The organism is Flagellimonas sp. 2504JD1-5 (assembly GCF_053618295.1).
In genome coordinates this window covers 57,672-115,342 of record NZ_JBSIOU010000002.1, presented here as the reverse complement: position 1 = coordinate 115,342, position 57,671 = coordinate 57,672, and the positions used below count along the sequence as shown (strand labels likewise).

52 protein-coding genes and 1 other RNA gene (2 of these 53 cut by a window edge) are annotated in these 57,671 nt (G+C 39.6%); 26 read left to right on the top strand and 27 right to left on the bottom strand.

Going from position 1 to position 57,671, the window contains the following annotated elements; translation table 11 throughout:
• Positions 1-10 carry the beginning of a tetratricopeptide repeat protein gene (locus ACULLG_RS10000; RefSeq protein ID WP_452126651.1) on the bottom strand. It extends 1,253 nt beyond the left edge of the window, so 10 of the gene's 1,263 nt are visible here — the first part of the coding sequence; the start codon lies at positions 8-10; the stop codon falls past the left edge of the window.
• 27 nt (positions 11-37) lie between these two features.
• Entirely contained in the window at positions 38-2,578 is a 2,541-nt protein-coding gene (gene gyrA / locus ACULLG_RS09995; protein WP_452126650.1) for a DNA gyrase subunit A, read from the bottom strand.
• A gap of 259 nt (positions 2,579-2,837) precedes the next feature.
• Between gyrA and ACULLG_RS09990 the strand changes: the two genes are divergently transcribed.
• Positions 2,838-5,396, top strand: a complete 2,559-nt coding sequence (locus ACULLG_RS09990) for an ATP-dependent Clp protease ATP-binding subunit (RefSeq protein WP_452126649.1) — start codon at positions 2,838-2,840, stop codon at positions 5,394-5,396.
• Positions 5,397-5,549: 153 nt separating this feature from the next.
• Positions 5,550-5,969: an STAS/SEC14 domain-containing protein gene (locus ACULLG_RS09985; RefSeq protein ID WP_452126648.1), complete on the top strand. Its 420-nt coding sequence runs from the start codon at positions 5,550-5,552 to the stop codon at positions 5,967-5,969.
• On the opposite strand, the gene ACULLG_RS09980 is transcribed toward ACULLG_RS09985, so the two are convergent.
• Positions 5,966-7,510 (bottom strand): NAD(P)H-hydrate dehydratase, encoded by a 1,545-nt coding sequence (locus ACULLG_RS09980; RefSeq protein WP_452126647.1) that lies wholly within the window; start codon positions 7,508-7,510, stop codon positions 5,966-5,968. The genes ACULLG_RS09985 and ACULLG_RS09980 overlap by 4 nt on opposite strands.
• A 253-nt stretch (positions 7,511-7,763) precedes the next feature.
• Here ACULLG_RS09980 and thrA point away from each other — a divergent pair, with 253 nt between their 5' ends.
• The 10 genes from thrA to ACULLG_RS09930 all read left to right on the top strand — a co-directional run bounded on the left by thrA (position 7,764) and on the right by ACULLG_RS09930 (position 17,830).
• A complete protein-coding gene (gene thrA, locus ACULLG_RS09975; RefSeq protein WP_452126646.1) occupies positions 7,764-10,208 on the top strand; it encodes a bifunctional aspartate kinase/homoserine dehydrogenase I in 2,445 nt (814 codons plus the stop codon).
• Between the two features lies 1 nt (position 10,209).
• The gene (locus ACULLG_RS09970) at positions 10,210-11,133 is read left to right on the top strand and encodes a homoserine kinase (protein ID WP_452126645.1); all 924 of its coding nucleotides are present in this window, start codon (positions 10,210-10,212) and stop codon (positions 11,131-11,133) included.
• 3 nt (positions 11,134-11,136) lie between these two features.
• Complete coding sequence (gene thrC, locus ACULLG_RS09965) at positions 11,137-12,432, top strand: threonine synthase (RefSeq protein ID WP_452126644.1); 1,296 nt, start codon at positions 11,137-11,139, stop codon at positions 12,430-12,432.
• 101 nt (positions 12,433-12,533) lie between these two features.
• Positions 12,534-13,619: a glycine cleavage system aminomethyltransferase GcvT gene (gene gcvT / locus ACULLG_RS09960; protein ID WP_452126643.1), complete on the top strand. Its 1,086-nt coding sequence runs from the start codon at positions 12,534-12,536 to the stop codon at positions 13,617-13,619.
• Complete coding sequence (locus ACULLG_RS09955; RefSeq protein WP_452126642.1) at positions 13,619-14,533, top strand: glutaminase; 915 nt, start codon at positions 13,619-13,621, stop codon at positions 14,531-14,533. Before gcvT ends, ACULLG_RS09955 begins: the two co-directional genes overlap by 1 nt.
• 3 nt (positions 14,534-14,536) lie before the next feature.
• Positions 14,537-15,361: a sugar nucleotide-binding protein gene (locus ACULLG_RS09950; RefSeq protein WP_452126641.1), complete on the top strand. Its 825-nt coding sequence runs from the start codon at positions 14,537-14,539 to the stop codon at positions 15,359-15,361.
• A 211-nt stretch (positions 15,362-15,572) separates the two neighbouring features.
• A complete protein-coding gene (locus ACULLG_RS09945) occupies positions 15,573-16,160 on the top strand; it encodes a DUF1684 domain-containing protein (RefSeq protein ID WP_452126640.1) in 588 nt (195 codons plus the stop codon).
• Positions 16,161-16,204: 44 nt separating this feature from the next.
• Positions 16,205-16,492: a 4a-hydroxytetrahydrobiopterin dehydratase gene (locus ACULLG_RS09940; protein WP_452126639.1), complete on the top strand. Its 288-nt coding sequence runs from the start codon at positions 16,205-16,207 to the stop codon at positions 16,490-16,492.
• Between the two features lie 62 nt (positions 16,493-16,554).
• Positions 16,555-17,265 (top strand): YebC/PmpR family DNA-binding transcriptional regulator, encoded by a 711-nt coding sequence (locus tag ACULLG_RS09935; protein ID WP_452126638.1) that lies wholly within the window; start codon positions 16,555-16,557, stop codon positions 17,263-17,265.
• Positions 17,266-17,335: 70 nt separating this feature from the next.
• Entirely contained in the window at positions 17,336-17,830 is a 495-nt protein-coding gene (locus ACULLG_RS09930) for a hypothetical protein (RefSeq protein ID WP_452126637.1), read from the top strand.
• Here the strand turns inward: ACULLG_RS09930 and ACULLG_RS09925 are convergent.
• From ACULLG_RS09925 to ACULLG_RS09900, 6 genes are read right to left on the bottom strand one after another with little or no spacing between them, the layout of a single operon-like run.
• Positions 17,827-18,366, bottom strand: coding sequence for a 1-acyl-sn-glycerol-3-phosphate acyltransferase (locus tag ACULLG_RS09925; protein ID WP_452126636.1), 540 nt, complete (start codon positions 18,364-18,366; stop codon positions 17,827-17,829). The genes ACULLG_RS09930 and ACULLG_RS09925 overlap by 4 nt on opposite strands.
• Positions 18,367-18,404: 38 nt before the next feature.
• Positions 18,405-19,529, bottom strand: a complete 1,125-nt coding sequence (locus ACULLG_RS09920) for an iron-containing alcohol dehydrogenase family protein (protein WP_452126635.1) — start codon at positions 19,527-19,529, stop codon at positions 18,405-18,407.
• Positions 19,529-20,233 (bottom strand): HAD family hydrolase, encoded by a 705-nt coding sequence (locus ACULLG_RS09915; protein ID WP_452126634.1) that lies wholly within the window; start codon positions 20,231-20,233, stop codon positions 19,529-19,531. Before ACULLG_RS09915 ends, ACULLG_RS09920 begins: the two co-directional genes overlap by 1 nt.
• Complete coding sequence (gene kdsB / locus ACULLG_RS09910) at positions 20,224-20,952, bottom strand: 3-deoxy-manno-octulosonate cytidylyltransferase (RefSeq protein WP_452126633.1); 729 nt, start codon at positions 20,950-20,952, stop codon at positions 20,224-20,226. Before kdsB ends, ACULLG_RS09915 begins: the two co-directional genes overlap by 10 nt.
• A 22-nt stretch (positions 20,953-20,974) precedes the next feature.
• Positions 20,975-21,538, bottom strand: a complete 564-nt coding sequence (locus ACULLG_RS09905; RefSeq protein ID WP_452126632.1) for a DUF4126 domain-containing protein — start codon at positions 21,536-21,538, stop codon at positions 20,975-20,977.
• 30 nt (positions 21,539-21,568) lie between these two features.
• Complete coding sequence (locus tag ACULLG_RS09900; RefSeq protein ID WP_452126631.1) at positions 21,569-23,002, bottom strand: ATP-dependent DNA helicase; 1,434 nt, start codon at positions 23,000-23,002, stop codon at positions 21,569-21,571.
• Between the two features lie 194 nt (positions 23,003-23,196).
• Between ACULLG_RS09900 and ACULLG_RS09895 the strand changes: the two genes are divergently transcribed.
• Genes ACULLG_RS09895 through ACULLG_RS09885 form a run of 3 tightly spaced genes read left to right on the top strand, consistent with a single transcriptional unit; the run spans position 23,197 to position 25,191 of the window.
• Positions 23,197-23,844: a hypothetical protein gene (locus tag ACULLG_RS09895; RefSeq protein ID WP_452127964.1), complete on the top strand. Its 648-nt coding sequence runs from the start codon at positions 23,197-23,199 to the stop codon at positions 23,842-23,844.
• Positions 23,825-24,658, top strand: coding sequence for a DUF3822 family protein (locus tag ACULLG_RS09890; protein ID WP_452126630.1), 834 nt, complete (start codon positions 23,825-23,827; stop codon positions 24,656-24,658). Before ACULLG_RS09895 ends, ACULLG_RS09890 begins: the two co-directional genes overlap by 20 nt.
• Positions 24,658-25,191, top strand: coding sequence for an RsmD family RNA methyltransferase (locus ACULLG_RS09885; RefSeq protein WP_452126629.1), 534 nt, complete (start codon positions 24,658-24,660; stop codon positions 25,189-25,191). The genes ACULLG_RS09890 and ACULLG_RS09885 overlap by 1 nt, the downstream gene beginning before the upstream one ends.
• A gap of 518 nt (positions 25,192-25,709) precedes the next feature.
• Here ACULLG_RS09885 and rnpB read toward each other — a convergent pair.
• Positions 25,710-26,012: RNase P RNA component class A (gene rnpB, locus ACULLG_RS09880), an RNA gene on the bottom strand.
• A 106-nt stretch (positions 26,013-26,118) separates the two neighbouring features.
• Between rnpB and ACULLG_RS09875 the strand changes: the two genes are divergently transcribed.
• Together ACULLG_RS09875 and miaE are read left to right on the top strand one after the other, a co-directional pair.
• Positions 26,119-27,867 (top strand): DNA polymerase III subunit gamma/tau, encoded by a 1,749-nt coding sequence (locus ACULLG_RS09875; RefSeq protein WP_452126628.1) that lies wholly within the window; start codon positions 26,119-26,121, stop codon positions 27,865-27,867.
• A 112-nt stretch (positions 27,868-27,979) separates the two neighbouring features.
• Positions 27,980-28,561: a tRNA isopentenyl-2-thiomethyl-A-37 hydroxylase MiaE gene (miaE, locus tag ACULLG_RS09870; RefSeq protein ID WP_452126627.1), complete on the top strand. Its 582-nt coding sequence runs from the start codon at positions 27,980-27,982 to the stop codon at positions 28,559-28,561.
• A 2-nt stretch (positions 28,562-28,563) separates the two neighbouring features.
• Here the strand turns inward: miaE and ACULLG_RS09865 are convergent, their stop codons facing one another.
• The 9 genes from ACULLG_RS09865 to rpsA all read right to left on the bottom strand — a co-directional run bounded on the left by ACULLG_RS09865 (position 28,564) and on the right by rpsA (position 37,766).
• The gene (locus ACULLG_RS09865) at positions 28,564-29,445 is read right to left on the bottom strand and encodes a Ppx/GppA phosphatase family protein (RefSeq protein WP_452126626.1); all 882 of its coding nucleotides are present in this window, start codon (positions 29,443-29,445) and stop codon (positions 28,564-28,566) included.
• A gap of 10 nt (positions 29,446-29,455) precedes the next feature.
• Positions 29,456-31,534 (bottom strand): polyphosphate kinase 1, encoded by a 2,079-nt coding sequence (gene ppk1, locus ACULLG_RS09860; RefSeq protein ID WP_452126625.1) that lies wholly within the window; start codon positions 31,532-31,534, stop codon positions 29,456-29,458.
• Positions 31,535-32,023: a SixA phosphatase family protein gene (locus ACULLG_RS09855; RefSeq protein WP_452126624.1), complete on the bottom strand. Its 489-nt coding sequence runs from the start codon at positions 32,021-32,023 to the stop codon at positions 31,535-31,537.
• A gap of 76 nt (positions 32,024-32,099) precedes the next feature.
• Entirely contained in the window at positions 32,100-32,747 is a 648-nt protein-coding gene (gene pdxH, locus ACULLG_RS09850; RefSeq protein WP_452126623.1) for a pyridoxamine 5'-phosphate oxidase, read from the bottom strand.
• A gap of 81 nt (positions 32,748-32,828) precedes the next feature.
• Positions 32,829-33,734, bottom strand: coding sequence for a ribonuclease Z (locus ACULLG_RS09845; protein WP_452126622.1), 906 nt, complete (start codon positions 33,732-33,734; stop codon positions 32,829-32,831).
• Positions 33,735-33,862: 128 nt separating this feature from the next.
• A complete protein-coding gene (locus tag ACULLG_RS09840) occupies positions 33,863-34,195 on the bottom strand; it encodes a ribonuclease Z (RefSeq protein WP_452126621.1) in 333 nt (110 codons plus the stop codon).
• 4 nt (positions 34,196-34,199) lie between these two features.
• Complete coding sequence (locus ACULLG_RS09835; RefSeq protein WP_452126620.1) at positions 34,200-35,123, bottom strand: aspartate carbamoyltransferase catalytic subunit; 924 nt, start codon at positions 35,121-35,123, stop codon at positions 34,200-34,202.
• Positions 35,124-35,129: 6 nt separating this feature from the next.
• Positions 35,130-35,669 carry a bifunctional pyr operon transcriptional regulator/uracil phosphoribosyltransferase PyrR gene (gene pyrR, locus ACULLG_RS09830; protein ID WP_452127963.1) on the bottom strand — a complete coding sequence of 180 codons (540 nt, stop codon included), beginning with the start codon at positions 35,667-35,669 and terminating at the stop codon, positions 35,130-35,132.
• A gap of 264 nt (positions 35,670-35,933) precedes the next feature.
• Positions 35,934-37,766 carry a 30S ribosomal protein S1 gene (gene rpsA / locus ACULLG_RS09825; RefSeq protein ID WP_452126619.1) on the bottom strand — a complete coding sequence of 611 codons (1,833 nt, stop codon included), beginning with the start codon at positions 37,764-37,766 and terminating at the stop codon, positions 35,934-35,936.
• 261 nt (positions 37,767-38,027) lie between these two features.
• Between rpsA and ACULLG_RS09820 the strand changes: the two genes are divergently transcribed.
• Positions 38,028-38,408 (top strand): LysM peptidoglycan-binding domain-containing protein, encoded by a 381-nt coding sequence (locus ACULLG_RS09820; RefSeq protein WP_452126618.1) that lies wholly within the window; start codon positions 38,028-38,030, stop codon positions 38,406-38,408.
• A gap of 46 nt (positions 38,409-38,454) precedes the next feature.
• Here ACULLG_RS09820 and cmk read toward each other — a convergent pair whose 3' ends face one another.
• Together cmk and lon are read right to left on the bottom strand one after the other, a co-directional pair.
• Positions 38,455-39,144 carry a (d)CMP kinase gene (gene cmk, locus ACULLG_RS09815; RefSeq protein WP_452126617.1) on the bottom strand — a complete coding sequence of 230 codons (690 nt, stop codon included), beginning with the start codon at positions 39,142-39,144 and terminating at the stop codon, positions 38,455-38,457.
• 84 nt (positions 39,145-39,228) lie between these two features.
• Positions 39,229-41,679: an endopeptidase La gene (lon, locus tag ACULLG_RS09810; RefSeq protein ID WP_452127962.1), complete on the bottom strand. Its 2,451-nt coding sequence runs from the start codon at positions 41,677-41,679 to the stop codon at positions 39,229-39,231.
• A 343-nt stretch (positions 41,680-42,022) separates the two neighbouring features.
• On the opposite strand from lon, the gene ACULLG_RS09805 reads away from it, so the two are divergent.
• From ACULLG_RS09805 to ACULLG_RS09790, 4 genes are read left to right on the top strand one after another with little or no spacing between them, the layout of a single operon-like run.
• On the top strand, positions 42,023-42,586 hold the full coding sequence (locus tag ACULLG_RS09805; protein WP_452126616.1) for an RNA polymerase sigma factor: 564 nt from the start codon (positions 42,023-42,025) through the stop codon (positions 42,584-42,586).
• Entirely contained in the window at positions 42,583-43,143 is a 561-nt protein-coding gene (locus tag ACULLG_RS09800; protein ID WP_452126615.1) for a hypothetical protein, read from the top strand. Before ACULLG_RS09805 ends, ACULLG_RS09800 begins: the two co-directional genes overlap by 4 nt.
• Complete coding sequence (locus ACULLG_RS09795; RefSeq protein ID WP_452127961.1) at positions 43,124-44,215, top strand: hypothetical protein; 1,092 nt, start codon at positions 43,124-43,126, stop codon at positions 44,213-44,215. Before ACULLG_RS09800 ends, ACULLG_RS09795 begins: the two co-directional genes overlap by 20 nt.
• 29 nt (positions 44,216-44,244) lie before the next feature.
• Positions 44,245-44,970, top strand: coding sequence for a head GIN domain-containing protein (locus ACULLG_RS09790; protein ID WP_452126614.1), 726 nt, complete (start codon positions 44,245-44,247; stop codon positions 44,968-44,970).
• An 82-nt stretch (positions 44,971-45,052) separates the two neighbouring features.
• On the opposite strand, the gene ACULLG_RS09785 is transcribed toward ACULLG_RS09790, so the two are convergent.
• The 6 genes from ACULLG_RS09785 to ACULLG_RS09760 form a co-directional block, all read right to left on the bottom strand.
• Positions 45,053-46,378 (bottom strand): MFS transporter, encoded by a 1,326-nt coding sequence (locus ACULLG_RS09785; RefSeq protein ID WP_452126613.1) that lies wholly within the window; start codon positions 46,376-46,378, stop codon positions 45,053-45,055.
• Between the two features lie 85 nt (positions 46,379-46,463).
• Positions 46,464-47,273, bottom strand: a complete 810-nt coding sequence (locus ACULLG_RS09780) for a M48 family metallopeptidase (protein ID WP_452126612.1) — start codon at positions 47,271-47,273, stop codon at positions 46,464-46,466.
• 39 nt (positions 47,274-47,312) lie between these two features.
• Entirely contained in the window at positions 47,313-49,712 is a 2,400-nt protein-coding gene (locus tag ACULLG_RS09775) for a glycoside hydrolase family 31 protein (protein ID WP_452126611.1), read from the bottom strand.
• A gap of 94 nt (positions 49,713-49,806) precedes the next feature.
• The gene (gene glgB, locus ACULLG_RS09770; RefSeq protein WP_452126610.1) at positions 49,807-51,702 is read right to left on the bottom strand and encodes a 1,4-alpha-glucan branching protein GlgB; all 1,896 of its coding nucleotides are present in this window, start codon (positions 51,700-51,702) and stop codon (positions 49,807-49,809) included.
• A complete protein-coding gene (locus ACULLG_RS09765) occupies positions 51,695-53,383 on the bottom strand; it encodes a trehalose synthase (RefSeq protein WP_452126609.1) in 1,689 nt (562 codons plus the stop codon). Before ACULLG_RS09765 ends, glgB begins: the two co-directional genes overlap by 8 nt.
• Complete coding sequence (locus ACULLG_RS09760) at positions 53,320-55,260, bottom strand: alpha-1,4-glucan--maltose-1-phosphate maltosyltransferase (RefSeq protein ID WP_452126608.1); 1,941 nt, start codon at positions 55,258-55,260, stop codon at positions 53,320-53,322. Before ACULLG_RS09760 ends, ACULLG_RS09765 begins: the two co-directional genes overlap by 64 nt.
• 168 nt (positions 55,261-55,428) lie before the next feature.
• On the opposite strand from ACULLG_RS09760, the gene ACULLG_RS09755 reads away from it, so the two are divergent.
• The 4 genes from ACULLG_RS09755 to msrB (ACULLG_RS09740) form a co-directional block, all read left to right on the top strand.
• Positions 55,429-56,007 (top strand): collagen-like protein, encoded by a 579-nt coding sequence (locus ACULLG_RS09755; RefSeq protein WP_452126607.1) that lies wholly within the window; start codon positions 55,429-55,431, stop codon positions 56,005-56,007.
• Positions 56,008-56,117: 110 nt separating this feature from the next.
• Positions 56,118-56,615 (top strand): peptide-methionine (R)-S-oxide reductase MsrB, encoded by a 498-nt coding sequence (gene msrB / locus ACULLG_RS09750; protein ID WP_452126606.1) that lies wholly within the window; start codon positions 56,118-56,120, stop codon positions 56,613-56,615.
• A 62-nt stretch (positions 56,616-56,677) separates the two neighbouring features.
• Entirely contained in the window at positions 56,678-57,430 is a 753-nt protein-coding gene (locus ACULLG_RS09745) for a DUF6090 family protein (protein WP_452126605.1), read from the top strand.
• Positions 57,431-57,671 carry the 5' portion of a peptide-methionine (R)-S-oxide reductase MsrB gene (gene msrB, locus ACULLG_RS09740; RefSeq protein ID WP_452126604.1) on the top strand. It continues 167 nt past the right edge of the window, so 241 of the gene's 408 nt are visible here — the first part of the coding sequence; it begins with the start codon at positions 57,431-57,433; the stop codon falls past the right edge of the window. It abuts the gene before it with no gap.

The window sequence follows — 57,671 nt, the reverse complement described above, 5'->3', positions numbered from 1 at the left end:
TAGTCTTCATTTTAAATGTAATTATTAGTGTTTATGATTATTCTTTATTCTCTTTGTTTTCGTCGGTATTATTATCAATTGCCGTGCCATCTTCTCCATTCACCTCAATATCAAGGATATCCACCTCATCAACGGCATCTTCATCCTTCATTACTTTTGCCACAGCTGCAATGGAGTCCTTATCTTTTAAATTGATAAGTCTAACCCCCTGGGTGGCTCTTCCCATAACACGTAAATCCTCAACACCCATTCGAATAGCTATACCAGATTTATTAATGATCATAAGATCATCAGTATCTGAAACATTTTTTATTGCCACAAGGCCTCCGGTCTTGTCTGTTATGGAAATAGTCTTTACGCCTTTTCCTCCTCGGTTTGTAATACGGTAATCGTCAATGGTAGAACGTTTTCCGTATCCATTTTCCGAAACGACCAAAATATCATCTTCAAAATTATGTACCGAAACCATTCCTATGACCTCATCTTTGTCATTTGCCAAGGAAATACCCCTTACACCGGAAGCATTTCTTCCCATTGGACGTGTCTTGCTTTCTTCAAATCGAATTGCCTTTCCGGATTTCAGTCCTAGGAAAATTTGACTGGTTCCAGTGGTGAGCTTCGCTTCCAACAATTCATCTTCGTCCCTAATGGTAATGGCATTGATTCCATTTTGGCGCGGTCTTGAGTATTGCTCCAAAGATGTCTTCTTAACAGTACCCTTTTTGGTGGCCATGATCACATAATGGGAATTCACATAATCCTCATCCTTTAGATCTTGTGTACAGATGAATGCTTTGACCTTATCGTCTTGCTCTATATTAATAAGATTCTGGATGGCCCTTCCTTTGGAAGTACGACTTCCTTCGGGAATTTCGTATACCCGCATCCAGAAACATTTCCCTTTTTGAGTAAAGAACAACATGTACTGGTGATTGGTTCCCACAAAAAGATGTTCCAAGAAGTCTTCATTTCGGGTTGAAGATGCTTTTTGACCAACTCCACCCCTATTTTGTGTCTTATATTCAGTTAAAGGTGTTCTTTTGATATAGCCAGCATGGGAAATGGTAATGACCACTTGCTCATCTGGAATCATATCCTCAATGCTCAAATCGCCTCCTGCAAAGTTTATCTCTGATCTTCTTTCATCTCCATATTTTTCCTTGACTTCCAACAACTCATCTTTGATGATTTGCATTCTTCGTTCTTTCTTGTCAAGAATATCCTTTAAATCTTCAATGGTTTTTAGCAAGGCATCATATTCTTCACGAAGTTTGTCTTGCTCAAGTCCAGTAAGCTGTCTTAATCGCATCTCAACAATGGCCTTCGCTTGGAGTTCGGTCAGTTTAAACCGTTCCATTAAGCCATTTCTAGCATCTTCAACATTAGAAGACGCCCTGATCAATGCAATTACCTCATCTATATTGTCAGACGCAATTATTAAACCTTCAAGGATATGCGCACGGTCTTCAGCTTTTTTAAGCTCGAATTTCGTCCTCCGCACAACTACTTCATGTCGATGTTCCACAAAATAGTGGATAATTTCCTTTAGGTTCAACAATTGGGGCCTTCCTTTGACCAATGCAATATTGTTGACGCTAAAGGAAGATTGCAGCGCTGTATACTTATATAGCATGTTCAGCACAATGTTCGGAATTGCGTCTTTTTTTAGAATATAAACGATTCGCATTCCTTTTCTATCCGATTCATCCCGGATTGTAGAAATACCTTCAATTTTTTTATCATTGACAAGATCGGCCGTTTTCTTGATCATATCGGCCTTGTTCACCTGATATGGAATCTCGGTCACAATAATACACTCCCGTCCCTGTACTTCTTCAAAAGTAGCCTTGGCACGCATAACAACTCGACCTCTTCCTGTATGGAAAGCTTCTTTTACCCCGTCGTATCCGTAGATGATACCTCCTGTTGGAAAATCGGGTGCTTTGATGTGCGTAATAAGTTCATCAATCTCTATATCGTTGTTATCGATGTATGCAATGGTACCATCAACTACTTCCGAGAGGTTATGGGGTGGCATATTGGTGGCCATACCTACAGCAATACCAGAAGCTCCATTAACCAACAAAGCCGGCACACGTGTTGGGAGAACCGTAGGTTCTTGCAAGGAATCGTCAAAATTCAGCTGATGGTCTACAGTATCCTTATCGATATCTGCCAACATCTCGTCAGCTATTTTACGCATTCTTGCCTCCGTATAACGCATTGCCGCTGGGCTATCGCCATCAACGGACCCAAAGTTACCCTGACCATCTACCAACATATACCTTAGACTCCATTCCTGAGCCATACGTACCATGGCATCATATACCGAGGTATCACCATGCGGGTGGTATTTACCCAAAACCTCACCCACAATACGAGCAGATTTCTTATGCGCACTACTTGATCTAACGCCCAGTTCGTGCATTCCAAAAAGCACTCGTCGATGAACAGGTTTTAGTCCGTCCCTGACATCTGGCAGGGCACGTGACACAATGACCGACATTGAATAATCAATGTAGGCAGATTTCATCTCATCTTCAATGTTGATAGGAATTAACTTTTCTCCTTCAGCCATGCTAAAATCCAATTGTTTTTTGCGGTTAAAATATCACGGCAATATACGCAAAATCGTACCTTTCAAAACACTTGCACTTTACTTTATTAAAAAAATTATCAACATCATATTTATAGGAACAAAAGCTGATAAAACTTTGTTAAACTCTATCGAAAATGCGTTTTATTTCGACTTTTACCACAAGTTTATCGATTAAGGGTATAGTATTTGACTACGGTAATGATACTTTTATTAATTTTAATTGCTGAAAAGGTAATGTATGGACGATAATTTTTCCCCAAGAGTAAAAGACGTTATAGCTTATAGCAAAGAAGAGGCCCTGAGATTAGGGCATGATTTTATCGGAACCGAACATTTAATGCTAGGTCTTTTACGCGATGGCAATGGCAAGGCCATCAACATCCTCGATGCCTTGGATGTTGATCTGGACCATTTAAGAAGAAAAGTGGAGATTCTTAGCCCAGCCAATCCAAATACCGGAACAATCCAAAAAGACAAAAAGAACCTACATCTGACAAGACAGGCTGAACGTGCTCTGAAAACCACGTTTTTAGAAGCCAAACTCTTTCAGAGCTCTTCAATCAACACGGCGCATTTGCTGCTGTGCATCTTAAGAAACGAAAACGACCCCACTACAAAGCTTCTGCATAAGCTTAAGGTGGATTACGATAATGTGAAGGATCAATTCAAATCAATGATTACCAGTGACGATGATTATTTGGATTCTCCACAGGCCGAGTCTTCCTTTCCAAATGATCCCGAAGATACAGGAGATTCAAAAGAAAGTACCTTCGGTTCAAGCTCTTCGCAAAAAGGGAGCAAGAAATCCAAAACTCCTGTATTGGACAATTTTGGGCGCGATCTTACCAGATTGGCAGAAGAAAACAAGCTTGACCCTGTTGTTGGTAGAGAAAAAGAAATAGAGCGAGTTTCCCAGATTTTAAGCAGAAGAAAAAAGAACAATCCTTTGCTTATAGGTGAACCCGGGGTGGGTAAAAGTGCAATAGCCGAAGGATTGGCGCTTAGAATTATTAACAAGAAAGTTTCAAGAATTCTATATAACAAACGAGTTGTCACTTTAGATCTTGCTTCGCTGGTAGCGGGAACAAAATACCGCGGCCAGTTTGAAGAGCGAATGAAAGCCGTAATGAACGAGCTTGAAAAGAACGATGATATTATTCTCTTCATTGATGAAATCCATACCATTGTCGGTGCTGGTGGTGCAACTGGAAGTTTAGATGCCTCCAATATGTTCAAGCCTGCTTTGGCTAGAGGTGAAATTCAATGTATCGGGGCAACTACCTTGGATGAATACCGTCAATATATTGAAAAAGACGGTGCTTTAGAACGTCGTTTTCAAAAGGTAATTGTTGAACCCACGACCGTTGAAGAGACCATTGAAATTTTAATGAACATAAAAGGAAAGTACGAAGATCACCATAACGTTATGTATACTGATGATGCTATCAAAGCATGTGTTAAGTTGACCAATCGTTATATGACAGATAGATTTTTACCAGACAAAGCCATTGATGCCCTGGATGAAGCGGGATCCCGTGTTCACATTGTAAATATGGATGTTCCAAAACAGATTTTGGAGCTTGAAGGTCAATTGGAAGATGTTCGTGAATTAAAAAATAGCGTAGTAAAAAAGCAGAAATATGAAGAAGCTGCAAAACTACGTGATGATGAAAAGCGCCTAGAAAAAGAATTGGCTTCTGCTCAAGAAAGATGGGAAGAAGACAGTAAACTGAACCGGGAAACTGTTACTGAGGATAATGTGGCAGATGTTGTCTCTATGATGAGCGGAATTCCGGTTAACAGAATTGCACAAACTGAAAGTAACAAACTTGCCGAACTTCCAGATCTTATTAAAGGATTTGTAATTGGGCAGGATGAAGCCGTGGCCAAAGTGGCCAAAGCCATACAACGAAATCGAGCTGGACTTAAAGACCCGAACAAACCTATCGGCTCGTTTATTTTCTTGGGTCAAACAGGAGTTGGAAAAACGCAGTTGGCCAAAATTTTGGCCAAGGAGCTCTTTGATTCTGAAGATGCCCTGATTCGCATTGATATGAGTGAATACATGGAGAAATTTGCCATTTCAAGGTTGGTAGGTGCGCCTCCAGGATACGTGGGATATGAAGAAGGTGGGCAACTTACCGAAAAGGTACGTCGCAAACCCTACTCCGTTATTCTTTTGGATGAGGTAGAAAAAGCGCACCCAGATGTATTTAATATGCTGCTCCAGGTTTTGGATGATGGCTATTTGACGGACAGCTTGGGAAGAAAAATTGATTTTAGAAATACCATCATAATCATGACTTCCAATATTGGGGCAAGACAGTTGAAGGATTTCGGTCAAGGTGTAGGTTTTGGTACAGCGGCCAAAAAGGCCCAGGCCGACAGTCACCAAAAAAGTGTGATTGAAAATGCATTGAAAAAAGCTTTCGCCCCCGAATTTTTGAACAGGATAGATGATGTCATTGTGTTCAATCCGTTGGAGCGTGAGGATATCCATAAGATTATAGACATTGAATTGAACAAACTCTATGAGCGTATCAAGGACATAGGATACAATCTTAAATTATCCGATAAGGCCAAAGATTATATTGCCGATAAAGGGTTTGATAAACAGTATGGTGCCAGACCCTTAAAAAGAGCTATTCAAAAATATATTGAAGATGCCCTTGCTGAGGAAATCGTAAATTCCAAGCTTGCTGAAGGAGATAGTATTTTCATCGATTTGAATGAGAAAAAAGAAGAACTCACCATAACGATAAAGAAGCCTGAGAAATCATCGAAGGCCGATGGATAATATTGGAACACAATAGATACAGCCGGCTTTTTGCCGGCTTTTTTTTATTCCAATTTACCGTACATACGATATTTACGCTTTTAATCTATTATTTTTCCCCTCTTTTAGCTTTCGGTATACTTTCGTTTCGAGACACTATAATTATTTGGGGGAATGAAATTTGCTTCTACTAGGAAAGCTGTTGTTGTACGAGAATACCAGTTAGATATTGGAAGCGTTCAGGTTTTTGACGACTATATGGTGGCCACTTTTGATGAAGGCGCCACAGTTACATTAGAACGCACATATCAAATCATAGGAATTTCAGAAATACACTTTAGAGACAAGGATTTTGGATATATAAGTCTTCGTAAAAATTCGTATGCCGTAGATCCAACGGTCTACAACTATTTAAGAGGAATGCAGAACCTGAAGGCGTTTGCCATTGTTTCCAAAAAGGAAATAGATATGCACAACTTCAAAATAGAGAAGCTTTTTTATAAAAAGAACATGGAGTTCTTCATTGAATACGACAATGCTTTGGCTTGGATAAAGAAAAGATTGAAAAGCAGCCAAAAGAAAAATAAAATTTAAGCCGCTCCACTATTATCGCTTTCTGGTCTTTCAGGAGGCCTAAGCAATTCCATATAAGCTTCACCAATGCTATCAATTATTCCAGTAGCATTTAACGCCTCATAACCAACTCTTGAAGCTTTAATATCCCCTGCCAATCCATGCAGATATACTCCAAAAATGGCACTCTGTAACGAATCATATCCTTGAGCCATCAATCCCGTAATTATTCCTGTAAGCACATCTCCACTTCCAGCTGTGGCCAATCCCGGATTGCCAGTCGTGTTTACATATACTTTATTACTGTCTACGATCATAGTATGCGCTCCTTTAATCAAGAGGATACAATTGTATTTGGCAGCAAAATTTTTCGCTTTCTCCAGTTTTTCAAAATCGTCTTTCCATATTCCAATTAATCGTTCCAACTCTTTTGGATGAGAGGTGAGTACAGATTGTTTTGGAACTTCCTTCAACAATTTTGGATGTTTGGATAAAATGTTCAATCCATCCGCATCGATAACAATTGGGGTGGGGATTTTTTTAAGGAATTCTCCAAATGCCTTATAAGTTTCCTCATCCGTACCCATTCCCATACCAATTCCAACCACGGAGGGTTCAAAAGGGATATCAATTTGAACTATTTTATCATCCTCATCATCCGTTAAAACCATAAGCTCAGGGACTGCAGTTTGCAAGGAATGGTATCCACACTCTGGCACATAAGCCGTGACCAAGCCACTTCCCATGGTTAAACAGGCTTTACTTGCCAATTGTACAGCTCCAATTTTTCCATAGCTACCACCAACAATTACTGAATGCCCGTAAGTTCCCTTATGGGAAAACTTAAGTCTGGGCCGATACATTCCCAAAACAGCTGGTTTTGCTACAAGCTCATATCCAACTTCCGTTGTGGCAATAAACTCTTGATCCAAACCAATATCAAGAATCTCCCACTGATTGACATACACGCCTGTTTCTGGAAGAAAAAAGACAAGTTTAGGTGCTTGAAAACTCAACACATAACTAGCTTCGATTACATGACTTGGATTCCATGGTTTTCTATCCATGGGCATACCTGATGGGATATCCACTGCCAAAACAAATGCCGAAGAAGTATTAATGTGCCCAATGAGATTGCCCACCCAATTTTCTGGTTGACGGTTCAATCCAATTCCAAAAATGGCATCGACAATAATATCATTGGGTGTAATTTCGGGCAGACAAGCCTCTTCATTGATAAATTCAGGCCATATTTTTCTATCCTTCAATCGCTCCAAGTTCAGCAGAAAATCTTTGGATCGTTTCTCGCTGTAATTGACCACATGCACCTTAATATTATATCCGTGTTCATGCAGATGCCTGGCTAGAGCAATTCCATCACCTCCATTGTTTCCTATACCACAAAAAAGTTGGATGGTAACTTGAGCACCCTGTAATCGGGAATGCATCCATTCAAACAACTGAAGTGCAGCTCGTTCCATAAGCTCGTCACTTGCAATCTGTTGTTTAGCTATTGTGAATTTGTCAGCTTGGTATATCTGCTTAGCGGTAAAAATTTTCATTCAACAACAAAAATTAACAATTACTATAGATTTCGTAAAAATTTTAGAATCATTTGATGAAGCACTCAAAAGTACTACTTTTGACCTTGAATATTGTACCATGCAATTTAAACAAACGGATATCAATTCTTTTTCGATGAAAGCTTCTTCATCCATTATCACGTTGACTACTATCACCCCTTTGGGGTAATCTATATATCTATTTCGGTCCGTTTAGTTAAATCTTTTTCAACAGCTTACAACACAATTAATCATGAAAGTCTTAAAGTTTGGTGGTACTTCGGTAGCCAATTCTGAAAATATAAATAGAGTAAAATCCATTGTCGAGAATATAGAAGCCGAAAAGGCAGCCGTAGTAGTATCCGCGTTCGGCGGAATCACAGATTTACTGCTCCACACATCTACCTTGGCTTCAAATCAGGATTTAGCCTATAAAAAAGGGCTGCAGGATATTGAAGAAAGGCATATTTCTATCATCAAAGCACTCATTCCGGTTCAAAAGCAAAGTAGTATCCTTAGCCAGGTTAAAAGCGACCTAAACACTTTGGAAACCCTTTTGGAGGGTTCATTTCTGATTGGAGAGCTTACACCAAAATTATCGGATAAAATAGTGAGCTATGGTGAATTGCTATCATCCTTTATCATCAGTGAGTTTTTCAAAGCTGAAGGATTGAGCACTGCATTAAAAGATAGTAGGGAACTTATCATTACCGATAACAATTTTGGAAAAGCCAATGTCAATTTTAAACGAACAAATAAAAATTGTAACACTTATTTCAAAGACAATAATCATAAAATAACTGTTTTGCCCGGTTTTGTGGCTTCAAGCCAAAATGGTGATTCCACCACTTTGGGACGAGGAGGTTCTGATTATACTGCCGCCATTATAGCAGCAGCCCAAAATGCAGAGCTATTGGAAATTTGGACCGATGTGAGTGGCATGTTCACCGCAAATCCGAAGTTGGTAAAGCAAGCCAAATGCGTGGAGGATATCAGCTACGAGGAGGCCATGGAGCTCTCCCATTTTGGTGCCAAAGTGCTCTATCCTCCAACAATTGAGCCGGTGCTCAACAAAGAAATTCCAATCCGAATCAAAAATACTTTCGCGCCTGAAGATTCAGGCACGCATATAGCCAAGAACAACAATGGCAATGGAAAAACCGTACGAGGTATTAGCCACGTAGGGGGAATTAGCTTGCTTTCCCTTGAAGGACCGGGAATGATTGGAATCCCGGGAATATCAAAAAGGTTTTTCGAGACATTGTCGTTAGAAAATATTAGTGTTGTATTAATAACCCAAGCGTCCTCGGAGCATTCCATTTGCGTAGGGATTTCGGATGACGACGTTGAAAAAGCAGTAAGTGCAGTAAATGAAGCTTTTGAATACGAAATAAGTTCCAACAAAATCCAACCCGTTATCGTTGAAAAAGATCTGGCGATTATTGCTTTGGTAGGTGATAACATGAAAAGTCACCAGGGCTTAAGTGGTAAAATGTTCAGCACCCTGGGCAAAAACAATGTCAACATTAGAGCCATTGCACAAGGAGCATCGGAGCGGAACATTTCTGCCGTGATTAAAAAAACAGATGTTAAAAAAGCACTGAATTCACTCCATGAACGATTTTTTGAAGAAAACATAAAACAGCTCAACCTTTTTGTCATGGGCGTTGGAAATGTCGGTTCAAAATTCTTGGGACAGATTCTTCAACAAGGCGATTATTTAAGGGAAGAACTTAAACTTAATATTAGAGTAATCAGTATCGCCAATTCAAGGACCATGGTTTTTGAAGAAGATGGAATAGATTTGGAAGACTGGCAAGGAGCTTTGTCCAATGGCAAAAAAGCAGATAAGCAGGCATTTTTTGACACTATAAAAAAACTCAACTATAGAAATAGTGTTTTTGTGGACAATACTGCAAGTGATGAAATTGCCCAGACCTATCACGCCTATTTAAAAAACAGCATATCTGTGGTCACCTGCAACAAAATAGCTTGCTCATCTGATTATGTCTATTACAAAGATCTGAAACAGTTGGCCAAGAAATATAATGCCCCATTTTTATTTGAAACCAATGTTGGTGCCGGACTTCCCATTATTGATACGCTAAAGCACTTGATTGCATCTGGGGATAAGGTAAATAAGATTCAGGCCGTACTATCCGGGAGTTTGAATTTTGTCTTCAATAACTTTAATGATTCCGTTACCTTCCATGATGTTGTAAAACAAGCTCAGGAAGAAGGCTACACAGAACCGGACCCCACTATTGATTTAAGTGGTATAGATGTGATGCGTAAAATTCTGATTCTGGCCCGGGAAAGTGGTAATGAATTGGACATTGACCATATTGAAAATGAATCTTTTCTACCCAAGGAAAGTCTGGAAACCAACTCCAACGAAGCTTTTTTTGAGTCTTTGAAGAAATATGAAACCGATTTTCAGAAAATGTACAAAGAGGCAGACGATTCCGATAGTAAACTCAAATACGTGGCCCAGTTTGAAAATGGAAAGGCCAAAGTCGGACTTCAAAAAATTCCAAAAGGGCACGATTTTTACAACTTGGAGGGAAGCGATAACATTGTGCTCTTTTACACAGAGCGTTATCCCAACCAACCCATGATCATAAAAGGTGCTGGTGCAGGAGCTGAAGTCACAGCTTCTGGTATCTTTGCCGATATCATCAGAATTGGAAATTTCTAGCATGAAAGAGATAAAAGTTTTCTGCCCGGCCACCATCGCCAATGTTTCTTGCGGATTTGATGTGCTCGGATTGGCCTTGGAATCAGTTGGTGATGAAATGATAGTCCGAAAAACAGCTGAAAAAGGAATCACCATTACCAAAATTATAGGTCAGGACCTTCCCTTGGAAACCTCCAAAAATGTTTCAGGAGTTGCGGGATTGGCGCTTCTTCAAAAAAGCAATTACGATGGAGGTTTTGAAATCGATATCAACAAGAAAATAAAACCAGGAAGTGGAATCGGTAGCAGCGCTGCCAGCTCGGCCGGAGCCGTTTGGGCCATGAACCAATTATTGGGGAAACCATTTTCAAACATGGAGTTGGTCCAATTTGCGATGCAGGGCGAAAAATTGGCCAGTGATGTGGCTCATGCCGACAATGTTGCTCCTGCGCTTTTTGGCGGATTTACATTGGTACGAAGTTATGAGCCGTTGGATATTATTCCTCTACCCACTCCGAGTGAGCTTTTTGCCACTGTGATACATCCCCAGATTGAGGTAAAAACATCCGATTCAAGGAAAATTCTGAAAACCAACATCACCTTGGAAAAAGGCATCAAACAATGGGGAAACATGGGTGGCCTTGTGGCCGGACTGTTTCAATCTGATTACGAATTGATCGGCCGTTCGCTTCAAGACCATATTGTAGAACCCATTCGCTCTATATTGATTCCAGGTTTCGACGACATTAAATCAAAAGCAAAAGAAGCCGGTGCGCTAGGGAGTGGAATCTCAGGTTCAGGTCCTTCAATTTTCGCATTGAGTAAAGGAGAGGCAATCGCCAATAAAGTTGCCGAATCCATGCATAAAACATATCAAAACATTGAAATCCCTTTCGATATTCACGTCTCCAAAGTAAACACCCAAGGCGTAAAAAGAATAAGCTAAACTATGAACTTCTACAGTTTAAACGACCGTAACATACAAGCCACTTTCAAGGAAGCTGTTGTTGCCGGAATTGCTCCCGACAAAGGATTGTATTTTCCTGAAAGCATTGAACCCCTTCCTAAGGAGTTTTTTGAAAATATCACTTCGCTATCAAATCATGAGATTGCCTTTAGAGCTATCCACCAATTTGTGGAAGGAGAAGTTCCCGACGATGTCCTTAAAAAAATCATTGAAGATGTATTGGATTTCGATTTTCCTGTGGTGGAAATTGAGGACAGTATAGCCACGCTTGAACTTTTTCATGGCCCTACCATGGCCTTCAAAGACGTAGGTGCACGATTTATGGCAAACTGCCTGGGGTATTTTTCCAAAGGAAACAACACCAATGTTACCGTACTTGTAGCTACTTCCGGAGATACCGGGGGTGCTGTTGCCAATGGTTTTTTAGGTGTGGAAGGCGTAAACGTTGTTATTCTCTACCCCAGCGGAAAGGTAAGCGACATTCAAGAAAAACAATTGACCACCTTGAGGCAAAACATTGTGGCCATGGAAGTCAAGGGAACATTTGACGATTGCCAGCGTATGGTAAAAACTGCCTTTTTGGACACTCAAATCACCAACCAAAAGAAATTGACTTCCGCCAACAGCATCAATATTGCCAGGTGGTTGCCTCAATTATTCTATTTTTTGTTTGCCTATAAACAAGTAAAATCCAAAGGAAAGGAAATTGTTTTCTCCGTTCCTTCGGGGAACTTTGGAAACATTTGTGCCGGTATGGTGGCTCAAAAACTGGGTATGCCCGTAGAACAATTTGTGGCTTCTACCAATGCCAATAAAGTAGTACCCAATTTCATGGAAAACGGGGTTTATGAGCCTATGCCTTCGGTAGCTACCATATCCAACGCCATGGATGTTGGTGATCCAAGCAACTTTGTCCGAATCAGGCATTTGTACCAAGATGATTTTTCAAGCTTAAAAAACAATCTTTCCTCCTATTCCTTTTCAGATGAGGAGACCAAATTGGCCATGAAAGCCATTCACTCCAAAACCGGATATGTAGCCGACCCCCACGGCGCAGTGGGCTATTTGGGATTAAAGGAGTACCAAAAATCCAAAGGCGATACCTATGGTATTTTTCTGGAAACGGCCCATCCGGTCAAATTTTTGGATGTGGTTGAGGAAACGCTTGGTATCTCGCCAGAAATTCCTCTTCAAATCCAAAAAGTGATGGGAAAGGAGAAAAAATCCATCAAAATAGATTCTTACGAAGACCTAAAATCCTATCTACTGGACGAATAGTCTTCCATAAAATCAGTTAACAAACATTGTTTAAAAGATTAAGAATTTTTAGGTTGCCGCTTTGCGGAATTCAAATAAATTTACCCCTTAAAATGTAAATGATGAAAAATACTGCTTTGACCGATACCCATATTGCTTTGGGTGCCAAAATGGTTCCCTTTGCGGGATATAATATGCCTGTTTCTTACGAAGGAGTAAATGTGGAACATGAGACCGTACGGAACGCTGTGGGTGTCTTTGATGTTTCCCACATGGGTGAATTCTTAGTCGAAGGTCCAAACGCTTTGGAACTTATCCAAAAAGTAACCTCCAACGATGCCACAAAACTAACCGTGGGCAAAGCACAGTATGGATACTTGCCGAACGAAACAGGTGGGGTTGTGGACGACCTCATCGTTTACCGCGTTAAGGAAGAAACCTATTTGTTGGTGGTGAATGCTTCCAATATTGAAAAAGACTGGAACCACATCTCAAAATATAACGAGGCCATAGGAGCTGTAATGAAGAATATCTCCGAGGATTATTCCCTACTTGCCATTCAAGGGCCAAGGGCTGTTGAGGCAATGCAGTCCCTATCTTCAATAGACCTTTCCGAAATCAAGTTCTACAACTTTGTTGTCGGTGATTTTGCAGGCATTGAGCATGTGATAATTTCCGCTACGGGCTATACCGGTTCTGGCGGATTTGAAATCTACTGTAAAAACGAAGAGGTAAAACAGGTTTGGGACAAAGTTCTGGAAGCTGGAGCCGATTTTGGCATAAAACCGATTGGATTGGCCGCGCGGGATACCTTACGATTGGAAATGGGCTATTGCCTCTATGGTAACGATATTGACGATACCACCTCCCCTTTTGCGGCAGGATTGGGCTGGGTGACCAAATTCACCAAGGATTTTGTGAACAGCGAAGCGTTGGCCAATGAAAAGGAAGAAGGTCCAAAACAAAAACTGGTGGCCTTCCAATTGGACGAAAAAGGCATTCCAAGGCAAGGTTATGCCATCGTGGATGAAAATGGAACAGAAATTGGAAAGGTGACCTCTGGTACCATGTCCCCTTCACTATCTCAAGGGATTGGATTGGGCTACGTAACCATTGAAAATGCCAAAGTGGATAGTAAAATCTATATTCAAATCAGAAAGAACCAAGTTCCCGCCACCGTCGTAAAATTGCCCTTTTATAAGAAATAATGCCAGATTTTGAATCCATTCTTAACACCATTGCCCAAGACGTCTCCAAACAGGCCGACAAGGGTAAAGTGGCAAGCTATATTCCTGAATTATCCTGTGTGGATCCCAATAAATTTGGGATATCCATTTTGGATAAAGATGGAACAACATATAATGTTGGGGATTCGAATGAAAAGTTTTCAATTCAAAGTATTTCAAAAGTATTGTCACTTTCCATGGCATATTCCCTTTTGGATGAGCGAATCTGGAAACGCGTAGGTGTCGAACCATCGGGTGACCCCTTCAATCACTTGTCCCTTTTGGAAATGGAAAATGGGATTCCAAGAAATCCCTTGATCAATGCAGGTGCAATTGTTGTTTCAGACATTTTGGTATCCCATTTAAAAAATCCCAAATCGGATTTTTTGCAATATGTCCGGAGAATTGCAGGTGACGATTCCATTAATTATGATAAAAATGTGGCTGTGTCTGAAAGAAATACTGGATTCAGAAATTATGCAGCCGCCAATCTTATAAAATCGTTCAGCAATCTCGAAAATGATGTTGAAACGGTACTTGATTTTTACTTTCATTGCTGTTCACTGAGCATGTCTTGCGAACAATTGGTCAAGGTATTTTACATTTTTATGAATCGGGGCAACTGCCTTCAGAACAACAACTATCTTAATTTATCCAAAGTAAAACGAATCAATGCCCTAATGTTGACCTGTGGTTTTTATGATGAAGCAGGTGAATTTGCTTTTGAAGTAGGACTCCCGGGAAAAAGTGGTGTTGGCGGGGGAATTGTGGCTTTGTTGCCCAATGAATTTTGTATAGCTACCTGGTCCCCCGGACTTAATGAAAAAGGAAATTCCAAGTTGGGCATGATGGCACTGGAAAAACTAACGACCCTAACAGGGTTGTCAATATTTTAGTGTTTGGAGAAGAAAAAGAAGATACTGATTCTAGGGGCCAGCGGGTTTATCGGCAATGCCATTTATAAGGAGCTTTGCAATTATTTTAATACCTACGGCACCTATTGTCACACTACCATTTATAGTGAAAATGGGCAATTTTTCCGGTATGATATGCGGGAGGATGATATTGTCATGCTGCTGGAAAAAGTACGTCCAGATTTTATCATTTCTGCACTTCGTGGGGATTTTGGTGCCCAGGTGCAGGCCCATGAACATATGATGGAATACCTCATTAAAAATGAGACGAAACTGTACTTTATCTCTTCGGCCAATGTTTTTGACGCGTACAGTAAATTTCCATCGTACGAATTTGACAAAACCCTTTCTGAAAGTGTCTACGGAAGGCTTAAAATAAAGGTGGAAAACATGATGATGCGGTTGCCCAAAAGAAAAGCTGCCATTCTCAGGATTCCCATGGTCTTTGGAAACACTTCGCCGCGGGTAAAGGAAATTAAAATGCATTTGGAGACTAATGAACCTATTGAAGTATTTCCTAACCTCATCATTAATGTGACCAATGATGATAGGTTGACCCAACAAATCCATTACCTTATCAATAGAAACAAAACAGGTATTTTCCACTTGGGAAGTAAGGATTTGATTCAGCATGAGGAGTTTATCAAAGAAATCATTAAACAATTAGGCAACTACCACCCCATTCTAAAACGTGTTTTTACCACTAATGAAGACCGTTATTTGGCCGCCCTTCCCAAAAACAACAAACTGCCCAAAAATCTGTGGGTAAAATATCAGGAGATCATAGATCATCATCTTCCGGTTGACTAACAATTGACAATGTTCAATGAACAGTTGTCAATTTTAAGTTTTAAATGTTGAGTTATGAATTTTAGTAAGCCATTTAGCATTTAAAATTCAAAATCCAATCCTGAAATCCCAAATTCCAAAAATCCAACAGTCCGCTTATCCCACAATCGAAATAATTCTTAATTTGTAATCTTTCAACAAACACCAAAAGACTTGCCTAAATAATCGGAAAATGAAACCACTACTGCTTTTTAGCCTACTGTTCTGCATCAATTTCAGCATTGGCCAAACCTATCAAGATTCGATTGTTGAATATCAAAAAGAATTGAATGATTTTTACAGTAACGAAGAAAAATCGCCCCTGACCCAAAAAGACCTTAAAAGGTTTAAAGGACACGACTTTTTTGCCATTGATGAAAACTTTAAAGTAGAAGCAAAATTTGAAAGGGCAGTCAATGCCGTTCCCTTTTTAATGAAAACCACTACGGACAGGCTGCCCACCTACGAGCTTTATGGGGTGGCCACTTTTGAAATAAACGGTGAAACGCTTCAATTGCATATTTACCAAAATCATAGACTTCGAGAGACAGAGAAATATAAAAATCACTTGTTCTTACCCTTCACAGATCTTACCAATGGAAATGAAACATATGGAGGCGGCCGGTTTATAGATTTAGAAATACCTGAAGGCGATACCATCGTTATTGATTTTAATAAAGCTTATAATCCGTATTGCGCGTACAACAAAAAGTATTCGTGTCCCATTCCACCCAAAGAAAATGATTTGCCGGTGAACATTAACGCAGGGATTAAAATTTAGTACCTTACGGATAACCTTGGGTATTAACGAAATTCTAATCAACAATGAAAAAATTAACTCCTGCCGAAATAGAATCTCTACTAAAAAATCTGGATGGCTGGATTTATGAAAATGGGAGCATCTGCAAATCATTTAAATTCAAGGATTTTAAGCAAGCCTTTTCCATAATGACCCGAATTGCTTTTGAGGCCGAACAACAAAACCATCATCCGAATTGGGAAAATGTCTATAACCAACTGACAATTAAATTGAACACACATGATGTTGGAGGCATCACCCAAAACGATTTTGACTTGGCAACTTCCATTGAGGAAATTGTATTGGGGAAGTAGCACTCATAACTTGACAAAGGGCCATTTTTTGCTAAATTTGTCGCTGTCCAAAAGCAAAATACATGGGAAGAGCATTTGAATTCAGGAAAGCGCGTAAAATGAAACGTTGGGCTGCAATGTCCAAAGCGTTTACCAGAATCGGAAAAGATATCGTAATCGCCGTTAAAGAAGGTGGTCCTGATCCCGATTCCAATTCCCGTTTACGTGCCGTAATTCAAAATGCAAAGGCCGTTAATATGCCCAAAGACAATATTGAGCGGGCAATTAAAAGGGCATCCGATAAAAACCAGGGTGATTTCAAGGAAGTACTTTTCGAAGGCTATGCTCCCCACGGTATTGCTGTGTTGATAGAGACCGCAACTGATAACAATACCCGTACTGTTGCCAACATACGAAGCTATTTCAACAAATGTAATGGGAGTTTGGGTACTTCGGGTTCTGTGGAATTTATGTTTGACCATACCTGCAACTTCACCATAAATGGAGAAGGGATGGATCCCGAAGAATTGGAATTGGAAATGATTGATTTTGGTGCTGAGGAGGTTTTTGTCGATGAGGATGGCATTCATATTTATGCTTCCTTTGAAAATTTCGGAGCCATTCAAAAGGAGTTGGAGTCCCGCGAAATCGAAATCATTTCATCGGGTTTTGAACGTATTGCTCAAGTAACCAAGGAGCTCAACGAGGAACAAGTAGCCGATGTTGAAAAGCTATTGGAAAAAATTGAGGAAGATGATGATGTGCAGAATGTGTATCATACGATGAAAGAGTAATTTCCATTACATATTGGGCATCTTTGTAAAGGGTTGGGAAATCCAACGACCAAAAACTAAACTTTCCGTCATGCGTAATTTATTTTCAGTTGTGTTCTTGCTCTTTATGTTTACCAGCCAAGCTCAGGAAATGACAGCGGCCAAACTGTTCGAAATCATTGAAAAAGAAGCCGACACTGTCAAAACCAATGGTAACTCGCACCAATTTTTGTTTAATGAGGCCATACTGATTTGTGTTTACGATGAAAATGCCAATCGTATGCGGATTATTTCACCGATTATTGAAAGAGAGAAGATTGGGGAAGAAGAACTTTTGAATGCACTCGTAGCCAATTTCCATTCTGCTTTAGACGTAAAATATGCATTGAGCGACGAGATTCTCTGGTCAGTTTATACCCATCCCCTCAAAGAGCTTTCTGAATCGCAGATAATCGATGCCATACAACAAGTTTATGCAGCCGCCATTACTTTTGGCACTTCCTATTCGAGTACCAACTTGGTTTTTCCAGGGAATACGAAAAAGGTAGAGAAACCGAAACCTGACAAGAAATTAAACAAAACTTAATAACTGTATTCCGGTATTTTGCCCTGAACTCCTCTAAAAAAGCTTCGAATTTCCTTAAAATCTTTTTGGATATCGTCAGTAGGAAACTTCGGTTCGGATATTTTAATCTGTTTCCTTCCAAAATCGAAAGCTACCATCACAATCGGAACTTCCGCCTTTTTCGCGATATGATAGAAGCCCGTTTTTAATGCCGTAACCTTTTTTCGAGTTCCTTCTGGGGCCAAAGCAAAGCGAAATACCTTTCTTTCCATAAAAATTTGGGCTACCATATCAACAGTGTTCGAATTCTTGGTGCGATCTATGGGCGCTCCACCTGTCCAGCGAAAGAACCAGCCGAAAGGAGGTTTAAAAAGGCTTTTCTTTCCAATATAGTTGATTTCTTTATTGATTACTTTGCGAATTAAAAGCCCCAAAAAGAAATCCATCCAATGGGTATGGGGAACCACAATTACCACGCATTTATCCAAATCGGGAAAGGCACCAACAAGCTTCCAACGTAATATTTTGAAGTACAAAAACTTAGCTAGTTTGTGCATATAACAGAGTTAATTGTATAATGCAAAGGCCTAAACCACTATATTTTCATATAGATGCTTTGCAAGCAATCTGGTGTGATCTTGCTCCTCCAATCACTTCCAAGCGCATTTTCCCATAGGGCATCCATACTCAGCGCCACATTGATAAGGATGTCAAAATCGTTTTGCGTAAGATTGGAGCAAATTCCCGTGGGGAGTTGTATTTGGTGCTTTCGTACCATTTTTTTAAAGTAACGCACGCCTTCGGGATAGAATTCATCCAGATGCTGAAACACCAAACAATTGCCCAAACCATGTTTTATGCCCAAAAGGTACGACAAACCGTAGCTCAGGGCATGTGCAACACCAACTTGGGAATACGCAATGCTCATACCTCCATGCCAGGAAGCCATCATCAATTTATCCCTTGATTCCTGTTCTGGAATATCTTGTAAAAAAACATCCATACAAAGTTCAAGTGCTTTTTCACCATAACTTTTGCTAAAAGCGTTAAGGTATGTTCCATTCAATGATTCTATGCAATGGATATAACAATCCATTCCTGTATAAAACCATTGTTCTTTAGGGACAGTTTTGGTAAGGTCAGGATCTAAAATTACCTGGTCGTATGTGGTAAAATCTGAATTGATTCCAAGTTTTTTATCAGGCCCTAGCAAAACTGTTGTTCTAGAAACTTCTGCTCCAGTACCGCTTATGGTTGGAATACCAACATGGTATAAAGCAGGTTTATGAACCAAATCCCATCCTTGATATTCACTTGCTTTGCCCTTGTTGGTGGACATTATGGCGACCGCTTTGGCCAAATCCAGCAACGTTCCACCACCTATACCAACTATTCCAGATGGTAACTCCTCATATTTTTCCCTTATTCGTGAAACTAGGGCATCAACTTGCCCTGTTTTTGGTTCCTCATCGGCCGAAATGAAAATGAGTTCATCATTGAACATCAATGGTATTTGATTTACCACTTCTGAATTCTCGAAAAAATCATCCACTAAAAAAATAAATGGAGCTTCAGAATTTCTACGTTTGGGTAATAATACCTCTTCCAATTGGGAAAAACTACCTTGGCCAAAAACCACTCTTGGTACCATGGGGAAGTTGCGGTACTGCGTATTTTTACCCGATGTAATTTCGCTTTTCAAATTACTTTTTGTTTTCATTAGCTGTTCAAATACTTGAGAACTTCTTTTAAACTGTTCAACTTCAGGTGACCATTCACCTGATGCGCATCTTCGACCACTTCGTGTGCCCATGTTGTGTGAAATGGTATATGGATGGCTTTGGCCCCAATATTCAAGATAGGCAAGACATCAGATTTTAACGAATTACCAATCATCAAAAACTCATCCACATTTATTTCTAAGTGATCAAGTAGGTTCTTATAATTACTTTCTTTTTTATCGCTAAGCACTTCCACATGGTGAAAGTATTTAGATATTCCTGATTTTTCCAATTTACGCTCCTGGTCGAGCAAATCTCCTTTTGTAAGGACTATTAATCGATATTTATGCTGCAATTTTTCCAGCACCTCCTCCACTCCATTCAATAACTCAACGGGATGGGAAATCATTTTTTTGCCCAAATCTATAATCTCAGCAATGATGTTTTGAGGTATTTTGTTATTGGAGAGGTCAAGGGCGGATTCAATCATGGATAGCACAAAACCCTTAATGCCGTAACCATAGGTTTCAAGATTTTGCATTTCAATCTTAAATAGCTCTTGATCTACCTTATTTTTGGTCTCGTAGCCTTCTAACAGCTCGGCAAATCGCTCTTCCGTTTCCCTGAAATAGGTTTCGTTTACCCATAGGGTATCGTCAGCATCAAAGCCTATAACTTTTATGTTCTTAAAATCTATTTCCATGCTCGTTGGGCGCGTTCTAGGTCTTCGGGGGTATCAATTTCTATGCCGGTTACGTGTGTTTCAACCATTTTTATCTTTTTCCCATATTCCAAAAAACGGATTGCCTCAATCTTTTCTTTGGCTTCCAAAGGTAACATTGGTAAGCGTTGAAAATCGAGCAAAGCACGTTTTCTAAAAGCATAAATTCCTTTGTGCTTATAATATTTGACATCTACACTTTCGTCTCTTGGATATGGAATAGGGGATCTAGAAAAATAGAGCGCAAAACCCTGGTTATCCACAATTACCTTAACTGTATTTGGGTTTGAAATTTCATCCCAATCGGTTATGGGCGTCATCAATGAAGCTAAATCTATCACTTCATTATCATCATTTTTAAAAACCTCTATCACTTTTTTTAAGCTTTCAGCATCTATAAAAGGCTCATCTCCTTGGACATTAATAGCGATATCAACATCCAAATCTATTACAGCTTCGGCAATTCTATCACTTCCACTTTCGTGCTCCTTTTTGCTCATTAGCACCTTACCTCCTATTGCAGAAATGGTGTCAAAAATAATTTTGCTGTCGGTTACCACGAAGACTTCATCAAACAATCCCGTTTGGACCGCTGCTTCATACGTACGCACAATTACAGGTTTTCCGCCCAAATCTTGCATGAGTTTTGCTGGAAATCTTGAGGCCTGGTACCTCGCCGGAATCAATGAAATTATTTTCACTACTTCTATATTATGACCAAAACTACCGTTTTGGCCGCAATTTGCGATAAATTCTGAAAATAACCACCAAAATTACGATAACCAAAATGGCCGCGATTGGTGGTACTAATATAGAGGCTGTTGAAACTGCCACAGCAGTTCCTGTTTCGATGGTTGATACTACTGGGTTTGCAACTCCGCCTGTGGTTGCGGTAGAGGTTATTCTGCCGGCTGCATTGGCGCCTTTAATGGCCGTTGCCGTTCCACCTCCTGCTATTATAGCGAGGGACCAAGTAACCACAGGGTCTAGATTGGCCACAGTAGATACCATAACAGCTGTTCCTGCTATGGCTGCTAAAGGAACCGCCAAACTATCCAAAGCATTGTCAACCCATGGAATAAAATACGCAAAAATTTCGACAATCATAGCAACCCCGAAGGCGACAAGTGCGGTAATGCTTCCTATCCATTCCCAATTTTCATTAAGGTCCCACACGCCTAAAAAGGCAGCCAAACTCAACGAAAAAAGAGGAAGAAACACTCTAAAACCGACAGAAGCAGCCAGACCTACGCCTAAAAAAATGCTTATTATGGTATCGGGATTCATGTTCATGGTTATGTCTAAAATAGGATATTCCTAGTCAAGAAAAAAATCATCCTTAAATCCGACGAGAAATAGTTTCTTTTTGGCTCTTGTAACTGCTGTGTAGAGCCATCTTAAATAATCTTTGTCCGGTCCATTGGGCAAATACGGCTGTTCTACAAATACTGTGTTCCACTGCCCCCCTTGTGACTTATGACATGTGATTGCATAGGAGAATTTAACCTGAAGGGCATTAAAGAATTTGTTGTTTTTTACTCCCAAAAACCTTTTATAGTTTGATTTTTCGTGGGCATAGTCCTTGGAAACTTCTTGATATAACTTATTCCCGTCTTCGTATGATAATGAAGGTGTTTCCGCGTTTATGGTATCCAACAGCAATACGGTTTCAAAGGGTTTTTGATTTGGATAATCCACCATTTTAACTTTCACTTCGGCAAACGAAAATCCATAAAGTTCCTTGATTGCAAAAAGTTCCAGAATTTCAATAATGTCTCCGTTGGCAATGAATCCGGCTTCAGAATTTGGTCTCAACCAGAAATAATTGTTCTTGACCACCATCATATAGTCGCCCACGGCGATTTCATGATCTAAAAACAAAATGCGCTCCCTGATGTTCTTGTTGTACAGATTGGCCCGCTTATTAGACCTTACTATTATGGCTGTTTCCTCCTTTCCGTTTTCAACGTAAGAAGAATCTATTGCCTCTTGTATTTCGGTTCCATCAATCAACCTCACGATATCCCTATATCCGTTAACATCGAATTTGAACTCGTGAAAATATTCAGATTGTAACTGTTCTCTAAGGTTTGTGGCGTTAAAAAGTATACCTGAATCATCATCCTGGCGCATGACTTCATCCAGTTCCAAAGTATCTACATCCTTATTATAGTTGAGTGAAAGTCGACCTTCTTCCAATGCAGGGCTTATATCCAATTTTACCGGAGGTAATTGGGCCGTATCACCAATCAACAAAAGCTTGCAGTTATGGCCAGAGTATACATAATACATTAGATCATCAAGCAAAGACCCATTTTCAAAAAGTTTGGAGTCCGCCGGGGTATCTGGTATCATGGAAGCTTCGTCAACTATAAAAAGTGTATTCTTATGCTTGTTTGGCGCTAAAACAAATTGTACTCCTCCTCCACTTTGCTTTTTTGGGAAGTAAATTTTCTTATGGATTGTAAACGCTTGTGTTCCAGAATAGGAAGACATTACCTTGGCGGCCCTTCCTGTAGGTGCCAGTAACACAGCACTCATCTTAACTTTCCAAAGACTGTGAACAAGGGTACCCACTATTGTAGTTTTCCCCGTACCTGCAAACCCCTTTAAAAGAAACAGTTCATCATGTTTTCCATCCAGTACAAACTTGGAAAGTTTGTCCAAAGCCAGAGCTTGTTTCAATGTAGGTTCGTGAGGAAATTTATCCTTAAGTAAGGCAAAAAATCCACTGGAAGATGGGTCTTTCATAAGCACCTAAAGATAGCATGGATTTTTAAAGCAAAAAGTTTCGTGATTAAAAAAAAATTGTAGATTTGCTTGTAACCGCTAAATTAACTCTCAAAGAAAAAATTAGTATGTTAAGTTTAATTCTTATAGTTGTAGTTATATGCCTACTGACCATAGGCCTTGTATTTCTTATTGATAGGTTTTTGCCGCAAAAGATAAAACCGATTCTAGTAATTGCATTCGGACTTTTGAGCATTTTCTTGGGCTACAAAATTTATCAATCTATCAATGCACCTATCGAATTTAAAAAGGTTAGACAAGAAAGATTTGCAAAAGTTATCGCCAAGTTAAAGGATATAAGGGATTCGCAAGAGGCTTATAAAACCGTGAATGGAAGGTTTGCAAGCAATTTCAACAGCCTTATTCAATTTGTGGATACGGGAAGCTACACGATCACTCAGCAAAAAGATTCTTCGTTCATGCGATTCAACAAAGTATATCAAATTGATTTACAAGTTGACACCGTTATAATTGACACACTAGGTTTTGTGAAGGTAAAAGACTCATTATTTAAAAATAATGATAGCTACAAGACCATGATGAATGTTCCAGGAGCGCAAGGAGGAGAAAAATTTGAAATGAAAGCCGATATCATCGACAAACAAGGCTACAAAGCTCCGGTTTTTGAAGCCAAAGTTGCCAAGAATGTTGTTCTTTATGATCAACCTGCGGACTTGTTGGCGCGTGAAAATGCGCACCAAAGTGTTGAAGAAGTAAATGGCACTGAAATCAAAGTAGGCTCTCTTACCGATGTAAGCACGAATGGAAACTGGCCTCCAATCTATGACAGAAAAGACCAATAACATACCAAAGGCCGAAACGGAAAATACCTTTAAGAAACTGTCCATTCAAATTGGTTTGAATGGACTTTCTTTTTGTGTCTTGGATACGATTGCAAATGAAATATTGGCATTTGAAAAAGTTTCCTTTAAAACACAATCCACCCCATATTTGATGCTCAAAGAATTAAAATCACTTCTTAGCCAAGTGGATGGAATTCAAAAAAAGTTTTCAGATGTGGTTGTCATCCATAAAAGTGGAATGTTTGGTCTGGTTCCCAAAACACTTTTCAATAAAGAAGAGCTACCCAATTATCTAAAATTCAATGCCAAAATAATGGCAACGGATCATATCGTTTTTGATGAGATTCCCAATTATGACATGGTCAATGTTTATGTTCCATATACCAATATCAACAACTATATTTTTGAACTTTTTGGCGAGTTTGAATTTAAACACAGTGGTACTGTTTTAATCACTACACTGCTGAATCAAACCAGGACATCATCTGAGCCGGTGTGCTATGTACAAGTATCCGAAAAGGAAATGGAAATGGTTGTCATTGCCGAAAAGAAACTTCTTTTTTACAATCATTTTCACTATAAAACTGCAGAGGATTTTCTCTACTACTTGCTTTTTGCTTTAGAGCAACTTAACATCGATTTGGAAAAGGTACAACTAAAGCTCTTTGGTACTATTGAGGAAGGCGACAATATCTTTGATCTATGTCATCGTTATATTAGAAACGTTTCTGTATTTGTGCCCATTGACCCAACATATCCTTTGGAACAATTGGAAACACAAACTATTGACTTCACCACACTAAGTTCATTATAGTGCGAATTATCTCAGGCAAGTACAAGGGCAAAAGACTAATTGCACCCAAAAAACTTCCGGTAAGGCCTACTACCGATATGGCCAAAGAAGGGCTTTTTAATATCCTGAACAACCGTTTCTATTTGGACGAACTCAAGGTAATAGATCTTTTTGCTGGAACAGGCAATATTAGTTTTGAGTTTGCTTCGCGAGGCGCCTCTAATGTCATTGCAGTGGATAGTTACCCAGGATGTGTACAATACATCACTAAGATTTCCAAGGAAATGGAGATGTCCATCTCAAGTATCAAATCCGACGTTTTTAAATTCTTGGAAAGAACACCTGAGAAAGCCAATTTAATCTTTGCCGATCCTCCTTATAATTTTGAAGAAAGCCAGTTTCACAAAATTGCGGATTTGGTTTTTGAGAAAAATTTACTTCTGGAAGATGGGCTCTTAATTATTGAGCATTCCGATCAAACGGATTTATCCGATAACCCACACTTTGTGGAATTAAGAAAATATGGGGGAAGTGTTTTTAGTTTTTTTGAATGAAGACCCGCTTAAGAAGAATCTCAAAAACGACCGTTTCTTCCAATAAAGTCATCCAACAATATTCCCAATATATAAAGCAACAGGATAAAAAGGAAAATCAAAAAAGGAGATGTCATGATGTAAGGTTGTTTAGCATTTGCTTACCTCTGGCACAGACTAATTAAGAATTGATTCTGCTTATCCGTCAATCGAAATAGTCATCGCTCTCCTCCAGGAATTGATGAAATTCGTCATTTACATTCTTCTTTATTTCCAAACTTTTAGATGGATTAATGAATTTCATTAAGCTCGAAAAGATATAAACGAGGGCCAGGGTTGCGATAACCACTATAATCCAAAAGGCAATCATGTTATAAAACTACCCATCCAACAAACAACAACTGATATGTAATTGACATATAGCCGATTAGAATTGATAGAATTCCATTTTGTCAATTTTATTGAAGGAAAATACACCAAATACCCTTCAAAAACCATTACCCTTCTTTGCAGATAATTTTAAGGCTTCTGATTTATGAAATAAAAGCAGGCCGTAAGCCGGATTCTGTCGTGCCCTATCATTTATCTAGATCTTTGGTTGCCCAAAAATTCAAACCGCCTACCCTCCAACTCGGGCGTGCAGCCCTCAAACACTGGTTTACGTGGCGTTTCACCGCATAGAGTTTACCTGATTTCACTACAGCCGAACTGTACTTGCTTTCTGTTGCACTGGTCCTCGTTTTTCAACGGACGGATGTTACCCGCTATGCTGCACTATGGTGTCCGGACTTTCCTCTTCAACCTTAATTGCTTAAGGTTGCAGCGATAAGGTGGCCTGCAAATGCAAAGGTACTGCAATTGTTAATAAAAAATAGTTTCCACTCCCGTACAAATGACACATTGCCCATTCCTATTTTTATATTTGTAGTAAAGCTAAATTCTCCTGATTTGGAACCCTTTATTGTTTCGGCTCGAAAATACCGCCCACAGACCTTTAAGGATGTGGTGGGTCAGGAAGCTATTACCAACACCCTGCTCAACGCAATCGATAACAATCATCTGGCTCAAGCCTTGCTTTTTTGCGGACCCAGAGGAGTTGGAAAAACCACTTGTGCACGTATTTTGGCCAAGAAAATCAACCAAGATGGTACGGAGGTAGAGGATGAAGATTTTGCTTTCAACATATTTGAGTTGGATGCCGCTTCCAACAACTCCGTGGATGATATTAGAAGCCTTATAGATCAGGTACGGATACCTCCTCAAGTTGGAAAATATAAAGTGTACATTATTGACGAGGTACACATGCTATCGCAATCCGCTTTCAATGCCTTTTTAAAAACATTGGAGGAGCCACCAAAACATGCCATATTTATTTTGGCTACTACGGAAAAACATAAAATAATCCCGACCATACTTTCGCGATGTCAAATCTTTAATTTTAAGCGAATCACGGTTAAAGATGCCTCGGATTATTTAAAATATATTGCAGAGCAGCAAGGAATAGAAGCTGAGGAAAGTGCACTACATATCATTGCACAAAAAGCAGACGGAGCCATGCGTGATGCCCTTTCTATTTTTGATCGGGTGGTTAGCTTTTCAGGAAAAAAATTAACTCGAAAAGCTGTAACCGAGAACTTAAATGTTCTGGATTACGATACCTATTTTGATGCTACCGACCTCATTTTGGAAAACAAGATTCCCGATTTGTTGGTGCTGTTCAATAAAACTTTGTCACTCGGTTTTGATGGACACCACTTTATAACCGGCCTGGCTTCCCACTTCAGGGATTTGATGGTATGCCAGCATCCAGAGACCATTGCCTTGTTGGAAGTTGGTGAAGAAGTAAAAAAACATTACGAAACCCAAACAAAAAAGACTTCCCGGGCATTTCTGCTAAAAGCTTTGGAAATGGCCAACGATTGCGACCTAAAGTACAAAACAAGTAAAAACCAGCGTCTACTTGTTGAGCTTACCTTAATGAAATTGGCTTCCATCTCCTTTGATGGAGAAAAAAAAAAGTCTGACTCCATAATTCCGGCTTCTTTCTTTACATCGAAAAAGGAAAGTGATAAAGTTGTGGAAATCTCGCAAGTAGTTGCCGAACCTACGGCTGAATATACACAAGAGTTGTCCGAACCCGAACCTCAAAGTTCCCAAGAAGCCCCTCCTACTGAACCTAAGGTTGAAATAGAGGTAAAACAGCCCCCAATTCAAAAGATTCAACTCAAAACTTCGGAAAATAGGGTTTCGGGATTGTCCCTTTCCAGCATAAAGGCAAAAAAAGCCCATGAAAATGTTAAGGCTACTCCTATAAATCAAGAGGAACTGCCAAAAGATGCCTTTATCGAGGCCGATATGCTCTTGCATTGGAACGACTTGGTTCACCAGCTGGAAAAAAAGGGACGCAAAATATTGGCCAGTAATTTTCAAACCGACGTGCCCAAACTTAAAAATGAAAATACCATTTGGATTGAACTTCCAAACACCACCATGAAAAAGGAAGTGGAGCGGGAACAAAGCCTGATGATGGATTACCTCAAACAAAAACTGAATAATTATTCCATTTCGTTGCACATTACGGTGAATGAAGAGGTTGCCAAAAAGTTTGCCTTTACTCCCGAGGAAAAATATCAGAAGCTCAAAGAAAAAAATCCGGCTATAGATCTATTGAGAAAAGAATTCGACCTGGATTTTTGACATGATCAGTGGTCAAAACTACCCTATTCAATACCCTTCAACCTTTAACCTTTAACCTCCAGCTTTTAACTTTCATACGATTCCCCATATCTTTGCCCTTAAACTAAAAAATATGCTTGGCCTAAAATTACCGACCGACCCCAGATGGGTAAATATTGTTGAAAAAAATATCGAGGAAATTTTGACCGACCATGCCTATTGTGAGCAAAAAGCTGCAAGCACGGCAATTTCGTTGATCATCGGTTTTCCCGAAAAATCAGAATTAGTCAAGGAAATGACAGCTTTGGCTAGGGAAGAAATGGGTCATTTTAATATGGTTCATGATAAAATTGTGAAACGTGGCTGGGTGTTGGGCCGCGAGCGCAAGGATGAATATGTAATTGAATTGATGAAATTCTTTCCCAAAGGGGGGAGTAGGGAAACCCATTTGATTCATCGGCTTTTATACGCAGCACTGATTGAAGCACGTAGTTGCGAACGTTTTAGATTACTGTCAGAAGAACTGGAAGATGAAGAATTATCTGAATTTTATCGCAGTTTGATGGTCAGTGAAGCGAACCATTATACCATGTTTTTAAAATTTGCCAGAAAGTATGGCGATCGAGAGGAAGTGGATAAAAAATGGGAGCAATTACTGGAATATGAAGCCGAGTTAATGCGGAATCTTGGCACAAAAGAAACCATGCACGGGTAGTTTTATTCGTAATAAAGGGTCTTTATCATACCATCGGACAATCCAATTTTGGGCACATGGATTTTTTTTGCACCACTCCATTTTGCTGCTGACAAAAATATTTTTGTGGCGGGAATAATAACATCGGCCCGGTCTTGATTTAATCCCAATTCCGAAATTCTATCATCATAATCCATACTGTTCAGAAAATGATATTGGGCGTTCAACCAAATATAGGATAGCGGTTGATCTACCTTTCTGCCCGACATTTTATGGAGCTTGTTGATATTTCCGCCAGAACCTATTATTTCAACTTTATCGTTTTCAGGGATATGTTCCTTTATCCAATCCTGTAATGTTTGCCAAACCGTATCATTCACTAGTCCATTTAAGATTCGTACCGTACCAATTTTAAAGGATTTTGACACTAATACATTTCCATCTTTAAAGATGGTAAACTCGGTGCTTCCACCTCCAACATCAACATACAGGTACAACCTATCTTTTTTAATCAACTCTTTTAAATCCGTGGAAGCAATAATGGATGCTTCTCTTTTACCGTCGATTATCTCAATCTTAACTCCTGATTCCTCAAACACTTTATTGACCACCTCCGCTCCATTTTTAGCTTCCCTCAAAGCCGAAGTGGCACAGGCCATATATTTTTCCACCCCGTAAACCTGCATCAACAGATTAAAGGACTTCATGGTCTTTATCAATCGTTGAAGGTTATTTTCTGAAATTTCACCTTTGGTGAATGCATCTTCCCCCAAACGGACAGGAACACGAATAATTTCGCTTTTTTTAAATGTAGTGGGCTTTTCCGCTTGTTCAATAACATTGTTCACCAACAAACGTATTGCGTTGGAGCCAATGTCAATAGCAGCAAATTTTCGGATTACCAATGTTATGAACTTAGGATTCCAGTTTCTTTTGATAATAATCGTAAAGGGCAAATTGGGACCTTAGTTCCGGTTCTTCCGCACCTTTTATTTTATAGGCGTTGTCCTGCTTGTCTGAGAAAACTCGTGCCTTAAAATTATCTCTCCACGAGATGTCAAACGTATCCAATAACTCTTGTTTGATGTCATTGTCATAAATTGGACAGCCCACTTCAACCCTAAAATCAAGATTGCGGGTCATCCAATCGGCTGAGGAAATATACACTTTTGGATCTCCGTCATTTCCAAAAATGAACAATCTGGGATGCTCCAAGAATTTGTCAACAACGCTAATTGCCTCAATATTTTCACTCATTCCCTCTACACCGGGAATAAGACAGCATACTCCCCTAATAATCAACTCAATTTTGACCCCTGCCCTACTCGCTTCATACAATTTGTCCACCATCTTATAGGAGGTAAGGCTGTTCATCTTAATTTTGATGTAGGCCTCCTTTCCCAATCGGGCGTTTTGAATCTCATCATCAATGAGTTTCATAAATGTTAGCTTCGTATAATGGGGTGAAACTATAAGATGTTTGTATTTGTTGATCTTATAATTAGTCTCGAAGAACTCAAATACCCGATTCATATCCTTTAATATTCCTTCGTGGGCGGTGAACAGGGTATAATCTGTATATATTTTTGCGGTTGATTCATTAAAATTACCGGTACTGATAAAACCGTATCTTTTTACTCCTTCGGCTTCCTCCCTTTCTACCAAGCAAATTTTGCTATGAACCTTAAGTCCAGGGACACCAAAAATCAACTTTATGCCCTCTGCTTGTAACTGGTTCGCATACTTGATATTGGCCTGCTCATCAAATCGGGCCTGCAATTCAATTTGAACGGTTACCTGCTTCCCGTTTTTGGCAGCATTGATGAGCGAAGCTGCCACTTGGCTATCATTAGCCAGGCGATAGACCGTGATTTTGATACTTCGCACTTTTGGGTCAAGAGCGGCCTCTCTTAGAAACTTGGTCACATAACTAAAGGTATGGTAGGGCGCATAGATCATGTAGTCTTTTTGGTTGATCATTTCCAAAAGACTTCCTTTCATGCTAAGACCTTTAACCGGTAAGGCTTCTATTTTTTTGTACATTAAATCATCCCGTCCCAAACTGGGGAAGCCCATGTAATCGCGTCGATTATGGTATCTTCCTCCGGGAATGACACTGTCGGTATCCACAATGTTCATTTTCTCTTTCAGGAATTGAAGGGTGTCTTTATCTATCTGTTTATCGTAAACAAATCGAACCGGGTCACTGATTTTTCGATGCTCAACACTGGATGAAATCTTCTCGATGAAACTCTTTGTCAAATCATTGTCGATATCCAATTCTGCATCTCTGGTAATCTTGATCATATGTGCCGAAATCGACTCAAACTCAAACATGGTGAACACGCTGTCCAAACAAAACCGGATTAAATCATCCAAAATAATGATGTAATTCTTGTCCCCTTCCTTCGGAAGTACAATAAATCGATCAATACCTTTAGGAATTTCTATCAAGGCATACCTGTTTCCATTCGCACCCAAGGTCTCATCATCCTTCATCACCATTTTTACCGCCAAATATGCTGCGGTATCTTTTAACAAGGGAAATTCTGTAAGATCATTGAGGATAATGGTCATCAATTCTTGATTGACCTTTTTGAAAAAATAGTCCAGGATGAATTCGGCTTGACTTTCACTAACCTCGGTTTCATTAATTATGAAAATATTCTCGGCCCTGAGCTCTTCTTCAATACTCTTTAGAATTTCAAGACTCCTTGCCTGTTGTGCAATAACAATTTTGGTGATTTCTTCCAGTAAATCCTTGGCTTTTTCACCACCAAGAACGCTTTTTCCTTTTTTTCCAGCATCAACAATGCGTTTTACCGTTGCATATCTTACCTTAAAAAATTCATCTAGGTTATTACTAAAAATACCGAGAAACCTAAGTCGGTCAATTAAGGGAACTCTTTTATCGGCACTTTCTTGCAGTACCCTGGCATTAAAATGCAACCAACTGATCTCCCTATTTACGTATTCGTTTTTGGTTTTTACCATTTATCCTCTCAAGTGTTTAGGAAATATAACTTGTTCTGTGGTTCCTTTGGAAATTTTTGCCCAATTGTCAGATTCAAATTTGATTTGAACCAATCCGGCGGTAGGAACGTTGTCAATATACTGATCTCCCCAAGCATTTGCAAGGGATGTGAATGCATAATTGTGTCCAAAAATGGAAATGGTGTTGTATTGGTTATCCAAATTTTCAACAAAACGTTGGACGCTGCTACCCGAAAAATCGTAAAGTTGTTGTGTAACTCGAAATTCATCAAAGGAGAAACCAATATTTCTAAGGAAAATTATACTCGTATGCAATGCTCTGTTTGCATGGCTCGAAAAGGCAAAATCAATTTGGACACCATTTTTTTTGAATTCCTGCGCTACCAAATGGGCGTCGTTAATTCCCCTTTCTTTTAATGGTCTGTCCTTATCCGAAACTTCATATTCCCATGAAGATTTTCCATGGCGCATTAGAATTATCCTTTTCATATTTAATAGAAATAAAGATTCTTAAATACTGATATACACTTCGTCTCCGCTTAGTGTCCGCAGTGCACTATTAAAATTAGGGGGCCAAACGTTCAATTTTCCAATCAAAATCCTCTTGAAGGGTGTACCGTATGCGATCGTGCAGGCGGTTGGGACGGCCTTGCCAAAACTCGAACGACACCGGTCTTACCAAATATCCTCCCCAATACTCGGGTCTTGGAATTTCTTTTCCATCGTATTTCTTTTCCAGCGCATCGAGTTTTTCTTGCAGAAATTCTTTTGATGGAATCACTTCACTCTGGTCTGAAACAACTGCGCCTAGCTGGCTTCCCACGGGTCGGGATTCAAAATAACCATCGGAAAGGTTATCCGCAATCTTTTCAGCATTGCCCTTAATAATCACCTGCCGCTCCATATTGGGCCAAAAGAAAGAAAGACACATGGCAGGGTTTTCAGCAATCGCCTTACCCTTTTCACTTTTATAGTTCGTATAAAAAATAAAGCCTTCGTGGGTGTACTTCTTCATCAAAACAACCCTGTTTTTTGGAAATCCGTCCAAACCAATAGTGGAAACGGTCATGGCATTGGGTTCGTCCAGTCCGTCCGTTGCCTCTACCTCATAAAACCATTTTTGGAACTGCTCCATGGGGTTTTCCATAACAGAACCCTCTGAAAGTTCACTTTTTTCATAAGATTTCCGGTAATTGCTCAGGTCTTTTTGCATCACACATTCTTGTTACTTCAAATTTCAGCAAAAGAATGGAGATTAAAAAGGCTGGAAGCTCTAAGTTTTGGTTACTTTCCTCTAAATTTCAAAAGACTTACCATCATCGGCCAATTCCACGGCGTCAAAAACCCGGGATGCTTCTTCCTTAAAAAGGTCAATGGATTTATATCGGGTGGAATAGTGTCCTAAAATAAGCTTGCCAACATTGGCTTTATTTGCGATTTGTGCTGCCTGTGCTGCCGTGGCATGCTTGGTTTTGGATCCCAAATGGGCTTCAGATTCCAAAAACGTAGATTCATGGTATAGTAAATCTACATTTTCAATGAGCGGCAATATGGTTTCGTTATAAGCTGTATCACTACAAAAAGCATAGCTTTTAATTTTGGGGGGATCAAGTGTTAAACGGGTGTTTTTTATTATTGCACCATTTTCTTGAACACCATCCGCTCCATTTTTTATGTTATGGAACTGACTTCGGTCGATTTTAAATTTTGATACGGCATCTACATCCAATTTTCGTGCTTGGGGCTTTTCCATGAATAAAAATCCGTTCGTATATACTCGATGATCTAACGGAATGGTCTGTACACTTACCGTTTCATCCTCAAAAATGAGTTCCGATTTTTTGCTTTCCAGCTCATGAAAGATTAAAGGGTAGTTTGTCCATGAATCTCCCAATTTTAAAAATAACGTAATCGCTTGTTTGATACCTTTTGGTCCGTAAATGTGGAGTTCGCTTTCTCTTCCCAACAATCGAAAAGTGGAAATAAGCCCTGGTAATCCAAAAAAATGATCCCCGTGCAGGTGTGAAATAAAAATGTGCTTTATTCTGGAGAACTTGACCTTATATTTTCGGAGTTGAACCTGTGTGCCTTCTCCGCAATCAATCAAGAAAAGATGATTCCTGATTTCAAGAACCTGGGCGGTAGGGTTGGTAAACGTACGTGGAGTTGCGGAATAGCATCCGAGAATGGTGAGTTTCATCTAATTTGGGTGAAGGGTGAAGGGTTGAAGGATGAAAGAAGGAAGGCTGCGGAATGCCGCAGAAACAAATAAATGCTTCTAAATTTTTTCACTCTTAATTTAAGCTTCAACACCTATCAATTTAAAATTTAAATACCGAGATCGCGTTCTATTTCTTCCATTTCAATAAGATCCTTTGCCTCTTGAATGGTAGGTACAACACTGATTTTGTCCGGAATTTCATCATAAGATACCTTGTTGGTAACGAGAACAAATGATTTATTTGAATTTTTATGGGTGTTTGAAATATCCAAAAACTCCAAAATGTCTCCTGCTGTAAGCTTGTTGAATGAGAAAAGATTCACCACAATATTATCGTGTTTCAACTTTGGGTAAGCCTTTTTCAGATTTTCCATAAATGTGGAAAGGGAGGTTTTTTCCTGGAAAACAATAGTTGTTGTTCCTTCCTTGTTGAAAATCATGCTATTATTTTTTTGCCGCCAATAAATACATTACTGCCATACGAATCGCCACTCCGTTCTCAACTTGTTCCAAGATGATGGACTGGTCCGAATCTGCTACATCACTTGTGATTTCCACACCCCTATTTATTGGTCCTGGGTGCATAATCACAATCTGCTTGTCCAAACTGTTCAATAGTTGCTTATTGACCCCAAATTGTTGGGTATATTCTCTTGTGGAAGGGAAATAGCTAATATCCATGCGCTCATTTTGTACACGGAGCATATTAGCTACATCACACCATTCCAGAGCTTTTCTAAGGTTTGTTTCAACCTTAACTCCCAATGATTCTATATGCTTTGGAATCAAGGTTTTAGGGCCACAAACTTTTACGTTCGCCCCTTGCAGCTTTAATGCAAAGATATTGGATAAAGCAACACGGGAATGCAGAATGTCGCCGACAATGACCACATTTTTGCCTGCTATGTTCCCTAATTTTTCTCTTATGGAATAGGAATCGAGCAGTGCTTGGGTCGGGTGCTCATGGGCTCCGTCTCCGGCATTTATGATTGAGGCATCCACATGCTTTGATAAAAATATACCTGCTCCCGGATTGGGATGTCGCATCACCACCATATCCACTTTCATGGACAGGATGTTATTTACCGTATCAATCAAGGTCTCTCCTTTTTTGACCGAGGATTGAGAGGCAGAAAAGTTGATTACATCTGCAGACAGTCGTTTTTCAGCCAGTTCAAAAGAGAGTTTTGTTCGTGTACTGTTTTCAAAAAAAATGTTGGCAATAGTCGTATCTCGGAGGGTAGGTACTTTTTTAATGGATCTATTGATGACCTCTTTAAAATGATCGGCCGTTTCAAAAATGAGTGCGATATCTTTTTTGTCAAGATATTTTATGCCTAGCAAATGATCTACGCTTAATTCACTCATTTCTTATTATTTGCTTACTAAATACACAATGTCCTTTCCATCATTTTCTTCCCACATGACCTTTACTTTTTCTTGGTTTATGGCGTCTACTTGTCTACCCCGATAATTGGGCTGAATGGGTAAATGTCTGCTGAATCTTCGGTCAATCAAGGTTAACAACTCAATATCTGAAGGCCTTCCAAAGGATTGAATGGCAGTCAATGCTGCTCTTATACTTCTTCCAGTATATAGCACATCATCTATTAAGACAACGTTTTTGTCCTCAACCAAAAAATCAATTTTTGTGGTATTTGCTTTTAATGTCTTTTCTCCTCTTCCAAAATCATCCCTATAAAAAGTGATATCCAAAAAACCGAGTTCAATATCCTTCACTTTATAATCTTCACGAAGGATTTTCGCCAAGCGTTCGGCCAAATAAACCCCTCTAGGTTGAATGCCTACTAATGCCGTGTTACTAAAATCCAAATGGTTTTCAAGAAGTTGACAGGCTAAACGGTGAAGTATGATGTTGATTTCTTTGGAAGTAAGAAGTACTTTTTGACTCATTTGCTGTGCTGCCAACTCAATTGTATGCAAAAGTAAAGAATTTCTTTTGAAACATACCTTGAAGCTGACCTTAGTAGTGCAACAAAAAAATTCAATGGTTTGACACGAATTACACGAATTTGCACAAATGTTTTAATTCTCGCCTTCAATTTGCTTACTTCGGTGTCATTTCTACTACGCTCAATGACCTCATTTTTTTAAGAACGAGACATAAAAAAGCCTCGTTGTTTCCAACGAGGCCTTTATTATTTAAAGAAAGTCTGATTATTTTTTGGAATCAGCTTCCATTTTGTCTTTCAATGCTTGCAACTGCGCATTGGCATCACCTAAAGTAGGTGCAGCTTCGTCAGAAGATGCAGATCGCTTTTTGGCAGATCTTACATTTCTTTCTTCCTGCTCTCTAAAGATTGCAGTGTGACTCGCCACAACTCGTTTGAAGTCTTTGTTGAACTCAATAATCTTGAAATCAACTTCTTCTCCTTTAACAAGTTTTTTACCATCTTCTTTTTCCATATGACGTGAAGGAACAAATCCTACGATGTCATCATTGAAGTTTACAGTAGCTCCTTTGTCAACAACTTCTGCGATTGAGGCTTTATGCACAGTTCCTTCGGCAAACTCTTTAGAGTACTTGTCCCAAGGGTTTTCTGTGGTTTGCTTGTGACCAAGGCTTAATTTGCGTCCTTCGACATCCAATTCCAATACTTCAACCTCCAAAGTGTCACCTACAGTAACAAATTCAGATGGGTGCTTAATTTTCTTGGTCCAAGAAAGGTCGGAGATGTAAATCAATCCGTCAATTCCTTCTTCCATTTCAACAAACACACCGAAGTTGGTAAAGTTTCTAACAATTCCCTTGTGACGAGAACCAACTGGGTATTTAGAAGTAATATCAGTCCATGGGTCTGGAGTCAATTGCTTGATACCCAATGACATTTTACGGTCTTCTCTATCCAAGGTCAACACAACAGCTTCAACCTCGTCACCAACTTTTACGAAATCTTGTGCAGATCTCAAGTGGGTTGACCAAGACATTTCAGAAACGTGGATCAAACCTTCAACACCTTCGGCAACTTCGATAAAGGCACCGTAATCAGCAATAACTACTACTTTACCTTTTACTTTATCACCAATTTTGATCTCATCACCCAAGGCATCCCATGGATGTTTCTCCAATTGCTTAAGACCTAACTGGATTCTTGATTTGTTGTCATCAAAGTCAAGGATTACAACATTCAATTTCTGATCCAATTCAACAACCTCGTTCGGGTGGTTGATTCGGCTCCAAGAAAGGTCAGTGATGTGGATCAATCCGTCAACACCTCCAAGGTCGATAAATACACCGTAAGAAGTAACGTTTTTCACGATACCTTCAAGTACTTGACCCTTTTCAAGCTGACCGATGATTTCCTTCTTCTGCTCTTCAATATCGGCTTCGATAAGCGCTTTATGGGAAACAACTACGTTTTTGAATTCGTGGTTGATCTTCACCACTTTGAATTCCATTGTCTTACCAACATACTGATCGTAATCACGGATAGGCTTCACATCGATTTGAGAACCTGGCAAGAACGCCTCGATTCCAAATACATCTACGATCATACCACCTTTGGTTCTGCATTTTACAAAACCGGTTACGATTTCTTCTTTGTCATGGGCAGCGTTAACTCTGTCCCAAGCCATGATGGTTCTTGCTTTTCTGTGTGACAATACCAGCTGACCAGTTTTGTCTTCACGGATATCAATAAGGACCTCAACTTTGTCTCCTACTTTAAGATCAGGATTGTAACGGAACTCATTTAATGAGATAACTCCTTCGGACTTGGCATTGATGTCGATGATTGCTTCGCGATCGGTCATGTGGACAACTTTTCCTTCAACAACCTCTTCGTCGGCAGTATCCACAAAGTTTTCCTCAACAAGTTTTTCAAACTCGTTTAACTTGCTGTCATCAACTTTTTCAATTCCCTCCTCATACTTGTCCCAATCGAAACTTTCCAAAAATTCCTTAGGATCTTGTTGGGTCTGAACTTCTTCTTTTACTTCTACAGTTGCTGTAGTTTCTTCTACCTCAACTTTTGCTTTTTCTTCAGCCATCTGCTGATTCTAATTTGTATTCCACAAGTCTACAGGAGTTAAACAATCGCTGTGGAAGTTGTTATCGTTTTTTATGTCATCCTTTTTTCTCCTGCTGCTTTGCTAAAAAGGAGTGCAAAAATACAATTAATTCCTTGTTTTACAAACCCTTATTCCCCTCTTGTCCACTTACATCGATAATTAATGAAATTTTAATCCAAAATGTGACTTTTATGCATATCTTGTTTCTTACTATTAACCATTAAATTAATACAGCATATTATGAGTGTAAAAGCAAAATACCAAGCAGTTTTGGACCTTGGTCAGCAATTGGCCATTAAAAATGGCGATGTTTCTGAAGACGCCGGCGTTTTAAAGATAAAAGGAGAGGCAAATACTCCATATGAAAAGAATGCCATTTGGGATAAAATCAAGGAGATTGGTGGAGAAAGCCCAAGCGATATTAAAGCAAATATTTCAGTTTCTGATGACTCTGTTTATCACAGACATACCGTGCAAAGCGGGGAATCTTTAAGCAAAATTGCCAAGCATTACTATGGTGACGCTATGAAATACAATAAGATTTTTGAGGCCAATACCAATATCCTTAAAAATCCGGATTTGATTCACCCAGACCAGGTTTTGGTGATTCCAAACCTTTAGTCTTCTCGATAAGAATAAAAAAAAGCCACTTTAAAGTGGCTTTTTTTTATTGTGCTTCTATAATTCTTTTGGTATAGTCAAAAATACGCTCAAACTGCTCCTCGAGTCCCATATCGCTATTGTCAAATTCGATAGCATCTTCGGCCTTGCGTAACGGGGAAGTTTTCCGGGTGGAATCGATAAAATCCCGTTTTTGCACATTTTCCAATACTTCTTCAAAGGAAACATCTTCACCCCTATCTAACAACTCCTTGTACCTGCGGGTGGCACGTGCATTGGGAGAGGCCGTCATAAATATCTTTAATTCAGCATTGGGGAAAACCACGGTTCCTATATCCCTTCCATCCATCACAATGCCTTTTTCAGTACCCATTTGTTTTTGCATTTCCACCAATTTGTGTCTAACCTCGGGAATGGTGGCTACTTTGCTCACGTGACCGGAAACCTCCATATTTCGGATTTCACCTTCCACATTTTTTCCATTCAAATGCATTTCTGAAACCCCCAAATCGGTATTGGGAACAAATTTTAGATTTATATTGGGCAAATCGTTGACCAATGCCTCAATATTGTCCTCACTTCCCACAAACTTGTTTTGAAGGGCATAAAGCGTAACCGCCCTGTACATTGCGCCAGTATCCACATAAATGTAGTTGAGTGCTTTGGCCAATTGCTTTGCAATCGTACTCTTCCCAGTTGAAGAATAGCCATCTATGGCTATGGTAATTTTTCCCATAGTTCAAAAATACGGAAGCAGGGATAATCTACGATATAAGAACACCCCAAAAGTTTCCTCAAGGGGATAATTTCTCTATCGCTGCTATAATTTTTTGGCGTTCTTAACTTTGGTTTTGGTAACCGCAATGTCGATGACCTCGCTCATATCGGTCACATAATGGAAGGTGAGTCCTTTCAAATAATCTTCTTTTATTTCTTCAATATCCTTACGGTTATCCTCACAAAGAATAATTTCTTTAATACGTGCTCTTTTGGCAGCTAAAATCTTCTCTTTGATTCCGCCCACAGGTAATACCTTACCCCTTAGGGTAATTTCACCCGTCATGGCCAAACTTTTCTTTACCTTTCTTTGTGTGAACAGGGATACCAATGAAGTCAACATGGTTATACCCGCACTTGGTCCGTCTTTGGGTGTGGCACCTTCGGGAACATGAATGTGCACATTATATTTTTCAAACACTCCTGAATCTATACCGAAGGTATCCGCATTGGATTTGATGTATTCCATGGCAATGGTGGCCGACTCCTTCATCACTTTCCCAAGGTTTCCGGTAATGTTCAACGCTCCTTTTCCTTTGGAAAGTATTGATTCAATAAAAAGGATGTCCCCGCCAACACTTGTCCATGCCAAGCCCGTAACTACTCCAGCCACATCATTGTTCTCGTATTTATCGCGTTCCAAACGGGCCGGACCGAGAATCTTTTCGACATCTTCATTGGTGATTTTAATGTTGTATTCTTCTTCAATGGCAATAGATTTGGCTGCGTAGCGCACCATTTTCGCCAATTGCTTTTCCAGACTTCGCACACCGGATTCGCGGGTGTATCCTTCCACAATTTTTTCCAATTGGGGTTTTCCAATCTTTAAATCTTTGGTGGAAAGTCCGTGCTCTTTTAGTTGTTTGGGAAGCAAATGCTTTTTAGCAATTTCCACCTTTTCTTCGATCGTATATCCTGTCACATTGATAATCTCCATACGATCACGCAAAGCAGGCTGAATTGTACCCAAATTATTGGCTGTAGCAATAAACATCACTTTGGAAAGGTCATAGCCCATCTCCAAAAAGTTATCGTAGAATTCGCTGTTTTGTTCAGGATCAAGGACCTCTAACATTGCCGAAGAGGGGTCCCCTTGATGGCTGCTTGATAACTTATCGATTTCGTCTAAAATAAACACGGGATTCGAAGTACCTGCCTTTTTGATGCTTTGAACAATTCGTCCTGGCATGGCGCCAATATAGGTTTTACGGTGACCACGTATCTCTGCTTCATCACGAAGTCCTCCAAGGGACATGCGCACATATTCCCTTCCCAATGCCTCGGCGACAGATTTACCCAAGGAAGTTTTACCTACTCCGGGAGGTCCATAAAGACATAGAATGGGCGATTTCATATCGTTTCGGAGTTTCAATACCGCCAAATATTCAATAATCCTTCTTTTTACATCTTCAAGTCCATAATGGTCACGGTCCAAAATCTTCTCAGCGCGTTTTAAATCAAATTTGTCCTTGGAAAATTCATCCCATGGTAAATCCAAGAACAAATCCAGATAATTTCGTTGGATGGAATATTCGGCCACCTGTGGATTCATGCGCTGCATTTTCGAAAGTTCTTTTTCAAAATGCTCTTTTACTTTTTTGCTCCACTTTTTCTTTTGAGCCTTGATCCGCATTTCATCAACTTCCTCTTCATATGAAACCCCGCCAAGTTCTTCTTGTATGGTTTTCATTTGTTGATGTAGAAAATATTCCCGCTGTTGTTGGTCCATGTCGCTTCGCACCTTGGACTGAATGTCATTTTTTAATTCCAGCTTTTGAAGTTCCTGGTTCATATACTTCAAAGTGGTCAATGCTCGCTTTTGAAGATTGGGAATTTCCAGTAATTTTTGTTTCTCGGCAACGCTTAAATTGAGGTTGGAAGACACAAAATTGATTAGGAACGAATTACTCTGAATATTTTTGATGGCGAAAGTTGCCTCGCTTGGAATGTTAGGATTGTCCTTGATGATTTTAAAGGCCAATTCTTTGATGGAATCGATGATGGCAGCGAACTCTTCGCTGGTTTCATCTGGACGCTCCTCCGCAGCTTCACGCACCGTTGCCGTGAAATACGGCTTTTCAGTTACCATTTCGGCAATCTCGAAACGTTTTTTCCCTTGGATAATTACCGTAGTGTTACCATCTGGCATTTGTAGCACCCGAAGAATTCTTGCCACAGTACCCAAAGTGTTTATATCTTCGATTCCAGGATTTTCGGTCTCTTCATCTTTTTGGGATACTACTCCAATGGTTTTTGTGCCATTATTGGCATCCTTTATAAGGTTTATGGATTTATCCCTTCCCGCAGTAATTGGAATAACCACACCTGGAAACAGCACTGTATTTCGTAATGGCAACACCGGAAGCGTCTCAGGAAGAACTTCTCTGTTCATTTCCTCCTCATCTTCTGGAGTAAGCAATGGTATTAATTCCGCATCCTCATCCAAACCCTGCAGAGACATATTGTCAAAAGTTGAAATTTTTATTTCTCCCATATCATCATTTTCGGTCATTTTGTCATTAATGACCTCTGTTTTTCTTTTCTTCATTTGTCCAATTCCATCGTAACTGCTTAAAAGTAAGCAATACGATGGTGTTTGGTCCTTTTTTCAATTGTATAAAGACAATTCTTGTGCCAAGGTGATTATTAGTTAATGGTTAATGGTTTTTAGTGAAAAGCCACTTTTTACCCAATCTATTAGTCACCTTTCTCCTTAACCTTTCACCTTTGCCTTTTGAACATCCTTCAATCAAAATCCAACATTTATTACAAACAATTTCGGTCAAAAGTGTAACAATTGATAAATTCAACAATCTATAAGACAAACCATTCATTTTTTGAGCCGCCAAAATGAACATACTGATGCACTGCTTCAATCGTGCCTAAAAGGGAACCAAAGTGCGCAATTGGAAGTTTACAATCGATATTACAAGGCGATGTACAACACTGCTTTTCGAATTGTAAAGGACTCGGCAGAAGCTGAAGATGTGATGCAGGAATCATTTTTGAACGCGTTCACGAAACTGCACACATTTAAAGGGGATGTCACTTTCGGGGCGTGGTTAAAGCGAATTGTGATCAACAACAGTATTTATCATTACCGAAAACAGCAAAAAACAAAAGCTGTGGATTTGGATGAAGTAATGTACAAGGTCGAAGATAATGATGAAGTTGCTTTAAATCACAATGGTTATACTGAACTGAAGGCTCAAGAAGTGATGGAAACCATGAAAAGTTTAAAAGACAATTACAGAGTTTCTTTGACCTTACATTTAATCGAAGGTTACGACTATGAGGAGATCAGTGGCATTATGAATATTAGTTATGCCAATTGTAGAACAACGATTTCAAGGGCTAAAGAAAGCTTGAGAAAAAAATTGACCCAAAATGCAGTATTATGAGCAAGGATGATTTGGAACAACTGTTTGAGCGACTTCAAGGAGAATTTGACATCGAAGAACCCAAAGGCGGACATCAAAATCGGTTTTTGGAGAAATTGAACCAATCCAACGGGGTTGTTACTTTAAAAAAGGAAAAAACAAGCTGGTGGAAACCACTATCCATTGCAGCATCCATAGTTCTGTTATGTGTGTTGGGTCTTAAGGTTTTTAACACGCAACCCTCATTGAAGGAACAGGTGGTGGAAATTTCTCCAGAGGTATCAAAGACCGAATTTTACTTTGCAAACCTCATTGAAGAACAGGTACAACAATTGAAAGATGGTAGATCGCCTGAAACGGCCAAATTGGTAGATGACACCTTATTTCAATTGAAAAAACTGGAGGACAATTACAACACTTTGGAGCAAGAGCTTGTAAATGGAGGAAATAGTAAGATCATACTCAATGCCATGATCACCAACTTCCAAACTAGAATAGATTTATTAAAAGAAGTATTGACCAATATTGAAAACATTAAGAATTTAAAATCATACAATGATGAAAACTTTACTATATAAATATGCCCTTTTGGCATTTCTTCTTCTTCCGCTGGCGGTAGTTGCCAACACCGGAAAATTAAAAGGAAAGTACACCAAGGAAAAAACCATTAAAAAAGAGTTTGATGTTAATTCCGATGCTTTGTTCAAAGTAAAAAACAGCTATGGAAATCTAAATCTGACTTCTTGGAACGAAGACAGGGTGGTTATCGAAATTCATATCAAAACAAACGGTAACAATGAAGAAAGAGTACAAAAAAGGCTGAATGAAATAGATGTAGATTTTGAGACCAGCAGCAGTCTTGTTTCGGCTAGAACCCGATTTGGAGATAAAGGCAATAACTGGGGCTGGAACTGGGGAAAACGTAACAATGTGAACGTTCAAGTCAATTATACGATAAAATTACCTGTTAAAAATAGTATTCATTTGAGCAATGATTATGGGAACATTTATGTTGATCGTATCGATGGCCATGCCAAAATCAACTGTGATTACGGGAAAATTGATATCGGTGAGCTTCGTGGTAGAAACAACGAGCTCAAATTCGATTACACCTCAAGATCAACTTTTGAGTACATCAACAGTGCGGAAATCATAGCGGACTACTCTGGATTTACCATTGAGAAAGCAGGAGATCTAGTTGTAAAAGCGGATTACACCAACGCGGTAATCAATGAAATGGTCAACTTGGAATACTCCAGCGATTATGGTTCTATAGAAGCAAAAGAAGTTAACAGTGTAAATGGAAATGGAGACTATATCGGGGTCAAACTTGGAACCGTTCATGGCGATGTCAATATTAACTCCGACTATGGATCAATAAAAATTACTGAGTTGGCCGCCGATGCTGGCGATGTGAACATCAAAACGGATTATACAGGCATCAAAATAGGGTACAACTCTGGATATCACTTCGATTTTGACATTTCCACCGAATATGCCGGTGTAAGTGGCATGGGTAATTTCGAAATTCAAGTAAGCAAGGAAAAATCAAGTGAGAAATACTATAACGGCTATTACGGCAGTGATAATTCAGGTAACGTTATCCAAATTACCAGTGATTATGGAGGGGTAACTTTTAATCAAAACTAAAATCAAAAAACAACTTTAAAACACAGATCATGAAAAAATTAATCACATTAGGTCTAGCACTAAGTATGGTAACAATTACAAGTGCGCAATGGGGAAAAAGAGTAAAAGGAAATGGTGATGTGGTCACCATAGATCGCTCTGTGGGCGATTATGATGAAGTCGCCCTGGCGGGCTGGTTCGATGTAGAACTTGTTAGTGGCCAAGAAGGTGAATTGACTTTAAAAGGAGAATCCAACTTGTTGGAGTACATCAAAACAGAGGTGAAAAATGGAAAATTGGTCATTAAGGTTGAAAAAGGGGTGAATTTAAGACCTTCCAACTGGAATGGCGGCATTCATATCACAGTTCCTGTCGAGCGTATAAACGCTGTAACACTTTCCGGTTCGGGGGATATTGTTGGCAAAACCACATTAAAATCGGATGAGTTCAGTGCCCGCATGTCCGGTTCAGGGGATATCACCCTTTCAGTACAGGCGGAAAGTGTTAGTGCTGCGCTTTCTGGTTCAGGCGATATCAGACTGAACGGAAAAGCAAACGATTTTAGCGTTCAGGTATCCGGTTCAGGTGATGTAAGCGCTTATGAACTGGAAGCTGAAAATGTATCTGCCCAGGTTTCCGGATCGGCAGATGTGCGGGTAACTGCAAATCAATCCATTAATGCGCAGGTTTCAGGCTCAGGAGATATTCATTATCGTGGAAATCCAGAAAAAATTAAAAGCAAGGCTTCTGGTTCAGGAGATATATCCAAGGGATAAATCTTCTTTTGAGCCGGTTCAGGAGTTTATTTCCAATCAAAACTTAAAAGCCCCGACCTTAAGGTCGGGGCTTTTTTGTGTTTCAATTCCTTACTTTGTTCACCCTAAGCAATAGCAGAACGCCTACAAGAAAAAATAAGCCCAAAAAGATAGTACTGTCCCGCATACTTCCGGTAAGCTGGGCAACCGCTCCATATAAAAAAGTACCAATAACAATTCCTATTTTCTCAGCAACATCATAAAAGCTGAAAAAAGATGTGGTATCAGTGGTCTCGGGTAAAAATTTGGAATAGGTAGAACGGGAAAGTGCTTGGATTCCACCCATAACGATACCTACCAACCCTGCAGCAATGTAGAAATCCATTGGAGTTTGCAAGAAATAGGCATAAACGCATAAAAGAATCCAAAAAATATTGATAACGACCAAGGTTCGGATGTTGCCAAATGTTTTTGAAGCGAAAGCCGTTACGGTCGCTCCTAAAATGGCCACAATCTGAATAACCAAAATACTTATAATAAGTCCTGTTGTTCTCTCGCTATCGGAACCCCAATTGATTTCTTCTTCTCCGAAGTAGGTGGCTATCAACATAATGGTCTGAACGGCCATACTATACACAAAGAATGCTCCCAGATACCTTTTTAGTCTGGTTTCGGTTCCTAATTGTTTCCAAACACTTTTAAGTTCCCGAAATCCATTCAATACAATATTGGTACGTGCTCCTTCCCTTTTATTTCCTTTGGGCAGATGCGCAAACGTGTACTGGCTAAACAATATCCACCAGATTCCCACTGAAATAAATGAATACTTCATGGCTTTTATCTCTGCAACTTCTCCCCCACTATCCGTGATTCCAAAAACGGCTGGTTGCATAACCATGGCCAAATTGAACACCAAAAGAATTACGCTTCCAACATAACCCAAGGAAAAACCCTTGGCACTAATGCCATCTTGCTGTTCGGGAAATGCTATATCTGGTAGGTAAGAGTTATTTATTGCGAAGCTTACCCAAAATCCGACCAAACCAAAGAAATAGCAAATCAGCCCAAAATAAATGTTCTCCAAGGAGAACCAATACAGCCCAATACATGATAAGGCGCCCAAATAACAGAAAAACTTTAGGAAAACCTTTTTGTTTCCCAAATAATCAGCTATCCCAGAAACCAAAGGAGTTACAATTGCAATAAAGACAAACGCGAGTGAGGTTACATAGCTTATTAGAGGAGCTCGTGCAATCTCTCCTCCAAATATGGTAACCTTTTCAATCTCAGCAACCCTAAATAGTGCACCATAAAAAATGGGGAAAATTGCGGATGAGATCACCAAACTATAGACAGAGTTTGCCCAATCGTAAAACGCCCAAGCATTCAACAGTTTTTTACTTCCTTTTAATGCGAGTGCTCGTGCCATATGTTATCAAATAAAAAACCACTGCCCACATCCTTTGTTAGAAGAATGTTGGTAGTGGTCTAAAGGGTTATTTTGGTCAAATTGGTTACTTAAATGATGTTACTCCGAACTTTGCAGCTTCTTGTTTGGCTGCAGGCGCCCATGCAGCAAGGTTATTTATTCTGGTATCATTTGAGGGGTGCGTACTCATGAACTCCGGCGGAGCCTGTCCTCCTGATTTGGCTTTCATTCTTCTCCACAATTCTGCCGCTTCATCTGGATTGTACCCCGCAATAGCCATAATTTGAAGTCCTATTCTATCGGCTTCTGTTTCATGGCTTCTGCTAAATGGTAACATTACTCCTAACGTTGATCCCAAACCGTAGGCTTGGTTAAACGTATTTCGTTTTTGAGGGTCCTTAATGGCTACATTCCCAGCTACAGCCCCAATTTGTTGTAACATTCCGGCGCTCATCCGCTGTGCGCCATGATCTGCCAATGCATGTGCAACTTCGTGGCCCATAACCACTGCAACACCTGTTTCAGTCTGTGTAATGGGTAAAATACCCGTGTAAAATACAATCTTACCTCCAGGCATACACCAAGCATTCACTGTTTCATCGTTTACCAAATTGTATTCCCATTTGTAATCCTTTAAATATCCAGGATAGCCATTTGCATCCAACCACCTTTCGGCAGCAGAGGAAATACGCTGGCCCACCCTTGTTATCATTTGGGCATCTGAAGTGCCTTCAATAACCTTGTTTTCAGTTAAAAACTGGTCATACTGTGCAAAAGCCATTGGAAATATCTGGCTATTCGGGTAAAAATTAAGTGTACTTTTACCCGTAAACGGATTCGTCTTACATGCTGCCACGGCCAAAAAGACCACAGCTGTGATAATCAACTTCTTCATAATTATTAATAGTGTTTAGTCTAGGGAAAATACAAAAAATTATTTTCCAACGATATGAAGTTCGGTAAAATCCTTGCCCACTTCTATACTATTGTTCCCGTTTAACTTAATGTCTTTGAGGTTGACCTTTTCATTGTCCACTTCCACAGTACCTATAGTAAAAGGCAATCCATGGAAGGTTAGTTTGAATTTGTTGTAGGGAGTGATAAAGTTTCCGTCCTTAAATTGTTGTATGATCAATTCATTTTCCTTTCCGCGGAGCCTGAACCTTCTAAGGCTATATCTACCTTTTTTATAATCGTATCCATCTTGTTGGTCCTCATACACTTCGGATTTTTCAATCCCTTCGGTGTAATATACATCCAACTGGAGTTCGGTTATTTCTTTCTCCCCAACATATTGTTGTACTGGATATTTAGGGATGATAGCCCCTGATCTGATAAACATTGGAATCAAATGGATTCCAGCAGAAACCCATTTTTCCATTCCTCCTTCAACTACTTCCTCAGTCCAATAATTATACCATTTTCCTTTAGGAAAATACATTCGGCGCCCTTGTGCATTGGGTTCTTGTACCGGACAAACTAGAATCTGTTCCCCGAAAAGAAATTCGTCCGTTCTAAAATGGGTTTGGGTATCCTCTTGATCATAAAAAACCAAAGATTGAAGCATGGGCAAGCCTTCTTTGATATACTTGTAGAACATGGTATACAGATATGGCAGCAATTGATACCTCAACTCAACAAATTTTCTGAAAATATCGGTAATCTCATCCCCAAACGACCATGGTTCTTGGTCCCCATGATCTCCGCTGGAGTGAACCCTGCAAAATGGATGGAATATGGCCAGTTGAATCCAACGGGCAAATAGTTCACCATTGGGTTGCTCGGCAAAACCACCAATATCGGAACCCACAAAGGAATAACCACTCATACACATACGTTGCATTTGTACATTGGCAATCCACAAATGCTCCCACGTGGCCACATTGTCTCCTGTCCAGGTGGCACAATAGCGTTGCGTTCCGGCATAAGCCGCTCTGGTAAGCACAAAAGGTCTTTTTGGAAACATAAACTTTTTAACCCCATTATATGTGGCGCGAACCATCTGCATTCCGTAGACGTTATGTGCCTTTCTATGGCTACATGGATGCCCATCGTAATCATGTCTTACGTCCAAATTTGCTGTTTTGGTGGGGACTTCCATGATTGCCGGTTCGTTCATATCATTCCAAACACCATGAACTCCAAGATCAGCTATCATTTCCTTATACAGCTCTCCCCACCATTCCCTGACTTTTGGGTCTGTGAAATCAGGAAATTTACAATCTCCTGGCCATACCTTTCCTTTAAAATGAGGGCCATCCGCCCTACGGCAGAAATATCCATTTTCCATAGCTTCTTGATATACCCAATAGTCCCGATCTATTTTGATTCCGGGATCTATCATAGTAATGGTCTTAAAACCATCTTCCTCCAGTTCATCAATCATTTTCTTTGGATCCGGAAAATGTTTCTTGTTCCAAGTGAAGCATCTAAAGCCATCCATATAGTCAATATCCAAATAAATGGCATCACAGGGTATTTTCCTTTTTCGGAAACCAGAGGCAATGTCCTTCACCTTTTTTTCGGGATAATAGCTCCATTTGGACTGATGGAATCCCAAAGCCCATAATGGTGGTAGTTCAGGAACTCCCGTTAAATCAGTATATGCTTCCACTACCTTGCTCATTTTAGGGCCATAGAAGAAATAATAGTTCATTTCCCCTCCATCGGCCCAAAAACTGGTCACATTTCTTTTCTCATTGGCAAAATCGAAATAGGTACTGAACGAATTGTCAAAGAAAATGCCGTAGGCCAAATTTTCTTTAAGACCTACGTAAAATGGAATGGATTTGTACAAAGGCTCTTGATCCTTCCCATATGCGTAAGAATCGGTTGCCCAATTGTTAACCCGCTTGCCCTTAAGATTGGTATGCGAGGCCTTATCCCCCATGCCATAATAGCTTTCACCGGTATGGCAAACCTTGCTCATTTTAACAATGTTACCTCCATAATCATAGTTTTCTTCCCAGTGGAAACCAAGTTCATCTTCCAATAAAGCCACTCCCTCAATATTATGGATTTGGATCTTTAGGTTGGATTTATCGATATGAATCTTGATCTTGGAGGTAGAAACAGTGTATTGGGAAACTTCTTCTTCCACTGAAATCTCATTGTAACCCAGACTAACATCCTCGCTGATTGCATAGGAAAAATCAGGTTCAAAAGCATATTCTGTGGCATATCGAAAACGGATGGTGCTATTTCTTAAAATGGTTATTTGAAGAACAACACCATTTTGCGTTGTAAAATAAAGTTTATCGCTTTCTTGTTTAAAATCTGTTATATGGTTGGGATGCTGATTGCCTCTTTTCTCAATTTCGGTATTGGTAATCATATATGGCTAATTAAGACTGACAAAAGAAAGACTTTAGGACGACAAATTAAAGCGATGTTTATAACAACTCAACTACAACGTTGTAATTAACCATCTATCTGTAGATAACAACTCCCAAAGGTGGTAATGTCATTAAAACGGACTGGTCAAAACCATTCCATTTGGTCTTGGAAGGCTTTATTGTTTTTTTACCTTTTCCGCTTCCAGCATATTTTGCATCATCACTATTGAAAAGTAATTTTAATTGCGTGGTTTTTGGAACTCCAACTCTATAATTCTCTCTTGGAACCGGTGTAAAATTGCAAGCGACAACTATATCATCTTTAGGGTCATCTCCCTTTCTGAGATATGTTATTACTGAATTTTCTTGGTCGTTGTGCTCTATCCACTGGAAACTTTCTGGACTGAACTGCTTTTCGTAAAGTGCTGGATTGTTTTTATAGACTTTGTTTAAATCTTTGATTACTTCTTGAATTCCCGAGTGGAAATCATATTGGGTCAAATGCCAATCCAAACTCTCTTGAAAATCCCATTCTGATGATTGACCGAATTCCGCTCCCATAAACAACAGATTGGTCCCTGGGTGGGTAAACATATATCCAAACAATAGTCTTAAGTTCGCAAAACGCTGCCATTCATCACCTGGCATTCGATACAAAAGTGATTGTTTGCCATAGACCACCTCATCATGGGAAAAAGGTAACATAAAGTTTTCGGTAAAGGCATACGTCATGCTGAAGGTTATCGTATTTAAATCGTAAGATCTATGGATGGGCTCTTTCTTGAAAAATTCCAGCGTATCGTGCATCCATCCCATCATCCATTTCATACCGAAACCAAGTCCTCCCAGATCAACCGGTTTGGAAACTCCCGAAAATGCGGTTGATTCTTCTGCAATAGTCTGTACCCCATTAAAACTTCCGTAAACCTCCTGGTTCATTTCACGAAGGAATGACATGGCCTCCAAATTTTCATTACCTCCATATATGTTGGGTTCCCATTCCCCATCTTCCCTTGAATAATCCAAATACAACATGGAAGCAACAGCATCAACTCGCAGCCCATCCACGTGAAACTGATCTAACCAAAAAACCGCATTACTGATCAAAAAAGCCCGAACCTCATTTCTACCATAATTAAAAATCAAGCTTTTCCAATCTGGATGATACCCCCTTCTTCTATCTGGATGTTCGTACAGATGAGATCCATCAAAAAATCCAAGTCCATGGGCATCCTCCGGAAAATGAGAAGGAACCCAATCCAAAATCACCCCTATTCCCTTTTCGTGGAATTTATCCACCAACAGTTTAAAATCCTCTGGTTTTCCGAATCGAGAAGTTGGCGCAAAGTAACCGGTTAGCTGATATCCCCATGAAGGGTCATAAGGATACTCCATTATCGGCATAAATTCCACATGAGTGAATCCCATATCCGCAACATAGTTCACCAATTCATCCGCCATTTCTACATAGGAAAGAAATTCGTTGCCGTTCTTTTTTTTCCAAGATCCCAAGTGCACTTCGTAAACGGAATAAGGTTTGTCCAAACCATTTTTTTCCTCGCGGGTTTCCATCCATTTTTTATCCTTCCATTGGTAAGGGGCATCCCAAACCATTGAAGCTGTGTTGGGAGGATGTTCGCAAAATCTGGCAAAAGGGTCTGCTTTTTCCGTCCAAATTTCGTTATTATGGGACTGAATTTTGTACTTATATTTACTTCCTTTATCGACTCCCGGAATAAATCCTTCCCAGATACCACTTTCATCCCAACGCACCAATAATTTGTGCTCCTTAGAATTCCAGTGATTAAAATCTCCGACAACAGAAACCGATTTGGCGGAGGGAGCCCAAACTGCAAAATAGGTACCCTTTGTTCCATTGATATCCGTTAGGTGGGAACCTAGCTTTTCATAGAGCCTAAAATGCTTTCCTGATTTAAAAAGGTCAATATCAAAATCGGTGAAAAGACTATGTGCAATAACTTCAGCCATCGTATTTTTTGTTGATTATACTCATAATACCACGAAGTGGTATTACTGCCCAAAGGGGTCTTGAATTCATTTCATATCCCAGTTCGTAAACGGCTTTTTCAAGCATACAATATTCTAAAAGAAAAATACGCTCCTGGGCATACCCAATATTAATATTGTTTTCTTGAATAAGGTCTACATAAGTGCCATAAAAAACATTTATAAAGTAAGCATACAAGATTTCCCCGGCATGGAAGAGTTGTTCTTGGGAATAGGGATATTTATTCTCATTATTGAAAATTGTCGCATAAATGGCATAATGAAACGACCTAAAAATACCTGCGACATCCTTTAAAGGAGGCTGTTTTACCTTTCTATCCCGGATAGTGCTTTCGGGTTCGCCTTCAAAATCGAGCAGGTAGAAATCTTCATCCTTCACCAAAACCTGGCCCAAATGGTAATCTCCATGCACGCGCAAACGCTCCCCTTTCAGTTTTGTCCAGTCGAAATTAATAAAGCGTTTTCTAATCTCATTCTTTCGCTCTAAAAACTCCCGAGCGAGCTCTTCTGACATTCCTGTGAGACGACTTATGTTGTTTTCGACCGTGTTCAATCGGTTTTGAAATTGATAAAGCAATCGGTTTTTAAGCCAGACCTCATAATCCCCATTAAAATGTTCCGGGGTAAATGCGGTATCCTCAAATTCAGAACCCAGCGCTACATGCATTTCGGCAGTTCTTTGGGCAAGAGTCTGAAGTTTTAAAAATATATTCAAGCCAGCCCAGTCGATTATTTGTGGAGGGACATCCGCTATTTGTAATCTTTTGAATAATTCTACTTGAGGAAGGGAGTTTACATCCAGTTTTTTGCGTTCCAAACACTGAAAAATGTCATCTATTTCCTTTAGCATAAATTCCCAAGCATCACCATCGTTGGGTACAAGCTGTTGCATTAGGGCTATGGTGATATTGGCATTATCAGAATCAATAATGCTTAAACTCCCCATATAGGCCGGGGTGTTTTTGAACTCCTTTTTTTCTGAAAGAAAACGGCTCATCTCATAATCAGGGTTCTTATCGGCATAAATACGCCTAAAAAACTTGATTACGTATTTGTCGTTCATGATGATTGAGGTATTGCTTTGCTCCAGTCCCATGAAACGGGAAGAAGTATACTCGGTATCGGTAAAATTTATGCTTTTATGGTATCTGACCCTGGTAGTATCGTTAGGTTCTGCTGTGATCAATCGTTCAAAGACCAATTTTCTAAAGGCTTCCAGATTTAGAGCGTCAATTATAAAGCCTTCTTGACCATTAAGCGTTAAGGGCAGAATTCTATCTTTTTTGGCAAAATTTTCATCAGAAACAAAAGCTATTGGAAGAAAATAATGTTGGTAAAAAGCTTCTTCGAAGTTTATCTCCAAAATAAGCCCATAGTAAACCTCTCCGTGTTGTTGAATCTTAAAATGCTCTTGAAGTTCAATATATTTTAGCTTGCTCGATTTTCCACCATACCATCGTTGTCTAACCACGTAATCTTGTAAAATGGTTGACAAAAATACATCGGTAAAGCTGTTGTCCTCTAACAGCTGTTCCCATGCGATATTGAATTTGTAAGGTGGTTTCAAACTAGTTTGTTTTAATCCTTTATTATGTGAAACAAATGGAAAGGCACATTGGGGTGCAACTCCACAAAATTCCATTCATCATACCAATGATATTTATTTTGGGTAATCTCGTCCTTAATCCGTAATCCCTGTCCATGCTGAATTCCGAGCGCGTGCAACGGAACTTGAACCGTCCCTTGTTGCATATGATGGGAATCAAGACTTATCACAATCAGCATTTCATTGGTTTTGTCTTCGTTCCATTTGTAAAATGCCAGTAAATTCTCATTTTCAACATTACAAAATCTAATATTATTGGTCTGTTGAAGTGCCTCGTGCTTATGACGTGCTCCATTTATTACTCCAATGAAGTGGGTAAGGCCATTCTCAACAGACCAATCCCAATGTCGTATTTCATATTTTTCACAATCCAGATATTCTTCTTTTCCAGGCATAGCGTCGGTAATCATATATTCAAATATGGGTCCGTAAATGCCCAAGTTACCGCTTAAGGTTGCCGCCAACGCATACCGTATCAAATGCATGGATTCATTGGCACCTTGTAGGTGATATGGATTAATATCAGGAGTATTTGGCCAAAAATTTGGTCGATAATACTCCCGCATTTCGGTTTGGGTGAGCTCTGTAACATATTCAATAAGTTCGTGCTTGCTAACTCTCCAGGTAAAATACGTATAAGACTGTGAAAATCCTTGTTTGGCCAATTGCTGCATCACCTTTGGTCTTGAAAATGCCTCCGCCAAAAACAGGATGTCCGGATGCTCTTTTTTCACCTCGGCAATCAGCCAATGCCAGAAATAATAGGGTTTGGTATGGGGATTGTCCACCCGAAAAACCTTTACACCAATATTTACCCAATGTATCACTACACTTAAAAGTTCGTCCCACAGGGCTTTGTAATCTTTTGTTTCAAAATAAAAATTAACGATGTCCTGATACTTTTTTGGGGGATTTTCGGCATATTGAATCGTTCCATCAGGTCGTTTCCTAAACCATTCTGGATGTTCAGAAACATAGGGATGGTCCGGTGCAGCTTGAAAGGCAAGGTCCATTGCTATCTCAATACCCATTTCATCCGCCTTTTTCACCAGCTTTTTAAAATCTTTTTCTGTTCCCAGTTCCGGATGGATGGACTTGTGGCCTCCATGTTTTGAGCCAATTCCCCATGGCACGCCCGAATCACCTTCTTTGGCGTCCACAGTGTTGTTTTTTCCTTTTCGGTTTACCTCGCCAATGGGATGGATTGGTGGAAAATAAAGGGTGTCAAAGCCCATTTTTGCAATGCGCGGCAACAACTTCTCACAATCCGTGAAAGTTCCATGTTCACCCTCTTTTGGGGAGGAAGAACGTGGAAAAAATTCATACCATGTGCTGAAATTTGCTTTTTTACGGTCCACATATACCTGCAATTCTTTGCTTTCATTGGCCAAAATGCGTTGGGGATACTTTAGAAACAGTTTCTTCAATGTATCGGACACAGCAAAATTTACAGCCTCAATATAGCTTGATTCATCTTCAAACTTGGAAATCCATTCATTTAGACCTTGTTTATCTTTCGTTCCAACTTTTTTAACCAAAAACTTAAGGTACTGCACGCCATCCAGAAGTTCGCTTTTAAGATGCTGTCCGTCCGACAGTTTAGCCTCAACTCCATGTTGCCAATTAAGGGCGTAATCCACCCAGCCCCTAACTTTGTAGGAATAAAACCCTTGTTTTTCAACTTGGAATGAAGCTTGGTATACATCGTTGCCCAGATGTTCCATGCGCGCTTCGGCATATTTTTTTTGGCCCTCATGCATGTAAAGCAGCTCGGCCTGCATCACGTCATGTCCATCTGGAAGAATATCGGCGGTTACCAGAACACTTTCTCCAAGAGTTCGTTTGATAAAAAATTCACCGGATTCCAGTTGTGGTGCGATGTTGTCAATAACCACCCGCTGTTGCCTGTACATAGTTGAGTTGAGTTAGTCGTTGTTATAAATATAGAAATTAAACCTACAATTTAACAGCGCTTGACGCATTATTCTTCCCGCAATCGTTATAGTAAAAAAATTTATGGAACGCTTTTTGATTTTGTTACAAAAACAAACGAAATATATACAAATCAAAATTCAAAAATCATGAATAAGCTTAGTACTATTATTGGCATATTTATCATACTATTTACAGCCTCATGTGAAGGTCCCGAGGGCCCTCCAGGATTTGATGGCCGCGACGGATTGGATGGCCTTGACGGTCAGGATGGTATTCAAGGACAGGTAGTTGAGGTTGACGGGGTCAATTTCGACTATGATGCAAGCGGCAATATATTTACCTCATTAATTACCTTCAGCGATGTTACCGATTTTGAAGTCTTTGAATCCGATGCTGTTCTGGTATATCGTTTTGATGGCACCATTGACTTAGATGATGGCAGCACTGCTGATGCCTGGAGCCAGATTCCCCAAAGTTTCTTTTTGCCAGAAGGCACCATTCAATATGTAATGGCCCATACATTTGTGGACCTGGAACTGTTTATTGATGGTAATTTTGACCTCTCCGCAATAGATACCGCTTTTACAGATAATCAATCCTTTAGGATTGTTTTTGTTCCAAGTGTATTTGCGAATGGGTCTAAAATGGACACTTCAAATGTGGCAAACGTGATGGGGGCTTTGGGCATCAAGGAAAGTGACGTCAAAAAAATAAAAATGGATTAAATCCCTCAAAAATGCTAACTTAAAATCCTACCGTGTTTCGGTGGGATTTTTTTTGGCCTATTTTTGAAAGGTGGTGCAACAAAAAACGTCTATTTTAAAAAAATGATGTCATGGTGAAAAAGTTGCTTTTAATTGTTGTTTTAATTCTCTCTGGATGCAAAGGTGTTTCCCAGGAGGAAAAGCAAAAATCCAAAGAAGAACAGGAAAATGAAGTCACCTACGCCATTACCAAAACAGACGCTCAATGGAGAGCTGAACTTACGGATATGGAGTATTATGTCCTTCGGAAAGCCGCTACGGAGAATGCCTTTACAAGTGATTTGCTCGACAATAAAGAAAAAGGCACCTATGTATGTGCCGCCTGTGCCACCCCATTGTTTAGAAGTGAATATAAATTTGATTCAGGAACGGGTTGGCCAAGTTTTGACAGGGAAATTGAAGGTAATGTTGCCTACGATGTGGATTATAAAATAGGTTATCCAAGAACTGAGGAACACTGTGCTACTTGTGGAGGCCATTTGGGCCATGTTTTTAATGATGGCCCTCAAAATACCACCGGAAAAAGACATTGCATCAACGGTGTAGCTTTGGATTTTATTCCCGATTGAAAATGGCAATCAAATTGTGGTATTTGCTATCTTGGGGAATCAAAAGCTCAAAATAACCGACCATGATCAATTTCTTTAGAAAAATTCGGAAACGATTACTTTCAGAAAACCGGATTTCCAAATATTTACTTTACGCATTTGGTGAGATTATCCTTGTGGTAATTGGTATTTTGATTGCACTGCAAATCAACAATTGGAACCAAAACAGATTGGACAGGAATTTTGAAAAAACCATGCTTAAAGAGGTTCTCAGCGCATTGGAATCTGATCGGGAAATTTATGAGATAATTAATTTTAGGATGTCCCAAAAAAAAGAAGGTATTCAAGAATTATTGCAAATGGTGGCTTCCGACGCAACTTATCCCGATACCGTCTTGCTCAAAGCTTACAATAAAATGTCGCTTGGAGCATCGTTTAACTATAATAGAGGTGGATATGAAGCGATAAAATCAGTGGGATTGGATAAAATTTCCAATGATTCTACAAGGCAAGGGCTTATCACTTTTTATGAACACCATTTTCCGCGAGTGGAAAGATTCTTTAATTCAGTGGATAGGTTCGAGTACAACAAACGATATAAACTGGACCTCCATAACGCCTTGTGGAAAAGAATTTCGATACAATTACCAGATAAAAGTTGGAAATTGGTAAGCAGGCCCGTGGATAGTGAAAGTTTTCTAAAACAACCCGAACTGGTAGACCGAATTAAAATTGCACAAGACAACCTAAGTAGAATTAATAGCACCTTAGGTTATTTGAAAGATGTTGTTGAATCTTGTACAGATTTGGTTGAAAAAGAATTAAATAAAATATAAATGGACAAAAAATACGATATCGAAAAAACGGATGCCGAATGGAGAGAAAAGCTCTCCCCAGAAGAATATTATGTATTGCGCCAAAAAGGTACCGAAAGGCCCCATACCGGTGAGTACAACCTTCATTTTGAAAATGGGGATTACCATTGCAGGGCCTGTAATGCAAAACTTTTTAATAGTGACAACAAATTTGAAAGTGGTTGCGGCTGGCCATCATTTGACCAAGCCGTTGAGGGTGCCA

Coding starts and splice junctions, on each gene's coding strand:
- gyrA (WP_452126650.1), bottom strand. CDS start 2,578: ATGGCTGAAGGAGAAAAGTTAATTCCTATCAACATTGAAGATGAGATG.
- ACULLG_RS09990 (WP_452126649.1), top strand. CDS start 2,838: ATGGACGATAATTTTTCCCCAAGAGTAAAAGACGTTATAGCTTATAGC.
- ACULLG_RS09985 (WP_452126648.1), top strand. CDS start 5,550: ATGAAATTTGCTTCTACTAGGAAAGCTGTTGTTGTACGAGAATACCAG.
- ACULLG_RS09980 (WP_452126647.1), bottom strand. CDS start 7,510: ATGAAAATTTTTACCGCTAAGCAGATATACCAAGCTGACAAATTCACA.
- thrA (WP_452126646.1), top strand. CDS start 7,764: ATGAAAGTCTTAAAGTTTGGTGGTACTTCGGTAGCCAATTCTGAAAAT.
- ACULLG_RS09970 (WP_452126645.1), top strand. CDS start 10,210: ATGAAAGAGATAAAAGTTTTCTGCCCGGCCACCATCGCCAATGTTTCT.
- thrC (WP_452126644.1), top strand. CDS start 11,137: ATGAACTTCTACAGTTTAAACGACCGTAACATACAAGCCACTTTCAAG.
- gcvT (WP_452126643.1), top strand. CDS start 12,534: ATGAAAAATACTGCTTTGACCGATACCCATATTGCTTTGGGTGCCAAA.
- ACULLG_RS09955 (WP_452126642.1), top strand. CDS start 13,619: ATGCCAGATTTTGAATCCATTCTTAACACCATTGCCCAAGACGTCTCC.
- ACULLG_RS09945 (WP_452126640.1), top strand. CDS start 15,573: ATGAAACCACTACTGCTTTTTAGCCTACTGTTCTGCATCAATTTCAGC.
- ACULLG_RS09940 (WP_452126639.1), top strand. CDS start 16,205: ATGAAAAAATTAACTCCTGCCGAAATAGAATCTCTACTAAAAAATCTG.
- ACULLG_RS09935 (WP_452126638.1), top strand. CDS start 16,555: ATGGGAAGAGCATTTGAATTCAGGAAAGCGCGTAAAATGAAACGTTGG.
- ACULLG_RS09930 (WP_452126637.1), top strand. CDS start 17,336: ATGCGTAATTTATTTTCAGTTGTGTTCTTGCTCTTTATGTTTACCAGC.
- ACULLG_RS09925 (WP_452126636.1), bottom strand. CDS start 18,366: ATGCACAAACTAGCTAAGTTTTTGTACTTCAAAATATTACGTTGGAAG.
- ACULLG_RS09920 (WP_452126635.1), bottom strand. CDS start 19,529: ATGAAAACAAAAAGTAATTTGAAAAGCGAAATTACATCGGGTAAAAAT.
- ACULLG_RS09915 (WP_452126634.1), bottom strand. CDS start 20,233: ATGGAAATAGATTTTAAGAACATAAAAGTTATAGGCTTTGATGCTGAC.
- ACULLG_RS09905 (WP_452126632.1), bottom strand. CDS start 21,538: ATGAATCCCGATACCATAATAAGCATTTTTTTAGGCGTAGGTCTGGCT.
- ACULLG_RS09900 (WP_452126631.1), bottom strand. CDS start 23,002: ATGAAAGACCCATCTTCCAGTGGATTTTTTGCCTTACTTAAGGATAAA.
- ACULLG_RS09890 (WP_452126630.1), top strand. CDS start 23,825: ATGACAGAAAAGACCAATAACATACCAAAGGCCGAAACGGAAAATACC.
- miaE (WP_452126627.1), top strand. CDS start 27,980: ATGCTTGGCCTAAAATTACCGACCGACCCCAGATGGGTAAATATTGTT.
- ppk1 (WP_452126625.1), bottom strand. CDS start 31,534: ATGGTAAAAACCAAAAACGAATACGTAAATAGGGAGATCAGTTGGTTG.
- ACULLG_RS09855 (WP_452126624.1), bottom strand. CDS start 32,023: ATGAAAAGGATAATTCTAATGCGCCATGGAAAATCTTCATGGGAATAT.
- pdxH (WP_452126623.1), bottom strand. CDS start 32,747: ATGCAAAAAGACCTGAGCAATTACCGGAAATCTTATGAAAAAAGTGAA.
- ACULLG_RS09845 (WP_452126622.1), bottom strand. CDS start 33,734: ATGAAACTCACCATTCTCGGATGCTATTCCGCAACTCCACGTACGTTT.
- ACULLG_RS09840 (WP_452126621.1), bottom strand. CDS start 34,195: ATGATTTTCAACAAGGAAGGAACAACAACTATTGTTTTCCAGGAAAAA.
- ACULLG_RS09835 (WP_452126620.1), bottom strand. CDS start 35,123: ATGAGTGAATTAAGCGTAGATCATTTGCTAGGCATAAAATATCTTGAC.
- pyrR (WP_452127963.1), bottom strand. CDS start 35,669: ATGAGTCAAAAAGTACTTCTTACTTCCAAAGAAATCAACATCATACTT.
- rpsA (WP_452126619.1), bottom strand. CDS start 37,766: ATGGCTGAAGAAAAAGCAAAAGTTGAGGTAGAAGAAACTACAGCAACT.
- ACULLG_RS09820 (WP_452126618.1), top strand. CDS start 38,028: ATGAGTGTAAAAGCAAAATACCAAGCAGTTTTGGACCTTGGTCAGCAA.
- cmk (WP_452126617.1), bottom strand. CDS start 39,144: ATGGGAAAAATTACCATAGCCATAGATGGCTATTCTTCAACTGGGAAG.
- lon (WP_452127962.1), bottom strand. CDS start 41,679: ATGGGAGAAATAAAAATTTCAACTTTTGACAATATGTCTCTGCAGGGT.
- ACULLG_RS09800 (WP_452126615.1), top strand. CDS start 42,583: ATGAGCAAGGATGATTTGGAACAACTGTTTGAGCGACTTCAAGGAGAA.
- ACULLG_RS09795 (WP_452127961.1), top strand. CDS start 43,124: ATGAAAACTTTACTATATAAATATGCCCTTTTGGCATTTCTTCTTCTT.
- ACULLG_RS09790 (WP_452126614.1), top strand. CDS start 44,245: ATGAAAAAATTAATCACATTAGGTCTAGCACTAAGTATGGTAACAATT.
- ACULLG_RS09785 (WP_452126613.1), bottom strand. CDS start 46,378: ATGGCACGAGCACTCGCATTAAAAGGAAGTAAAAAACTGTTGAATGCT.
- ACULLG_RS09780 (WP_452126612.1), bottom strand. CDS start 47,273: ATGAAGAAGTTGATTATCACAGCTGTGGTCTTTTTGGCCGTGGCAGCA.
- ACULLG_RS09775 (WP_452126611.1), bottom strand. CDS start 49,712: ATGATTACCAATACCGAAATTGAGAAAAGAGGCAATCAGCATCCCAAC.
- glgB (WP_452126610.1), bottom strand. CDS start 51,702: ATGGCTGAAGTTATTGCACATAGTCTTTTCACCGATTTTGATATTGAC.
- ACULLG_RS09765 (WP_452126609.1), bottom strand. CDS start 53,383: ATGGAATTTTGTGGAGTTGCACCCCAATGTGCCTTTCCATTTGTTTCA.
- ACULLG_RS09760 (WP_452126608.1), bottom strand. CDS start 55,260: ATGTACAGGCAACAGCGGGTGGTTATTGACAACATCGCACCACAACTG.
- ACULLG_RS09755 (WP_452126607.1), top strand. CDS start 55,429: ATGAATAAGCTTAGTACTATTATTGGCATATTTATCATACTATTTACA.
- msrB (WP_452126606.1), top strand. CDS start 56,118: ATGGTGAAAAAGTTGCTTTTAATTGTTGTTTTAATTCTCTCTGGATGC.
- ACULLG_RS09745 (WP_452126605.1), top strand. CDS start 56,678: ATGATCAATTTCTTTAGAAAAATTCGGAAACGATTACTTTCAGAAAAC.